This is a genomic window from Akkermansia sp. UNK.MGS-1 (assembly GCF_000980515.1).
GTDB classification, from domain to species: domain Bacteria; phylum Verrucomicrobiota; class Verrucomicrobiia; order Verrucomicrobiales; family Akkermansiaceae; genus Akkermansia; species Akkermansia muciniphila.
Genome location: NZ_LBCB01000005.1, coordinates 79,364 through 120,905 on the forward strand (window position 1 = coordinate 79,364; position 41,542 = coordinate 120,905).

Genomic DNA, 41,542 nt, shown 5'->3' on the forward strand with positions numbered 1-41,542 from the left:
GAACCTTTCAGCAGCCAGGCGATGGAGCCGAAGAGGTTCCATGAATAAAATGCTCCCATTTCCTTGAGGAATGGCTTGTCCAGGATGGCCCGGTAGCGGCAGATGGGGTAATGCCGCATGCAATAAAAGACGTAAAAGCCGCTCGAAGCCAGGGTGAGCAGGAAGCTGTACCCGGCAAAGTAAATCAGCCTGTCCATGGGAACGTAATACAGCAGGATGACGCATATTACTTTGACCCCTGTCAACAGGATTTCTACTGTCGCCAGCACCCGGAAATTTTCATGCGCAGCCAGCGTAGCGGTGTACGCCACGTTGAGCAGGCTTACCAGGAATGTCATCAGGGAAATCTGATAGACCCAGTTGACGGCATTCATTCGGTCCGCGGGAAAAACCATGCGGCAATTAATTGCCCACAGCCCCACGGTTTCTCCCATGATGAATATCACCAGGGCAAAAATGAAGAGGATGCTCAGGGAGGAGGAAAAAACCTTGTTCAGCCTTTGGTTGTTGTTCCTTCCCAGTTCATAGGTGATGAACCGGCTGATCGCCGTGTTCAGACTGCCGTTGAACAGGCCGAAGAGCGCCACCAGGCTGCCGACGACGTTGTAAATCCCGTAATCCGGTATTCCCAGCGCGTCCAGGGTAAGGCGCGACGTGTACAGCCCGATGACCAGATTGATCAACGAACGGGTGTAAAGCAGTATGGTGTTGCGGGCAATGCGTTTGTTGCTGTTTTCTTCAGCCATGGCGGGTAGCGGAGGTGCATTGTTGAATGGCGTTTTTCAGGAACTCCATGGAATGAATGCGCAGAGCCTCCCAGTTCCGTTCGACGGCCGTCCAGTTAATGGGACGGTCCAGTTGTTCGGCCATGGAGCCTTTTTCCGGATGGTAGATCCTGTCTTCCAGCCCCAGAGATTCCAGCAGGGAGAAAATACGCGTGTTCTGGACGGCTGTTTCTCCTTTTTGAAGAATGGTTATAAAGGGCTTGCGCATGATAAGCGCGAATACTGTGCCATGGAAGGAATTGGTGATGATGCAGAGGGCTTCCTGGAAGGCCTGCAGGAATTCATAAGGATCCGGGGAGATGGAATATTTTTCCGGGATGCAGCATTCCGCTCCCTGGAGAGGAATGACGCGGAGCGGGGCGCGCATTTTTTTCCCGGCCTCTTTCACCTGCTTCCAGGGAAGCCGGGAAAGCTGGCCTGTGTTGAGAAAATAACCCAGGACGCACGGTTCGGAAAAGTACGGCGGCCTCCCTTCCGTCAGCCGGGAGTATTCCCGGCGGTCCAGGAGCAGTGTGGGGTCCAAAACAACTTCCACTTTTTCTGCGCCGGCTTTCCGGCATATTTCCACCCCGTGTTTTTCCCGTACGGAAATGGCGGAGAATTTAGGGAATTCCCGCTGGGCCAGAGCAAGCCATTCCGGGGGCTGCTTCCCCCATGCCGCGCTGGCGGCATAGGCTATGCGCTTGCCGGCAGGGGCGAAATCCAGGAGTTTTTCCGGTTCGCAGGATGTCCATATCTGGTCGCTGCCCGCCAGGTATGCGTCAAAATCCAGTTCTTGCGCGTTGAGTTCTCCGGGGAGGAAAATGGGGGACAGGGAATGTATCTCCTGTTTAATAAAGGATTCAAATGAAGGGGCAGGCCGCGGGGCTTTCCGTTCCGGTTTCAGGGAACGGGCGCAGCGGGCAAGCAAATTCCAGGGATGCCGACAGTAATAGTCCAGTTTTTGCCGAGTTGTGGGAGGGGGGGGGACGGGAAGCGGTCTGGGGAGCTGCTTGATCAGGGCGGATTGAACGGACATTCCTTCCAACACCTGCTGCATGGCATATAACTGCATCAGGGAGCCGTAGTTGCGGGTGATGAACGAATAATGGATGGTGATAATGCCTATCTTCATTGGGCGTCAGCTTTTAAAAGAGTTTCTAACGGCGTTTGAGAGAGCCTGAAGACGGGTTCCGAGGCCGAACTGCATTCTGAGGTGCCGCAGAATCATCTGGAGAGAAGCAAGCTTTTTCCCCCTCCTCAGGTAATTCATGTAAGGGAAGGAGGTTGAGGCCGCGATGGCAGCCTGATCCTTGTGGTCAAGCTGCCGGATGATTTGCCGGTAGAAGTTTTTTCCGGAAAGGGCCCTTCTCAGCGTGCCTGTGATGCGTTCCCTGCATTCCCCGCGTTCCAGGCCGGAGGGGACGCACCGGTAGAGGCGGTAGATGGCATTGATGGAATTGATGAAATCCGACGTTTTCATTCTTCCGCGGACAATATTGTTCATAATGCTGCTTTCGTGGCCGGCACGGTAATGGTACAGGGGTTTCCGGATGATGGAGACGCGGCGGCTGTGACAGAGCATCCGGGTGGAAAATTCCATATCTTCGGAGACTTTGAGTTCCGGCGCAAAGTGGATTTGATGGGCGCGGATCGTTTCCACGCTGAAAAGTTTCGCCCAGATGGAGACGTCTACCAGAGCCGCTCCGGAGAAGGATTTTTCAGTCACCGCGTATTCGTCCCGCATGTTTCCGGAGGGAGGGTAAGGCGTTTCCATGGAAACCTCCTGATGATTTTCCTGATGGATGCAGATGGAACACATCACCATATCGGCGCAGGATTCCTCCATGGCGGAAAGGAGGCTTTCCAGCGCGTCGTCCTCAACCCAGTCGTCCGAGTCAATGAATGTCAAATAAGGGGCGGAGGCCAGTTTGATGCCCAGATTGCGTGCGGCGGAAACGCCCCTGTTCCGCTGGTGGATGATTTTGAAACGCGCGTCTTTGTTTCCGTATTCGTCCAGAATGGCTCCGCTGCCGTCCGGCGACCCGTCATCTATGCAAATGCATTCCCATTCTTTCAGGGTCTGGCGGAGAACGGAATCCAGGCATTGGCGCAGATGGCGTTCCACATTGAACACCGGAATGACGATGCTGACGAGAGGCTGGGTCATATTGTTGAAAGGCTGTGTATGGGCGATGCCGTTTGGATGAGGGTGCGCAGAGGGTTAAATGTTCCTTGCCTTCAGCAGAAGGTGGGCCATCCGGTATCTGCGCGCCGCCAGCAGACGGCAGACGAGGTGGAAGTAGCGGCCGCACAGGGGAAGCTCCGCCTTGCGGGCGGCCAGGCCGCTGGAAAGGAAGTCCCGGAATACTTCCCTGCGCGCGGCATAAGGCTGCCGCTGGAGGGCATGGAAAATCACGCTGATTTTTTGCAGGATGTAGCCTTTGACAATGGGAATATCTTCCTGCGGAAGGGAAAGGGTGCTGGCCCAGGCCAGGAATTTGGTTGTGAGCGCGTCTATGTCCCGGACGAGATTGAAGCGGCTGCGCTTGGCCGCTCCGTTTTCCGTTTCCTGGGCGCGGTAATGGTAGAAGGCTTTTTTGAGCAGGATGATGTCCGGGGCGCAGGCGGAAAGGTAGTCCAGGACAAACTGGAAGTCTTCAAACACGACGGCGGAGGTATTGAAGAGAATGCCGTTTTTTTTCAGGAGTTCCGTGCGGAACAGTTTGTTGCAGGAGGATTCCATGTCCAGGCTGGTCAGCAGGTAGCGCAGGAAAGCCCCCGTTTCCCCCGCGGGGATGTGCTGGTTCCGGCTTGGAAGGGTGGTTTCCGTGCGGATGAGCCGGGAGCCCGCATGGAAGTCCTTGCTGATTCCATAGCAGAGGAGGGCGGCTTCCTGCGCGCGGAGAGCTTCCTCATGGAGGCAGGCCAGCATGTCCGGCTCCACGGTATCGTCCCCGTCCACAAAGGCGGTCCAGTTTCCCCTCGCCACGGAGAGCCCCGCATTGCGCGCGGCGCTTACGCCCCGGTTGTCCTGGTGGATGGCGGTGAAACGGGCGTCCTTCCGGGCGTATTCGTCCAGGATGGCTCCGCTGTCGTCCGGGGAGCCGTCATTGATGCAGATGCATTCCCAGTCCGTCAGGGTCTGGTTCCTGATGGAGTCCAGGCAGTCCCTGAGGAAGGGGCCGGAACGGTAAACGGGGATGATGATGGAAAAAAGGGGGGGCATGGAGATAAAGCGGGGTAATGGCGGTCAGCGTTCCGTGTTGGCGGAGCCTTGTTTCTGTTTCTCGAATTGCCGGGCATCCACGAGGGTCCTGTACCACCATCCCTGCATGAAATGCCATAAAAATCCTTCCCTGCCGTCCAGAAAACCCAGTTTCAGGAAGTAACGGTAGCAGAAGTAGGCGAAGGAACGCCAGAAGAGCGGCTGGCGGGCGTAGCGTTCCTTCATAGCGCGTTTTCTGCCTGCCTGGCCGTCGATGCCGGAGGCCGCCGCGGAGGAGGAGAGGATGTCTTCAATATCCGCCGCTTCCCGGGCGGAATAGTCCACGTGTTTGTGCGCCCACCATCCCAGGTCATTCAGGTTTTCGTCCACGAAGTCATATTCGAATTCAACGGAGCGGCCCCGGCTGAGTTCCATGTGTTCGTCCATATGGCGCTGTTCGCACCTGGCCGCGCCGTAGCGGAACAGCCGCAGCAGTTTGACCGGGTAAACGCCGTGCTTCATCCACCGGCCCAGGAAAATATGCCTGCGCTTATGGATGATTCCGGTGACGTCCGGGGAAAGGGCGGGCAGTTTTTCCTTCAGCTCTTCCAGGGCTTCCGGCATGAACCATTCGTCCGCGTCCAGCCTCAGCACCCATTCTGCGGTGATGGGGCAGTTGTCCAGAGCCCAGTTGAACTGGAGGGCGTACAGGCCGGGCCATTCATGCTGGATGACCTTCACCCTGGGGTATTCCCGGCAGATGGCGGTGGTGTTGTCTGTGGAAAAACAGTCAATGACAAAGACTTCTTTAGCGACGGGCAGAATGTTTTCCAGACAGCGGCGGATATGGAGTTCCTCATTTCTGGCGAGGATGATAACGGAGAGGTCAAGCATGGTTTAGCGGAGCGTGCGTTGTTTGATGAATCGGGCCGGGTTCCCGCCCACAACCGTCCAGGGAGCCACATCCCTGAATACGGCGCTGCGGGCTCCTACCACGGCTCCCCGGCCAACCGTCACCCCCATGCCCACAAAGGCCTGCGCCGCCACCCATGCCTGGTCTTCCACGGTAATGGGGGCAGAGATAAGGGCGTGGGCGGGGTCCGAGATGTCATGGGAGGCCGTGCAGAGGAAGGCCCCCTGGGAAATGACGGCGTGGTTTCCGATGGAGATGGGGGCCTTGTTGTAGATTTCCGTATCAGGGCCGATGCAGGCGTATTCCCCTACGGAGAGATTCCATGGCGCCCAGATTTTACTGCTGGGGTAAACGAGGGAGGCAAGCGGTATGTTTGCCCCGAACAGGCGGAGCAGCAGATTCCGGGGGACTTTCATGGCGTTGGTGACCAAGAGCCGGAAGAGAGTCCGGTTGACGATGTACCAGCAATACCGTTTGAGGCGGTGGCTGAGGGAGTAGTGTTCCTGGTAACGGGAAAGATCCATGGCTGGGGGTGGAGGTGAGTGGTGAAAGAGGGGTTATGGCCGGGGTGCGGCGGCTGGTTCCGCGTCTGTTTTTATTCCGGTGGAAAAGGGGGCCAGCGGCCCTTCCGCGGACTGGCCCGCCTTTTGGAAATAGATGTTCCGGAAGGCGCGTCCTTCTCCGGTTCCCCAAAGCGGGGCGTTCCAGGGATGTGCCGGATGGTGGAGATGCCCCTTCCATTCCCGCTGCATGTTGGCCAGCCGCGCGGGCTTCGTCAAGGCGAGCGTGGGTGCGGCCTTGGCGAAGACGGAGAGGCTGGGGAGCGCGGCCAGGATCAGGTAACAGACGCACAGCCGGCGCCACCGGGGCGGCCCCATCCGTTCCGAGAAGATGCGGGTGAAGAGGAGAGCCAGGCAGAAGAAGCTGACGCTGGAGGCCTTGTAGCAGAATTCATTGTAGCCGCCCACGGAACCTATGTAAATGAAGTAGGTAAGGGTGAGAATGGCCAGGGCTGACCAGAACAGGGCGTCTTTTTTGAAGCGGCGGAACAGGAGCGCCGCCGGGACGCCTACCGTCAGCAGCCAGGAGCCGACCATGGCGGCCCAGAATTTCCAGTTGCCGTACTGGAGCAGGTCAAAGGGGGAATCCTGCCACGTCAGGCGGATGCGGTTGTTTCCATTGCTGCTCGTGAAATAGATGCCGGCCAGCAGCACCAGCGCGGCGCCCGCCAGCACTGTCCAGGAGGAGAAGTATTGCCTGACGGGCGTGCGGCGGATCAGCGTGCTGACGGCGATGAAGACCAGAAGGCCCAGCGAGCCGATGGGTGAGGCGAGCAGGCACAGGGAGGCCAGGAAGAGCTGGTTTTTGGGCGGAATGTCCCAGGCGGCCGCCATGGACAGGAACAGCCACAGCAGCGTGGTGTGATGGAAGGTGTTGTGAAGCTGCATGGTGGGGGGCACGCCCCCGAAGAACGCCAGTACCGTCAGGTAAAGTTCATGGGCCAGCGGCCCCTGCAAATGGAATAAATGAAGCCCCCACCTGACGATGCCGTCCAGCGGGCCCTGGAAGATGAGCAGGAGCAGGAAAAGCAGGGTGGCTGTACGGAATTTGCTCCAGAGGACCGTGAGGGTCAGCGCCAGCCCCAGCCCCGTCCAGGCGGTCAGGACGTAGTTGATGATGAAGATGTCCGAACAGGAGAAACATTTGCACGCCAGAGCCGGGGGAAGCCAGAAGGCGAGGTAGTAGATGAAGGGCCGCCCGCCCGCGTCCACCAGCGGCCAGTCGCAGCGGATGAGAGTTTCATAAATGGGGTTGCGGACCACGAAGTCCGCGTGCTGGGAAGTGATTCTCGTCATTCCGCCCGCCAGAAGCCACAGAAGGGAAAGGGCGAGGACGCAGAGGTAAATGGCCATCTGGCGCCTGGTGAAATGAAGCGTAGGGGCCGGGATTGTTGCGCCCAGCAGGACGGCTGCCGCGGCTACGGCCGCAGCGGCCGGAACGGAGAACAGGGGCCTGACCCATCCCAGCAGAAAAAGGATGGTCGGGAGTGCCATATAGGCCACGGCGCAGGACGCAGCAAGCCTCCCGCTGACGGTGAATGCGATGTCCGTTTGTTTCCGGGTCTGTTCCATGTAGAGGGAAAGGGGGAAGGCGTGTTCAGGAGGCGTCTGGGCGGAAAGCTTTTTCCCACTGGGGAATGATATGTTCCCGCGTGAATTTCCGGCTTTTGGCTATGGCGTTCCTCGCCATGGCGTGCAGGTCGGCCGGTTCCCGCATCAGCCCTGCGGCCATTTCCGCCATCCGATGCGCCTGGAAACCGCTGGCTGCGGGCAGGATGCAGCCGTCCTTTCCGTGGTCCACCAGGTCATAGGCGGCGGAGAAGCTTCCGTAAACGATGGGGGAGACGCCGAAGGACATGCCTTCCACGATTACCAGGCCGAATCCTTCATATTCCGAGGTTAACAAGAGCAGGGAGGCCTGTTCGTAATACGGGGCAGGATTTTGGAAGCCTTCAAAGGAAACGTGTTCCAGGCGGTGTTCCGCGCAGAATTCCTGAAGGGAGCGTTTTTCCGGCCCGTCACCCACCAGGCGGAGAGTCCAGTCCGGGAAGCGGGGTTCCAGCAGCGCCCACGTTTCCAGCACGCGGGAGACCCGTTTCTGGTTGGGTTCCAGCCGTCCGACAAAGAGAACCTCCTTTTTCTTGAGGGCCGGATCATAGCGGAATTCCGGGTTTTCCACGGTAATGGGGTTGGGAATCGTCAGAAGTTTTCCGGTATCTTTCAGTCCGGTGATGTTCCGGAAAGCCTGGTGGAAACTGTCTGAAAGGAGAATGTAACGGTCACTGTGAGCGTAAACGTAACGCAGGCTGGCCCCGGTGGCCATGGCGCAGCCTTTCAGCAGAAGGCGCAGGAACGCCCTGTTCACCGGGTTTCCCGTCCGGGCCATGCGCATCCGGAGGCCTTCCAGCCGTGCGTTGCAGTCCGGGGCGTTATGGTGGACGGCCAGCAGGCGGCAGGGCAGGCCTTTCATGGCTTTCCGGCACAGCCTGGTGACGTGGAAGGGCAGGCACCACTGGTTGATGATGACGTCAATGCGGCAGGTGGCCAGGATGTCCCGCAGGGCATCCCGGTTGGCCCGGCTGGAGACGGGGTAGCTCAGCCGGTGCAGGGTGACCCGGTTGTCCAGCGCAGGGGTGGGCGTTTCCGTCACCTGTTCAAAGGAAACCACGTGCACCGCATGGCCCCGGGCGGAAAATTCATTCGCCAAAATGGCGGTGACGGTTTCCACGCCGCCCACGGAAGGGAATTTTCCGAGCAAAAAGAGGATGTTCATGGGAGATAGACAAATTCCGGTTTGGCTTCCTGCCCCAGCAGATACCGGTACAGGCGTTTCATGCAGTCGGCCGCGTGGGGGGCGGCGCAGGTTTCCATGACGAGGGCGCGGCCGCGTTCGCCCATGGCGAGCCTTTCCTGCGGGGAGAGGCTGAAGGCGTTTTCCAGGGCTGCGGCCAGGGAAGAGGAATCGTTGCCGCACCACCAGCCGCACCGGCGGGTGTTCAGCGCTTCCCACGGCGTTCCCCGGCTGGCGATGACGGGCGTTCCCGCCAGCAGGGCCTCCGCAATGCTCATGCCGAAGTTTTCCTGGTGGCTGGGGGCGCACAGGACGTCCAGAGAAGCGAGCATTTCATATTTCCGTCTTCCGGAGACAAAGCCTGTGAAGGAGATATTGGAAATGTTTTCCGCCCGGACCAGTTCTTCCAGCCGGGCCTTGTATTCCGGGTCTCCGTCCCCGATGAGCAGAAGCTCCGCGTTCGGGAGGCGCAGCTGCCCCCAGGCCGTGATCAGGGCCTCCAGATTTTTGATGGGATGGAGTCTTCCCAGGAATCCGGCCCGGAAGCCCTCGTGCCCGGGGCGCCTGATATCCGCAAGATATTCCGGAATCCGCACCGGATTGGGGATGACGGCCACGGGGTTGGAAAAGCCCATGTCCCTGTAGTATTCCATTTCCTTGTCGCAGGTGACGTGGACGCAGGCGGCTCCGGAGATGTCTTTCCGGTGCCCCAGGGCGAGCATGAGTTTCTTTTTCCAGCCACCGCGCTCCAGCGCCTGGGGGTACAGCATGCCGTGCAGGGAAACGATGCAGGGGGTGTCCGTTTTGCGCGCGTGCGCGCATGTAGCGTGGTTGACGTCCAGCCACAGGCCGTTGGTGTGGTAGAGGCTGTATCGGGAACCGGCCAGAAAACGGCGTATGTTCCGGGAGACGGCGAGGGGAGTGCGGGCGTCAAACGGGCAGGCATGGATAAAGCTGTCTTCTCCCACCATCCGTTCTTCCGGGGAGCCGGGCTGGAGGGTGAGGATGTCCGTGGGCATGCCGGAAGCGTTCAGAGCTTTGACCAGGTCATAAGTGCAGGTGCTGGTGCCCCCCGAACGGGAGTCAAGGGATGCGATGGTTTGTAATATGGGAGCCATTAATCTAAAAGGGAGGTATATGCCTTGAGCTGCGCTTCCACGCGGCCGTTCCAGTTGATGTCCGCTACGCGGCGCGCCATGGTTTCATAGTTCTCTTCAACTTCATGAATGGCGTTGCTCAGGCCGTCGGGCGCGGCTAGGGAAAAGACCGCGCCCGTTTCCAAAGCGGTCACCATGTCGGCGGCGCTGCCCACCTTGTCGCTGGCGATGACGGGCAGCCCCCGGAAGAGGGCTTCTTCCACGACCAGCCCCCAGGGTTCATAGAGCGAGGGGAGGATGAACACGTCATGCCGTTCATAGATTTCCGGGAGCCTGTCATTGGGGAGGTGGCCCAGAAAGCGGATGTTGCCCCCGGCCATGTTTTTGAGAAATTCCTTCTGGGGACCGTCCCCCACGATGGTCAGAGGCCGCCCGTTGGAGTTGAATTCCCTGATGAGCAGTTCCAGATTTTTTTCCGGCGCGAGGCGCCCGACGTAAATGTAGTTCAGGGGGGCGGACGGGGAATGGGGACGGGGGCGGCGGCCTTCCATGTTAAAGATGCCGACGCTGCCCGTGACGTGGATGTCGCCCGGGTAGCGGATATGTTCAAACAGGGCGCGGTGGGGAGAACCGGAAGGGAGCGCCGCGCTCATGCGGCGTATGACGGCTTTTTTAAGCAGGCCTTTCCAGCCGTCCATGCCGGAATCAATGGCTGACGATTCGCAGATGACGGCATTGCGGCGTTTTGAGGAAAGAAAGCTGTAGATGTTGTATTCCGGCGCCATCCAGCCGGAGAACAGCACTCTGCGGGCCCGGACCCGGGCCATCAGTTTCAGAAGCCTGAACAGGACAAGGGCCTTGTTTCTTTTTCCCGCGTCTCCCTCATGCAGAAAGAAGTAGTCAAAGCCGTTCTCATTGCCGGAAAGCCGGGTATTGACCGCTTCCGCTCCATAGCCGTAAAGGACCAGAAGAACGGAGTGTTTTTTCGCCAGTTCCTCACAAAGCCTTGCCTTGTAGAAGGAGGGCGTATTGGTCAGGTAGATGAAGTCATATTGCTTGTTCATATTTAAAGCAGCGTCTTGAATTCATCCGGAATGCGGGTGCTGTCTCCCAGAACGGCTTCCGGAACGCGGTCCCGGAACACCCTCTTGAAATGCCTTTTGTTGAACAGGATGGGGCGTTCCCCCATGAAGGCCCCCCAGGCGGAGAAAGTGGAGTCCGAAGCGATGACCCATTTGCACTTGCTGATAGCGTACATGTCCGCGTAGGCGTTGCCGTAAAACGCGCGCCTGACGTTGGGCAGGGCCAGCAGCTCCCGCAGCTCTTCGTCCGAGCCGTCGGAAAAGAGGAGGAATTGCTGGGACGGCTTGATGGACAGGATTTCCTTGACGAGATTCACGTACCAGAGGATGTCCACCCGCATTTCCGGGGAATAGTCCCCCAGCCGCACGTGAATGGCGATGCTGTCTTTCAGGGCTTCCGGACGCACGTTTTCAATAATTTCCTTTCTGGTGATTTTTTCAATGAATTCATGCACCAGGTCCATGTGTTCATTGAGGTCGTCAAAGTATTCCCCCATGCCGCGGATTTGTTTCACCCTCCGGGAGCCGGGGCGCAATTTTCCCGCAAGCAGCAGTCGGATTTTTTTGAATCCGCTGATTCCCAGTTTATTAAAAATTTTGAAATAGACTCTTTTATCTTTCTCCCGGCGCAGGAAGGTTCCCGGGCTGAGTTTGGTCCAGGTGGGGGAAATGTAGCCTGCGTTTTCCCGCCTGCTGAGTATGTAGGCGCGAGCCGCCACAAACATGCAGTTGGCAAGCCCCGGTCCTGATAAACGGAACCAGCCAAAGTCATAATCCGAGAGGACAGGGTAGAAATAAGTTTTTTCAGATTCCATGTTTAAGGGCTGTCATGCGTTTTTGCAATACGGCGAAGGAGGTGAACAACAGGGTGGTGACCACCTGGTTGATTCCCCATAGATATGATTCGAAGTTGGCGGCGATGAGAACGGAGATAATGACGAACAGGTGTATCCTGTCATAATCGCAGGCGGATTTGTGGAATTTCCGCCAGACGGAGCAGGTATAATATGCCATGAACGCAAACAGGAAAATAGAGTAGGGAATGCCTATCATTTTCATGATGTCAAGATAGCCGTTATGGGACCCAAGGCCGCTTACCGCCTTGGCTTTTTCGCTCTGTTCCACGTCAAAGCCGTTTCCCAGGATGGGGGATTCGGCGATCATGATGAGGGTTGCTTTCCGTTCGCCTTCCCGGGAGGATGAGAAATCCATATTTTCCACGGATTCCGTGAACCGGTTCAGGCCGGTGGAAGAGATTCCCGCCATGGGCAGGATGATTTGCCAGGCGAGCACTCCGGCCAGGAGTACTGCCAGAAATTTAACGTTCAGACCGTATTTGATGACGAAGGTCAAACAGAGAATGCCTATGGAAGCCCGGCTGCCGGAAAGGAATGTGGCCAGGACGCATAGAAGGATGATGGCGATTTTTTTCTTTGAGCGGTCGGAAGAATCCAGAATCATGGCTCCTGCGCATAATGAGGAGATGGCTCCCAGCCCATTTGCGTTGCAGAATCCCAGGGTGTGGCGGCCCTCAAAAATAACATTGTTGTGAACAAAGCCGAGAAGGATGAGCAGGCTGGTGACGGCCGCCAGAATCGGCATGAGGCGCTGTAAATAGAATGACAGGTCCTTCTGGACGGAAAGCGCAATCATCAGGCAGCAGACGACCTTGGCAATCAGATAAATTCCCGTTTTCTCATTAAGGTCAAAAATACCGAATGTGAATTGATACAGGATGAAAATGAAGACGAAGGAATAGATGAAAGGAGATGATGAGACCGTCTTCCGGTCAAAGACGCGCCCGGAGTTGATCAGCAGCAACAGAGCTCCCAGCCCCAGAAGAAAGAAAGACCCCATGGAGCCAATGCTGTTTAAGAGCATGTGCTGCTGGCCAAGCTGGCAGAGAATGAAGGCAAAAGCCCAGTATTTGCAGAGTGCGGCCATGTCCGGATTCGCTGGTTTTGAGTGAAACTGAAAAAGATTGTTACTGCATATATCCCAGTTGGCGCAGTTGCGGAAGGAGACGGGTCATTCTTGTATCCCATGATGCGTTTTCCCGGGCGACGGCCAGGTTTTTATCCGCCAATTCCTGATAGGAGGAGATGTTGTCCAGAATCTGGGACAGCCGGCTGCCGATATCTTCATCCGTCTCCAGTTCAATGACGGGATTGTACCCCAGCAGATCGACCAGTTCCTTGGGGGCATGGCCGACAATGAGCGTTCCGGAAAGCATGCATTCCCAGTAGCGCTGCGTCAGCGTTTCCACATCGCCCGCCATTTCCGGGTGGGTTCGGCAGCGCGGGTAGCAGATGACGATTTTTGAGGAAGCCAGTCCTTCGCACAGCGAAGGAAAGTCCGGAAAGACGAGGCGGCCCGGCTCTTCCGGGTAAAGATAGCTGAGGCGGGGAGACGACTGCCGCATTTGAAGAATGGCCTCGTGCACGGGCTGCATCAGGCGCCCGATCTGGAGAATGTCCGTCCGGCGTCCCTCCAGGGGGCCTCCGTCCCGGTAGCCGGCGGGGTCTATGCCTTCCGGAACATGAACAGCGTGAATATGCGGAAGTTTTTCCGCCACGTATTCGCAAACTTGGGATGAGGTGCACAACAATGTTTGCACATGGTGGCGTCTCAGGGAGGAGATGAGGCGCGGCCAGTACCGGGGCCAGACGTCCCACAGCATGGGCACGATTTCATTTGCATAACCGAACGGCCACGCGAATGAATCCGGATAACCGGCTCCCGGCACCAGCAGCGCCCTGCGTGAACTGGTGAACAGGCGGAAATTCCGTGAAACGCGGGATTTGGCGATCAACAAACGCAGATTCCACGGAACGGAGATTCCCTTGACCGTTTGTCCCCCGCTGGTTGTCCATGCGTCCGCGAACCATTGCATGAAGAATTGGTAATTGCCTTCTTTTCTGATAGGTTCCAGTAATGTTAAATGTTTCATGATTTTACTGCGTTGAACATGTTTTCCCATTCAGAGACAGTCTGCTCCAGGTTGAATAGGGGCGCCGCGGCCAGTCCGTTTGCCGCATAGGTGGAGAGGTCTGATGACGTCATCTCGCGCATGGCCCGGCACAGGTCTTCCGGATTGTCCGACTCAAAAAAGATGCCGGCGTGATGTTTTCCCACTATTTCCCGGCAGATAGGTATATCCGCCGCCAGAATAGGCAGCCCGCAGCACATGGCTTCCACCTGGACGAGTCCGAAGCCTTCGCAGCGGGAGGGAAAGACCAGGATGGAATGGCGGGGAAATTCTTCCTCCATGTTTCCGCAGGGGCCGTGCAGAATGATTCGGTGGTGCAAACCGTTGGAGGATATATATTCTTCAATCCATCCTTTCAGCGGGCCATCCCCATAAATATGGAGATTCCATTCCTGGTCCGTTTCAATGAATCTGCGGAACGCGCGGACGGCCAGATCAGTCCCTTTTTGGCGGGAGAGAGCTCCGACGTAAACGAACGTTTTGCTGGTGAGGGACGATTTTCCGGCCGGTTTCATCGTGTTGGGGTTGTAAATCCGGCGGGCGGGAAGATGATGTTTTTCCTTGAATTCTTTTTCGTCCCCGTCAGACAGGACGATGACTTCATCGAAACGATGGTAATACGCCTTGATGGCCTCCTTCATGTACCGGGAGAAGAAGGCACCCATGTTGGTGAAATAATTGTCATAGGAGGCATGGGACCACGTCATGATTCTCATGCTGGGCAGGAGCTTCTTTTTGGTAAGGGCGAGAAGCAGGGAGTCTTCAAATCCGGAACCAAAAATGACCACATCATATTGATGTTTATTGAGGTGGTTCGTCAGCGCTTTTTTGAAGCCTGACGTGTAGCGCGCGGCCGCGTATAGCCGGCAGCCGAGGGCGGAGCTGAACAGAGGGGTTTTGGTGACAAGAAAGTCCGCCGCGGAGCGGCGAACTTTCTCATATAAATTCATTTCCTTGCAGTAGATATGAATTTGTTCCCGGTTGATTCCGTGAATGCCTGACTGCGGAAGGTTTTTCAGGGAATAGAGGCTTACGTCATGGTTGCGTGACAAGGCGTCCATCAGACAGGTCAGCACTTTTGGGACGCCTCCTATTCCGAAATCCGACCATGCGACAAAACAAATTTTCATCTCTGCCAATGATTTGATAACGTTTTTCTGATCCTACAAAATGGCGTTCCACCTGGATGCCAGGTTTGCGGGGCTGAATTTTTGGGATATGCTGAGGCTGTGAAGGCTGAACCGTTTCATCTCGTCGGGATTGTTCGTCAGGGCCATGATAGCGTTTGAGTAATCTTCTTCCTGAAAGGGGGGAATGAGGATGCCGTTTTCCCCGTGGGAGATAATATCCCGGACGGCAGGGTAGCTGTCAAAGGCAATAGGAACACACCCGTGCTGCATGGCTTCTACAAGAACGAGGCCGAATCCCTCAAACGTGGAAGTCATGCAGAATACGGAGGCTCTGGAATAGTAAGGTTCCGGATTTTGAAAGCCGTGGAAGGCAATTCGGGAAAGCCCCAGTTTTTGGGCGGAATCCTTAAGCAGCTCCGCATCCGGCCCGTCACCCACAATATCCAGATGCCAGTCCGGGCATGCTTTTTCCACTTTTTCCCATATGCGCAGGAGCCTGTCCACTCCTTTTGAGGGGTTGTCCAGCCTGCCGACAAACAGGCAGCGCGGTTCTTTTTTCTCTTCCCTGGGAAGAGAGGGCGGTTCCACGATATTGGGAATACAGGAGAGCTTGTTCCCGGGGACGGAGGGACACAGTTTTTTGAATTCTTCAATGCCCCCTTCCGAGAGCGTCACTATCTGGTCATAGTCTGAAGCCAGTTCCCGGAACAGGCTGCGCTGAAGCAAAACGGCCCTGCATTTTTTTAATGCCAGGATAAACGTATTATAGAAAAATGAACGTGTCTTGCCGATCAGGCCGCGTCCGGCGGGCTTCCGGTTGACGGTCCGGTAATGTTTCAGGTAGGTATATTGGGAGCTGTGCTGCACGGCAATGAGTTTAACGGAAACCCCGTTCATGTGCCCGCGACGCCGGAAAATTCCCCACCGCCCCACAATTCCTCCTTCCGTCTGGTCAATGATGGTTTCAATTCCTCTTTCCTTAATCAAGTTAAGCAGAAAATCCTGTTCTTCCTCCCGTCTGAGGGACGCGGGAATGAACACGAGATCCGTCGGAGGCACGTATTCTTCCCCCAGCCTGTTTTTGTTTCTGCAGAGGAGCGTTACCCGGTGGCCTTCACCGGCAAGCATGGCGGCCAGGCGGTGAGTGGCCCGCTCCATGCCTCCCTGTTTGCCCAGGGGTTCATTGGGAAGATAGATGACGATGTTGCTCATGGCTGGTCCTGCAGGCATTCCATCCACAGGGGAATAACCTTTTCCGGTTGATAGTTCGTTAATACTCTGGTGGAGGGAGGGACGTAGGGGCCGCTCATCAGTTCATCCATCTCCCGCGCGAAGAGGCGCAGGCTGAAGGGCGGGATGAGCCGTCCCGTCTCCCGGTCCGGCAGCATGTCTTCGGCAGCGTGGAAACTGTTGAAAACCACAGGAACGCAGCCGTAGGAAAGAGCTTCGTTAATCACCATGGGCATGCCTTCATGGGTGGAGGTGAGGCAGAGTATTCTGGCCTTGCGGTAATAGGGCGCGGGTTCCTGGACCCCTTCAAAATGGACGTTTTCCAGCTTCAGCCGTTCCGCCATCCGTTCCAGATTGCCGCGTTCCGGGCCGTCCCCCACCAGGTACAGATGCCAGTCCGGATGAAGCGGCTGCACTTTTTTCCAGACGTTCAGCAGGCGATCCACCTTTTTGGGAGAATCCGCCAGCCGCCCCACATAAAGAACGGCGTTTTCCTTTCCGGAAAGGTCGGGCTGAACGGGATCATAAGTCAGCAGGTTGGGGATGGCGTACAGACGGGCTCTTTCCGGCGCTCCCGCCAGCTGGAGGGCGTCTTCCGTGTAATGCCGGGAAAGAAAGACCACCTTGTCTGACCCGCGGAACATGTCCCTGTATTTCCTCCTTTTGTTGCTGACGGCCGCATGTTTTTTATAGGGCAGCAGCGCATGGCGCAGCAGCGTTTTTATGGTATTTCCCCAGGTGGAGAAATCCTTCCGGAGCAGGGAGGGGAAGTAATCCAGCCCTGTGCGGACGTCAAAGGAAATCCAGGAAATGATGGACGCCTGGATGTCAAGGTGTTCATGGCTGAAAAAGAAGGAGTCATCCTGATTGGCCCCGCAGTTGATGAGGCCGTCCGTCTTTTGTGCGGAACATAGATTTTCCACATATTCCCTGTTTTCCCTGCAGAAGAGCGTGTCCTGCCGCGGTAGGGTGAAATAAGGCAGTTCGCCGGGAGGGGCATCCGCCTGTTGGAGAGACAGGAAGGAAACCCGGTGGCCGTGCCGCGACAGGGCTTGCGCCAGAAGATACGCCGCCCGTTCCGTTCCTCCCGCATGGGGCAGGATGGGTTGGTCAAAATAGAAAATCAGGTTCATGACGCAGTGACGGACAGGTGCGGATTGGGAAAATCTAGCGGGTTTTGAACAGGTAATGGATGGGATTGCGCGTGCTGCCTGCTTTGGCCAGCAACCGGGTTACTCCGTAATGCCACGGGTAAGGGAGGTTGTTTTTCCTGAATGCCTGTTTGTTCTGGCGCGTGTTCCTCAGGATGGCCCGCAGGCCCGCCGTACTGGAGCCGCCGGTGCGCATGAATACCATGTCGCGGTCGATATAGGCGGTGGAAATATGGTTTTTTTCTATAAAGCGCAGCATGAGCTCAAAATCCGCCGCGCTGCCGATAGCGGGGTCAAAGCCGCCGTAACGGGTAAAGCAGTCCCTTTTACAATAGAATGTGGGGTGCGCCGGGCACCAGCCGCGCTGGAAGGAGCCGGGACGATACTCCGTTCCGCGCCATGTGCGTACGATTTCCCTTGCCCCGTTGATGTAGTGCAGATTGCCATGTACGGCATCCGCCCCATGCCGGGCAAACGCTTCGGCAATGGTTTCCAGCACGCCTCCGTCCTGGTAATAGTCATCCGCATTCAGAAAGCCGATGATATCTCCCGTAGCCATGCTTATCCCTTTGTTCATGGCATCATAAATCCCCTTGTCCGGTTCGGATAGCCATTTCATGCGGCCGGAAAATTGATGACTGTATTTTTCAATCAATTCCACGGTTCCGTCCTTGCTGGCCCCGTCCACCACAATGCTTTCCATGTCCGGATAGGTTTGCCGCAGAATGCTTTCCAGCGTGTCTTGCAGCGTTGCAATGCTGTTATAACAAACCGTAATGACTGAAATTTTCATTTTTGGCGGGGGGGGGAGAGGAAATTTTATTGGACGCTTTTCTGACGGCTCCTCATGATAAGCTGGGTATTTACCCTAAGACCTTTGGTCGGCAGGTCTTTGGGAGTCAAGGGATGAGCGGGTATGCTCAGGGAGGGGACAGGTTCTTTTCGGATACTTCTTAAAATGAGTTGCGTATTTTCTTTCAATCCGTAGGTCATCAAATCTCTGGGCTTCAGTACACGGGCCGGTGTACTCAGGGCATCCGGACGCTGCTGAATACCTTCCCTCTCGACAACCTTGAGGAAGGTGTAAAAAAGGATATTCAGGTCATACCGGAAGGTCAGGTGGCGTTGGTAGCTCAGGTCATAACATACCCGCTGACGGAAGGTGAGGTTGTTGCGTCCGCGAATCTGGGCCAGCCCCGTGATGCCCGGGCGCAGGGACATTCTTTTTTTCCGGGTGGAAGGGGTAAAAATGGCCATTTGATCGGGAATCCAGGGACGTGGGCCGATAAAGCTCATGTCCCCCAGCAGAACGTTGATGAGTTCAGGCAGTTCGTCCAGGGAGGTGCTGCGCAGCAGGGAGCCCAAGACTGTTGTGCGTTCTTCGTCCGGGAGCAGGTTCCCTTCCTTGTCCCTGGTGTCTTTCATGGTTTTGAATTTGATGATATGAAAGGGTTTGAGGCCGTGCCCGATGCGTTTTTGCAGGAAGAAGGGAGATGTCCGCTGGACGATGGCCAGCAGAATAGCCAGAATGGATAATACCGGAAACAGACATATAAGGCCGAAGAGTGCACCCGTGAAATCCAGGGCGCGTTTTCCGTAGCGTCTGTAAAAATGATGATTACGATACAGCGGGGTGCTGAAGGGGATATTAGTTGTAGGGGTTGGCATGGGTGTAGTACGAGAGGTTGTTGATAGGGTGAGTAGGCAGAGTCAGTTTTTCAGAGGCATGCGTTTGGCCATGGCGATGTTGTGGCTGTCTGTTCCCCACCATTCGTAAAGTTGACGGGTGCGGAACGTTTGTGCCAAGGCTGCGGCGGATTTGCCGTAAAATCCTTTCAGGGAGCCGACATTGCCCTGATATTTGACGCCTTCCTGTTGAGTCAGTTGGAGGAAATCTTCCTGCTGCAGGAGGCGGCCATAGCGTTCAGGGTGCGCCAGGACAGGGATATAGCCCCTGTCCCGGACGGCGCTGATCATGTCCTTCCAGGCGCCGGGAAGGTAGTACTGGGGCAGTTCCACCAGAAGGTGGATTCCGTCGTAGGTCAGGGGAGTGTATCGGCGCAGCTGCTCATTGAACTGGTTGTCCAGCATGTATTCCGCCGCGAGCCGGAGCTGGAATTGTTCTTCCCTGGTGTCGGCAAGCAACTGGTCGAAACGGCGGCGCAGGAAATCGGGCGTATTGTCCGGGTAGCGCGCCATGATATGGGGGGTGCAGTAAGCTCCTTTAAGTCCCATGGCCTTGAGCCGGCGAATGATTCCCAGGCTTTCTTCAAGGCAGGTGGCTCCGTCGTCTACTCCCCATAGAATATGGGTGTGCATGTCCATGCCGTCCGGAAAGAGGCTGGATGTCGCATACCGGGGGGTGAACAGGTTGCCGAACATGATTGCTGCCGAAAAGAGTAAAAAGCAGGGAAGAAGGCCTTGGGCTTATGTATGGCCTGCACCTTATTTATTTTGTTTCCTGCTGGTTTGCTGCGGTTCTTTGGTCCCATAGCCATACTGGTAACCGTAGCCATAGCCATAGTAGCTGTAGCTGGCGGACTTGAAGTTGACTCCGTTGATGATGTACGCCATGTTGGGCAGTTTCCCCTGATCGGCCAGTTGCTGGATTTGGAACAGATAGCGTTTGTCTATTTTTCCGCTGCGCACGGCGTACAGGGTAATATCGCTCAAGGATGCCAGAATGGCGGTATCTGCCAGAATGCCGTAGGGCGGAGCGTCGATGATGACGGCATCATACTGTTTTTTGAGGATGCCGAGGATATGGCCCAACAGGGGATGGCTGAGCAGGGTGACCGGATTGGGCACCATGGGGCCGGTGTAAAGGATATCCATGCCACGGGAGTTTTCTCCCAGGGGGCGAATGATGCCGGTGGTGTCGGGGTTCTGTTGGAGCAGGATGGAAGTGAGTCCTTTGCGTCCGGAACCGCCGAGACGCCGGGTCAGGGAGGATTTGCGGAAATCTCCGTCAATAAGCAGTACTTTTTTGCCGGCATAGGCGAAAGCTGCGGCCAGATTGGCGGAGGTGAAGGTTTTCCCTTCTCCGGGGAGGGTAGAGGTAACCAGAATGACGTGTCCTCCCTGTTCCGGCCTGGGGAGCATGGAATCTACGTTATTGCGCAGGATGTGGAAGCATTCCGCGATGACGGAATGTTCGTCCTGAATGAAAAGACCGGTATTTCTACTTTCTTTTTTGTTCATCTGGGGCAGTTCGGCAATGACAGGCTGCCTGTTTGTGGACGGGAGATCGTGTTTATTGTTAACCTTGTTGTTCAACATGGCCGCTCCCATGAAGGCAAATATGCTGAACAGGGCACCTCCCGCCGTTCCTCCCGCGATGTATTGAATGGTTTTTGGGGAAATGGGAAAGTTGGGCCCATGGGCGGTTTCCAGAACCCGGGCGCTGGATTCCGTTACCGCCATAGCCAGGGCGTTTTCCTGTTCCTTGCTTAAGAGCATCAGGTAAAGTTCCTCCTTAACCTTGTGTTCGCGGACCAGGGGAATGATTTCCTGTTCCCTGCTTGCTGTCTCCGTGAGTCGTTCAGTAAGGGAATCCCGTTTGCTGATGAGCTGGTTGAGCTTGAGATTCAAATTGCTACGGTAGTTGGAAAGAGCTTTGTTGGCGGCCGCCCTGGTGGAATTCATCCTGTCGCGCAAGCTCACTGTAATTGGGTTCTGGGAACCGGCGCTTCCTGCAATTTTCTGATATTCCAGATAGGCTTCGTTATAGTGTTCTATCTGCCGGGCAATACCGGAATCGGGAAGTCCGGTTTCCACGGAAATCAGGCCCTGTTTGCGTTCGGTTTCCTTAAGATTGTCTGCCAGGATGGCTGCCAGTTTGATTTGTGTTTCGAGATCGAAAATTTCTTTTTCCAGCGCCTGGGACGTGCTGAAGTCCGCGCTCATGGTGGTATCCGTATCCTTGACAATGTCGCTTTTCGTCTTGAATTCGGTGATCTTTTTGTCCACGTCACTCAGGGCGGCTCCGAGTTCTTTCAGGCGGCTCTGGATGAAGTTTTCCGTTTTAAGGGCCGCCTTGTTTCGTTCATCCTTGGAAATTTGGTTGTAAACCTGGATGAGGTGGTTGAGGACGTCTTCCGCTTTCTGGGGATTACTGGCCGTCAGGGACATTTCCAGAAGGCTGGATTCTTTGGCGTCCGGACGGGTGACTGTCAGTCCGTGGAGCAGGTTGTTAGCAGTTTCAAGCACGGGCTTGTGCCGGACAATGACAGTTTTTTCATTCCACGCATCGGTCATCAGGGATGTTGGATGGATGGAAATGACGGCAAAGGGAAGTGTAAGAGGTTTTCCGTAAAACCCTTCCAGCTGGACTGATTCCCCCTGGTTATTGGAATGGCTAAGCATGAACCTCTTTTCATCTAGAGGCGTGATCTGCAGGGTACAGGCTCGTTGCTTATCGATCCGTTCAAAATGGACCAGCAGGGGGCTGGTTTTGTAGAGGTCGATTTCCCTGAAATCTTTTTTTTGCCAATAGGAAGTGTTGAGATTGAGGTCTTCCACCACTTTTTTCATTAATGCGGTGGATTTGAGGATGAAGCTTTCGTTGGCCAGGTTGGCTGCGCCGGAATCGATGCCCAGCTCTGCCATAATGCGTTCCGAAGATGCGTCACTGCTCGTTTTGGCATCGCGCATCAGGACGCTGGCCGTCTTCTGGTAAATGTAATTCTGTCGGCCGGCTAGGTAGTAAGCCGCCGTACCTCCGGCGAGGGCTGCCAGAATGATGATAAACCAGTAGCGGCGCAGGACGAGCAGCACCGTGTCCAGGGAAGTTGTTTCTTCTGTGTTTTCCGTAACAGGCGGAGTGGGAGCGGTATTATTTGCCATGGAGGAAAGAGGGTGGAATGTTGTTTGGAAATACTGGACCCCTGGGGAAGCGGTCCGATGCAATCGGACCGTCCCTATATTTCCGTTCACAGGTATGATTAAGCCGGATGAGAAAGAGGCGGAATGTCCGTTACAGGCACAGGGCGATCACGGCCAGAGTGACACCAAGCCCGGAGAGACCCCAGCCGTACCATTGAGCAGCGTCGCTGCGCGTGTTGACCTTGCGGTCTGAGGGTGTCACGTAAATGATGTCGTTTTGCTGGATGTAATAATAAGGAGAAGTGAACAAATCCTTGCTGCGCAGGTCGATGCTGGCGATTTGACGGGTTCCGTTGGTTTCCCTGATTAACGTGACGTCCCGGTTGCCGTCAATATTAAGGTCTCCGGCCCGGCTGATGGCCTCAAGAATGGTTACGCGCTGGCCTTCAATAGTGTAGGTTCCGGGAGCATTGACTTCGCCCAGAACGGAAAATTTGAAGTTCATGATCTGAACATTGACGGAGGCATCCCGGATGTAGTCATTGTTCTTGAGAGTCGCGGCAATGTCGGAGGCCAGCTGGGAGCAGGTTTTGCCCGCAGCCTTCATTTTGCCGATGACGGGCAGGACGATGCAGCCCTGGGCATCCACCAGATATCCTTTGGGTTTGTTGCTGGAGGTGCCGCTGGCGGAACCGATTTCAGACATGGCAAAGGGGGCGGTGAGCTCCGGCTGCTTGCTGCTGACCGCGATATAGAGCTGGTCATCCTTCTGGATGGTCGTCTGGTAGTTTGCCTTGATGGTTTCTCTGGAGTTTCCGGAAACATCCTGGATATAGAGTACTTCCTTGGGGCTGACGCAGGAAGGCAGGAGAGCGGCTCCGGCCATGGCCAGGGAGCACAGAATGGCTTTATTGATGAGGTTGTTTGTATTCATTTGGTGAGGAAGGAGGAAACGTTGCTTTTAGGAGGAAAGATGATGCTAAAAACAGGGAAAGAGGCCATTCCGGCTCAAAGGATTTTCTTCCTTGCCCCGGAAGCACCACGGGAATGGCGTGATGCCCTCCATGCTTTCAATCTTCCGGAAGTTTGAAAGAAAAAGGCCGCTATATGTTCAGTCATCATTTTAAATTTGATGATTTTGATTTTTTTTGTTTGAAACAAGCAAGGATTTGAAAAAGGGGGATATATTTCCCCTCACATGGAAAAATCGGGAAAATAATCATCAATAATGAAAAGATACTGGCAGAAGCAGTACCGCCGGGTAAAATGCCGGGGAGTGGCCGCTGACTTGCCTGCACATGAAAGTCGTGACTGGTTAACGGATTGTAATTTCAATGCCATGAGGAAGAGCATTCTCAATTAGCGGATTAACTATCCGCTGGAAAAAACCATGTATTGCACAATGTCCTCGCACAATGATGGGTAAATGTCATAATTGATTGAAAATCAAATTATATTTATTATATATCATGAAATTTGAAATAAGCTCGGCCAAAAAACATTCACAGATATTCTCTATGATTTGCCAATCTGTTTTTTCCGCCTGTGAATCTGCGTAAATTCCTTTTTTTTAAAAAAATAGTTTGACAGCGGATAGTTAATCCGCCCGCAAAAAAAGAGTCCGAATTTTTCATCCGGTTTCTCACAGGTCATTACATTGACCAACAACGATTTATACTTATTCAGCATACTGTTCGTTAAGAGCTTCCACGATTCCCCTGGAAGCTTCTGGAATGTTGATACCCGGGCCGAAGATAGCCACAACTCCGTTTTCCTTCAGGAAGTCATAGTCCCGGACGGGAATAACACCGCCACAGAAAACCAAGATGTCCAGAACGTCTCTTTTTGGTTTCGTTCCAGTTTTTTATGGGATACGGGCATGCCCGTATCCCGGAGTTCGCTTTCCAGGTCTGCAGGAATGGAACAGCCGCGTGTGGAAACGAGAATACGATCCGCCATCTGATCCACAAAGACACCGGGGATTCCATCCCCTGCCCCGTCCATGACCCGGAACATATCCGTATCCGGCGGAATCAATTCCCTGTTGCGTTCCACGCAATGATGATCATTTCTCTCTACGGCAGAGCAAAGAGTAACGGATGAAGAACGTTCCCGCAATGTCAAAGAAGCAGGAGCCTTATTTCCTCCGGAGCAAGAGTTCCGCCAGGAAAAAACGGTCACCCGGACGGCCCAGTTTTCTCAAATCGGATGATTACAAAAAATTGCCTGCAAGGCAGAACCTTGCAGGCAACAACATTTTTAACTGCCGGAAAAGAGATTCTCAAGCTCTTCGGCGGCGAGCCATCAGGGCCACCAGCCCCAGCAGGCTCAGGGACGCCGTGGCCGGTTCCGGAACGCTGGCTGTTTCTCCGGAAATAGCCAGAGCATTGAACGTAGGCGTGTGGGCGGAACCCGGAGTATTCACCGTCAGAATAATTTCGCCATCTTCATTGGCAATAACGTCACTAATGGTGTACCCCGTGGGAGTCCGGGCCTGAATTGTCTGAGAGTTCGCACCTATGGAAGGATCCGCGCTGCCGTAGGTATTGGAAGTCACCAGGGAATTCCAGGCACCGGCCCCCTCAAGCGGACACCCGGTAACAAGGGCAATCTGGTAGGAAGCACCAGCCACCAGACCGGAAATAGTCAGGGAAAGAGAAGCTCCTTTGGGGCCGGAGATAAAGGTCTGCCAAGAGTTTCCGAAAGAAATCTGGTTTTCCATGAAAGAATCCAATCCCTGTGTATCAAAAGAAGTTCCGGAGGAAACCCAGTCCCCAGAAGCGGCGGAAGAAGCAGAACCCAGATTCGCGGAAGAGGATGCCGTAGCCAGGGTTGCAACAAATCCTGAACCGGAATCGGTTACAGAAACAGTCTTGGCAGGAGTTTCCGGAAGCAGAGAACTGTTAAAATCAAATAATACAGTAGCAGCACTCGCGGAAAGCGCGGATACCACAGCCAACATGGAAATAGAGGCGATTCTTCTCATAAATAGCAGGTAAACAGCAACTGATTTCAGTAAGTAACGGATTTGAAATTCGCTGGATGTTTCATAACTCATGAAAAAATGTCGAACGGCACATTTTTTTTAATAGATATTTAGGCTAATAATAAATAATCAAATGGATATGAAAAATAATCATTGAAATTGATTCGGTTTTATTGATTTGCGGTGCAGGGGCGGTCTTTTCTCAGGTAAAAAAGGGAATTCCTGGCGATACTCTTCCAGAGTGGCAAAAGTGTTTAAAAACCGTATTTCCGGTCCGTAAGCCGGCAATTCCTGTTTTGAGGGAAGCGGATTCGGGCAATTCTTTTTCTTCCCTGTTTAGCCTTGAGTTTGGGGCGAAGAATTGCTAGAATAGAAACAGGTATGGCATTGGATATGCAGGAACGTCATGCATTTGAGCATGAAGAGGGGCGTTCCCCTGTTTGGATTGGAATGGCATGGGGTGCCGTGTCTTTGTTGGGGGGGGTGGCTCTTCTGGCTGCTATGCTGACATTTGATGTGCGGGAAATAGGCTGGAGTTATTTAAATGGCTCCGGGCTGGTTATACCGGGTACCTCCAATGTGCTGGGAACGGCGGGATTATATGGTGCAGGAATTTTTTATTGGATGCTGGGAGGCATGGCCTGGATGCTGGTTATCCTGTTGGAGTGGTGGGGGCTTTACCGCCTGCTCCACCATGGAAGGCTGCCCCGAAGCGTGGTTTACGGCGGTTTGTTCCTGTTGTTGTTCGGATGCCTGTTTCTGACGGCCGGGCATGTGCCGGGGAATGAATGGGTGGCGCGCCACCAGATTCAGGGCGCCGGGGGGCTGGCGGGCCATTTGCTGGGAACTGGTCTGTTTCTTCCGTTGGCCGGGAGATCCGCTGTGCTGGCGTTTTCCGGGCTGGGCTATTTGCTGGCCTTGGTTTATGCCGCCGGGATGCGTCCCCGGCCGTTTTGCCGGGCCATGCTGCGGGAATGGCGTGCCTGGCGTATGAACAGGAAGGAAAAAAAACTGGCGCGACAGACCGCTCTGCTTGCCAGGGAAGCTGCCCGCGTGAGGGCCAGCATGGAAGATGCCGCTTTGTCCGCTCCCAGGCCGGTTAGAAAGGGCCGGGCTTCCGTTCCCCGTCTGCAGCGCACCGGGGACGATCTGGAAAGTTTGTATCATGAAGCGGCGGCGGTTGCTCCGTCCAAGCCGGAGGATTCTGTTCCGCCTCCCAGCGCCCCGCGAACCCAGGGCCGCCTTCCCCTGGCTCCGCGCCCCAGGATTACCGTTGCGGAACCGGCGGAAATGAAGCCCGCGCCCAAAGAGCAGCCTTTTTCCAAATTGTCCACTCCTCCCACGGAGGAATTCCGCGAGTATGAGCTGCCTCCCTTTGAACTGCTGCATTATGAAGAAAAGCCGGAAGGCCCTACGGCAGAGGACAAGGAAGAAATGCTGGAAATACAGCAGAAGATTATTGATACCCTGACGACATTCCGCGTGGACGTGACGCCTGGGGATATTACCCGAGGCCCGACCATCACCCGTTATGAAGTGTATCCCGCGCGCGGCGTGCGCGTAAATACTTTTGACCAGTATGCGAAGGATATTGCGCTGGCGACCAAGGCGGAAAGCGTGAACATCGTGGCCCCCATTCCGGGCAAGGATACGGTAGGTATTGAAATCGTCAACCGGAAGAAGGTGGCCGTTCCCCTGCGGGAACTTTTGCAGGATCCCGCTTTTTGTTCCCCCAAGAAAAAGATTCCGCTGGCGCTGGGGAAGGACGTGTATGGACGTACCGTGATCGGGGACTTGGCGTCCATGCCGCACCTGTTGGTGGCCGGCGCCACCGGATCCGGAAAATCCGTGTGCATTAACAGCATTATTTCCTCCATGCTCCTGAAATTCCGTCCGGATGAACTGAGGCTTATTCTGGTGGATCCGAAAGTGGTGGAAATGCAGCCTTATTCCAAGCTGCCGCATCTGATTGTTCCGGTGGTGACGGATCCCAAGAAAGTTCCCAATGCCCTGCGTTGGTGCGTGAATGAAATGGAGCACCGCTATCATTGCTTTGCCAAGGTGGGTGTGCGAAACTTTGAAGCTTTCAACAAGCGCCCGCCGGATGTTCCTGCGCAAGAGACGGAGGAACCGGAAGACGGGCAGGTGGATGAATCTTTGGCGGAATCCATTGCCAGAGACCTGGAATCCCAGGGGGAATGGCCTGTGGAAGAAGATGATGAACTGGATCTGGAGGACGACGGAGTTATTCCTGAACGCTTCCCCTACATCGTCATTATTATTGACGAACTTGCGGACCTGATGCAGACAGTAGGAGCGGACATAGAAACGAATATTGGACGTCTTACCCAAAAGGCCCGTGCCGCAGGCATCCACCTTATTGTGGCGACGCAGACGCCAAGAAGGCAGGTGGTGACGGGGACGATCAAGGCCAATATCCCGACGCGCATCGCTTTCCAGGTGGCGAGCGGTACGGATAGCCGTGTGATTCTGGACAGGCAGGGGGCGGAAAAACTGGTGGGCAAGGGAGACCTTCTGTATTTGCCGCCGGGTTCCGCCCAGGTGGAGCGGGCGCAGGGAGCCTTTATCTCTGACGATGAAGTGGAAGCCCTGGTGGCCCACTGTGCTTCCCAGGCCAAGCAGAAATTCCATGAAGAGGTTCAGAAGTCCCTGGACGAGCCTTCCCGCGGAGGTGCGGACAGTCCGCTGGATGACGCGGAAGAGGAATGCTATGCCAAGTGCCTGGAAGTGGCTGTTGTGGAACGTAAGGTAAGCACCTCCCTGCTGCAGCGGCGTTTGAGCATTGGATACGGCCGTGCAGCGCGCATGATGGATTTGCTGGAATCCCGCGGCATTATTGCCCCGGCGGATAATACCAACCGTCCACGCAAGGTGCTGGTGGAATGAAACGATGAAAAAACTCCCCATGAGACGAATTGTTTCCCTACCTGTTCTGGCGGCGTTTGTGGTGCTGGGGGCCTCCTGTTCCCAGCAGGTGCAGCAGCCCGTTAAGAAAGCAGTCCCTCCCCCCGTATATGTGGGCAAGGTGGAGCAGGTGTATCCTAATCATCATTATGTGCTGATTGCTCTGGCCGGGAATGTTTATGAACCGGGAACCGTGCTTATCTCCCAATCTCCGGGCCGGGAAGAAAAATGCAGAGTCGCCAACCTGATTGTGACGGAGGAGCGAATGGGGCGTGCGCGCATTCCTGCGGATATCCGCAGTGGCGCTGTGGAGGCGGGGGACCTGGTGTTCCTGTATCGGAACCTGGCTGTTCCGGAAAGTACCGGAAAGATGGATGAGCAGAAGCCGGTCAGCCCTGAACCGGAAACGGATGAAGACAGCAAGGTTGTTGCTCCGCCGATTGCCCCGGACGGCGGCAGGACGGCGGACGGGCTGATGCCTCTGCCCGGGGAGCAGCCTGTTCCGGCCTCTGCGGATCAGGAGCGGATTTCCCGAGAGCGGGAGAAAATACTCCGGGAGTTGGAAAGCGTTCCGGACAGGCTGGAAGAACCGTGGAGCAGGACTTTCTCCGGAAAACCGGTGGAAAGATAACCGGATGCGGAGGTATCCGCAATGTTTCCCAGGGCGGGAAGGAGCTCCTGAAGATGAGGCCAGGTATTGGGAATTCAGATATCAGTTTCTTTGAAACGGACGGATGACCTGTTCCAGTATTCCTGATAAACCCGATCCTCCTGTCCATCCAGATTCAACTGGTACAGGCGGAAAGTGACCGGAATATTTTTGGGTTGCCACAGCTCTTCATAGGAATATTGGTAGCGCATGCCCAGCTGTTTCATGACGCCTCCGCTGCGGGGATTCCTGATATCGTGTGTGGCCGTGATGTAGGGCATGCCGTCTTTCTTCAACCGGGCGACAACAGCCCTGGCCGCCTCCGTGGCAAAGCCTCTGTGCCAGAACTCTTGAAGCAATCCGTAGCCGAGGTCATGGCTGTCGTCCGTGCCTGCGTGGATATACCCTGCCGGGAGGTTGCTGTTTTTCGGGCAGATGGCGTAATGATACCCGTAAGGCCGTTTGTACACTTCCCGGTACTTTTCTTTGAACAGGGACGCCGCTTCTTCCAGGGAGGTTAATGGAAACCACGGCAAATACGTGTTTACCTCTTCATTGCTGTAAATATTGAACAGGGCCTCCAGATCATTTTCCGTGAATTTTCTCAGTATTAATCTCTCGGTTTCCAATAAGGGGGTATTGGCGGAATTCATGGATGGAGCTTAAGGTTTTTTTCCGTTTAATTTTACTATTTACACAAGGGGTGTCAAATGATCCGGTTCATGCTTAGGCCTGATGTTGCGGTACGGGTTCCTGCCTGTTTCCCGGGATGCCGTTTTGCTGCCGGCGCGTATGGGGGGGACAGCAGAAGCGTGCATGGCAACAGTTTTCCCAAATGGGGAAACTGCCGTATGTTTTTCCGGATATGTCTATTTTTTAGATTCATTCAATATTTGCTTGTTTTTTCACGGCGTCTTATTAGGATGCTTTCGCTTACGCAACCAGATGACTAATTTATGAAATCCATCAAAGGAACAGAAACAGAAAAGAATCTTCTCAAGGCTTTTGCCGGGGAGTCAGAAGCGCGCAACCGCTACACCTACTTTGCCGGCGTAGCCAAGAAGGCCGGGTACGAACAGATTGCCGCTATCTTTCTGGAAACGGCCGACAATGAGAAGGAACATGCCAAGGTATTTTTCAAACTGCTGAAAGACGCTTGCGTTGAAGTAACGCACGCCGTCTGCACGGCTCCCCTGGAATCTACGGAGGATTGTCTGCTGGCCGCAGCCGCCGGCGAGCATGACGAATGGTCCGACATGTATCCTGCGTTTGCCGAAGTAGCGGACAGGGAAGGATTCCCCGCCATTGCGGAAACTTTCCGCAAGATTGCCTCCGTGGAGCAGCACCATGAAGCCCGCTACCTCAAGCTGGCTGAAAATGTGCGCGAAGGCAGGGTTTTTGCCAAGGAGAAGGAAATCCAGTGGAAGTGCCGCAACTGCGGTTATGTACATACCGGTTCCACTGCCCCCAAGGTATGTCCGGCCTGTGCACATCCCCAGGCATTCTTTGAAGAATTGGCGGACAATTTTTAATAACTTTTTATCCAGAGATATGGTTGAGGCCGGTTTCACGAGCTGATCGTGCAATCGGCCCTCTTTTTGGACTACGGACGCCTTACGCTGATGGACAGGGAACGAACGGATGCGGCTTGGGAAAAATATGGACGCAGCCTCTGGAATGTTGCCGGAAGCTACGGGTTGGGCATCGCCCTGATGCTGATTCTTCTGGCACTGACTTTTGCCGGAACGCTGTACCAGGTGAGGCTGTCTTCCTCCATGGGGTCGGAGGCTGCCATAGAGTCTTTTTTCGGGGCGGCGTATGTGCTGATACCGCTGGGCGGGGAGAACTCCCTGATTTCCCTGCCTCTGCCCGGCATGGGCATTACCTGCGTCCTACTGTTCATCAACCTGCTCATAGGCGGGATGTTCCGCATCCGGTGGACCTGGAGGCACGCGGGCGTGCTGGTGGCTCATGGTGGTATTTTGCTGCTGCTGGCAGGCATCATGCTGGGCAACAAAATGACGGTGGCTGTGGAACAGGTGGAACTGCCCCAGGGGGACCGGGTGCACGAATCTTCCCTTCCGTTTGATTTGCGCCTGAACCGCTTTGTGCCGGAGTTTTATCCGGGAACTTCCAAACCTAAATCCTATGAATCCCAGGTAACCGTCTTCCCGGAATCCGGCGGTCAGTATGACGCCGTTATTCGCATGAACGAGCCTCTGCGCCTTTCCGGCTGGACGCTGTACCAGATGAGCTGGGGTCAGGATTCCCTGCATCTGGGCAGGCTTATCTCCATTCTCCGCGCTTCCCATAATCCCCTGGAGCAGATGCCCAAATGGTCCTCCTACATCATCGCTGCAGGGTTGCTGTGGCATTTTGGCTGTGTTTTCGGCAGATACCTGCGCCGCAAACCCAGGCTTGCGGCTGCCGAATCGGAGGTGAAGGAGGAACCGCAGGCTGCTTCCGCCTCCGGCGGAAAAAAACGTCTGCGCCTGGCAGGCATTTGCCTGCTGGTAGCGGCCATCTTCGGCATCGGCATGCTGGCGGCGCGGCCTGCCGTCCATCCGGTTCTGGTGGAACATTATGTGCCCTGGTCTTCCTTTTTGGTGGAACGGGCCGGTGCCATGGCCGTTCAGGACGGCGGCCGCCTGAAACCTGTTTCTACTTATGCGGGTTTCCATCTGCTCCGGACGCTGGGTAAAAGAAGCTTGGTGATTGATACGCCGGAAGGGAAAAGGAAGCTCTCCCCAGTGGAATGGATGCTGGACAGCATGTTCCGTCCGGAGCTGGCGGAACAATACCCTGTTTTTCTGGTCAATCGAGAAGAGGTGGTCAGGCGCCTGCACCTGCCGGACCAGAAAGACAAGCGGAAAAAATACTCTTATGCGCAGCTTGCGGAACGCTGGGAGGAAATGACCCGTGCCGTCCGGGAAATCCGGTTGCTGGGAGAAACTAATCTGACAGAAGCCCAGAAGGAAATTCTGTCCCTTGCCCGCAACTTTGACGTGGTGCGGGGTTGGATGCTTGGCTCCCGAATCATGCTGGAAGACCCCGCCGCCATGGAACGGATGGAATTCCCGCGCTGGTTTCCTGCTGTCGGCCGTGATGGAGAACGCCTGTGGACGGCTGCCCCGGACAAAGCTGCCGGAGCCTTTTTGGCAATGGCGTCCCTGCTGGAACGCAAGGCAGTTGGCATGGCAGGGGCGGAGGCTTCCGCACTGCGGATGAAAGCGGAAGGCCTGCTGCTGGAAAAGCTGGTTCAGCCCAATGAAGCCGCCTCCGCCGGAGAGCGGCACGGCCTGGAAAGAGAAATTTTCTACTATCGTCTGGATCCGCTTTATGTTTCCCTGGCTGTCTTTGTGGCGGCGTTCGTGTGCCTGCTGCTCTGCGCGCTTTTCCGCCCGGTCGCCAACGCTCCCCTCTGGCGGCGTTTTCTCCGGCCCGGAGGTTTCAGCCTGGCGTGGCTGACAGGCGCGGGCGGAGCCGGAGTGCTGGCTGCGGCATTGCTCATCCGCGTGCTCATCACCATGAGGTCCCCGGTGGGCAATACGTATGAAACCATCGCTTTCATCGCCTGCATGGGGGTGCTCTGCGCTCTTGTGGTGGAACTTTTCAGTAAAAAGGGAATCGTATTGGCGGCGGGGCTTTTGCTTGGGGCTTTCTCCTGTCAGATGGGGATTTTGTATGAATCCTCCCAGGCTGTGGACCATATGGATCCCCTGGTGGCCATCCTGCGCTCCAACTTCCTGCTTTCCACCCATGTCATTACCATTGTGCTGGGGTACGCGGCCGGGTTGCTGGCGGCGGTGCTCTCCCATATATACCTCCTGGCTTCCCCCCTGCGCCTGATCGGCGGAAAAACGGAACAATCCCTGGACCGCATGGCTTACGGCATCTTGTGTTTTTCCCTGGTGTTTACGCTGGTGGGAACGGTTTTTGGGGGTATTTGGGGCAATGAATCCTGGGGGCGCTTCTGGGGCTGGGATCCCAAGGAAAACGGAGCGTTGATGATTGTTCTGTGGCAATTGACCGTATTGCATGCCCGGAAAGCCGGATGGCTGTCTTCCTGGCTGCTCCACTTCAGCAATGTGGTGGGCGGCGTTATCATTGCCTTTGCCTGGTGGGGCGTCAATATGCTGGGAGTGGGGTTGCACTCCTACGGGTTCACCTCCGGTCGGGATGCGTTAGACATGTTCTATGGGGCCGAGGCTGTATTGTGCGTCCTCTTCATTATCCTGCATTACCGTGCTCTCCGGCGTGTGGACATCAGGTAGGGAAACAGGTTTCAGAGATAATTCGCAAGCATATTCCCGGAAAGGAACAGGAAATTTTCACCTGCCTTCTTTTCTTTTTCCGGAATTTGCGGTGTCCGGAGTTTACTGATACGGAGAACAAGGAGATGAAAACGCATTTTTCTCATTTTCTCCTTGCCGGGTCCGGTTTTCCGGTATATATTCCCGCCACCTCATGCACGGATAGCTCAGTGGTAGAGCGGCTGTCTTACACACAGTTGGTCGGGGGTTCGAATCCCTCTCCGTGTACCAAAAGCTTTCTTTTTGAATAAAAAGCCCGCACAATGAAAGTGCGGGCTTTTTCGTTGTTTTTTAGAGGGTTAATTAATAAATAGTTTGTTAGGTGACAGGGTATGACGGGATATGAATAGTTGCTTTTTGATGCTAGTTATGATGCTATATCAGGCATGGCGTTTTTGAGATGCAGAAAGGGATCTCGGTTTTGGCATGCTTGTTTTTATGTGCCCACCGCATCCGGCAAGTGGAAACTTGTCACTCATAGTACCAAGATTGAAGTTGCTCCGGCGGGTGCTATATCTGAGAAGGATGCTCAGAGGCTTTTAAACAGCGGTATGGAGCGGGAGAAGGTGGAGGCTCTAAAGGAGGCGGGGATGTCCGCGACGGATGCGCGGAAGCTGGCTCAAAAGGTGGCTGATGCGTGGGAGTCCGCCGCAAAGAAGGGATGGACTGTTTTCCATATACGGAAGGTGATTGGGGAGTTGGCTGTAGAGGTGACAGGAGAGGAGGTTTCTGCTCCTACTGTGCGTGCTTGGTTTGGCGATTTTATTGCCGGGTTGGGCAGAAAGGGGAAGTCTGTTGCGACTGTCCGGAATTATCGGAATGCCGCAAACAGGTTTTATACATTTTTGGAAGACAGGGTTGATTGGTCAATGGAACGTATTACTCCCCGCATGATGAATGATTTTATGCTGGAACTGGCCGGAATGTTTGCCGTCAAGACAGTGAAGAAGGAGTTTGGGATGGTTTGCGCTGTTTTTAATGCTGCTGTTAAGTTGGGTGTGATTGAGAGGAATCCCGGAATGGGAGTGGAGCTGCCGAGGGATAAAAAGACGGATTCTGGAAGAATTGCCCGGCGCGGTTTTACGCTGGAAGAGTTGCGGAGAGTGTTGGAGCGATGTGATGAGGAGTGGAGGAGTATGGTGTTGTGTTCTCTTTATCTTGGTGGCCAGAGGTTGGGGGATGTGGCGATGCTGAGGTGGGATGCTGTGGATTGGGAAAAGGGAGTGGTGAAATTGGTGACTCAAAAGACGGGCCGGGAGATGGTGGTGCCGATGGTTCCGGTTTTGGCCGGAGTGTTGCGCGAGCGGCAAACTGTCTGTGGAGAGGATGCCGTGTTTGTTCATCCGTCCCGTGCCGAGATGTATGAGCGGTCTGGGAGCGGCAGGTTGTCTGCGGAGTTTTCCGGGATGTTGTTTGATGCCGGTTTGATTGACCGTGATCCACGATTGGCCGGGAAAAGATACAGGAAATTAACTCCTGCCAGAGACGGAAAGAGAAGGGTGAAGAATGAGCTGTCTTTCCACTCTTTGCGTTATACTGTAGCAACGATGCTGCATGATGCAGGAGTGGTTCCGGCGATGGTGCAGGAGATTGTAGGGCACTCTTCCGCCGCCGTGCATGCCGGGTATATTAAGTTTGGAGCGGAGGCGACGGAGAAGGCGTTGGAGAAGTTGCCGGAGTTGTAAAGTTTTTTCTTTATCTGATTTAAATTATAATTATTGTGACGATATGTGTGCAATGCGATTGGTAAGTAAGAAGGAGAATCCTGTTAGTGCGCTTTTGGCTTCTGAAAGTAGAGAACGCGCAAAAAAGTTTATAGATATACGGGTATTGTCTACCGAAGGGATAGAGGATGAAATAGATGTTTTGAGAAAATTGGCCAAAGATTATTATGAGGTCTGTGATGAAAATGTAAAACTTAAGAAAAATATATATGATATTAACAATGAATTGAATAAATTAAATTCTATAAGAGAAAAAGAGGTTGAGTTATTAGGGGTTTTAAGGGGGGAATTATATTCTTGTTGGGTGAATTCTAATTGTTTTATTCAAGGGACAATTTTCTTTTTCGCTGTAATTTTAAGTGTCATAGGATTTATATACGATGGTTCTTTTATTGGTCCTTTCGTGTTGTTTTTAATTGGGAGTCTGTTATCTCTTTTGAAGGGGTGGGATAGAAATGAACATTATGATTCTATGATGTATATTTGTTCAAAATTGTTGCTTGATAATAAGGTTGTGGATAGCAATGGAGATGATTGCCCTTTAACAATGAAAGAGCGTCTTGGTGTGGTAATGGTTGTTGTGCTAGTGACAATTTTTTTGAGTTTCATTACTGTGGATTGGTCAGTTATTTTTTGATGGAAGGAGTTTGAGCGCGTGTTTTGTTAGAAAAATGCAGATTCTAACAAATATTTCTTGAAGAGAAGGTGTAATTGTGGCAAGGAGTGGCTTAGTTTATTGGGGACAGTTTTTCCCAAATATCCAAGTCAAAATCACAATTAGAGAAGTAATAACCGATGATGTTACGCAGAGCCTGATTTTCTCTTTGCGCCCGGATTAGTTCCGATGCGCAGTATGCCGAGAGTTTCTTCGGTTGTGCGTTTCCGGGTGGCGGGATCGGAAGATTCCGTATGGGAGGGGAGGCCTTGTTTGGCTGTCTCCTGTTTTTCCGTGCCTTGTTGTTGAGAGGCCAGCCGGGCAGCAAGGCGTTCTCCTATATCTTCTTGTTCACTGCACCACTCCACCGCCATTGTACAGTAAGCGGAGAGTTCCATGCGGAGGCGTAGAGCTTCTTTTTCCACCCGTCTTTGAGTGTCGTAGTCCAAGCGCAATTCCATTTTCCCGCGATTGTCCTGATTCGGCAAATTAGAAGGTTGTATAGAAGATTGATATTGTGTTTGAAGCATCAATTCATTAATTTTCAAAATGGCCTTAGCAGGGACAATACCTTTAGTTTCAAACCATTTTTCTACAGTTCTTTTAGATTTGGCTCCACATTGTTTAGCGAGCCATTCTCGGTCTTTTCCTATTGTTTTGAGCCAAGATTTTATTTGTTCTTTGCTAGGCGTCATGCGCTAACAATACGGTCTTTTTGCGTATTGGCAAGATGATTTTATTTCTTGTTTACGAAAAAAAACCGTGTTTTGTTGTTGACGAACACGGTGTTTTTTCGTATTTGGGTGACATGCGAAAGACAGAGCGACCGGAAATAGATTGGTTGGGCCTGAGTCCGCGAGCAATGGCGCGGGTGATGGAGCTGAGTGAGCAATTAAAAATTACTCCTAAAAAGGCGTTTGAGTTGATGGTGGCGGAAGCTGCCACACAGGGAGCCGATGTGAAAGAAGCATCCGCAAGCAGGAAGAAGCTGAGAGCGGGGACTGTGGCATGATGGATTTGATGGAGGAGGAGTTGATGTTGCTGGGGTGGGATTACAGTCACAGTCCTTTTTATTGAAAAGATTTTATCTCCCGGCTCCAAGGTGGAGGCCAAGAACAACAACCAACAACTGAATGATATGGGTGTAATTGAAGATGATGGCTGGCATGGGGTTAATCCCTGTCCGGGAGGCCATTTTCTGGCGCAGGATGAGGAGAGCATCAAGCCCAGCCTGCGGAGGGATGAGAGGGCATGGTGTCCTTTGGTTCCCTCCGCAGGAAGGGTGCTCCCGGTGAGGATGGGTGATTTGCCTTGGGGAGGCAGGCCTTGCATGCGGGCGTATGGTACTCCGGGGAGGTGCTGCCGGGTGAGAGGGTGGTTGTGGGGGATTGGGGTAGTGGCGTGTTTTGTGTTGATTGGAGGTGTTTATGTCTGCGGCTGATGATTTTAACAAGATTTTGTTTGCGGATGCCGTGCTGGATTTGCTGGCCGCGAAAGTAGTGGAACGGTTGGCTGCAACGGGAGGCGGGCAGGATAAGGCTGCCGGGGTACAGGTGAAGGTGGAGAGTGGGCAGGATTGGGTGAGTGCTAAGGTGGCCCGTGCGGTGCTGGGGCGTAGTGATTCATGGCTTCACCGGACGGCCCAGCAGCATCCAGAGATTAAGCGATCCATGAAGCAACCGCACCAGAAGGTGGGGCGTCCGCTGTACAGTCTGCGAAGGATTTACCGAATTTTGGAAGATTCCGAAACAACCAAGAACCAAGACCATGAATAACAATGTGAAAGAACGGCCCATTCTGTTCAGCGCGGACATGATCAGGGCGTTACTACAGGAATACAGCATGCCCGGCCAGTACAAGAACCAGACGCGCCGCACGCGCGGCCTGAACCGGTTTAATGATTTCCCGGAGCACCTGAAAGAAAGAGGCTGGGAGATTCCAGAATTCGTCGAAGTCAAACCCGGCTTATGGCTGGCTGTCTGCAATGACGAACCGGATGATGATTTTAATCCGTGGGTAAGATGCCCCTACGGGAAAGCGGGTGATCGACTGTGGGTAAGAGAAACGTTTTTCGAGGTATATGATGATCAATTCCGGCCCACCGGGAAATACTGCTACGCCGCCACTCACCAAGGATATGTACATGTCTTGGACGAGGATGGAGGCATTAAAATAAACAAAGATGGAACGGAAGCGTCACCTTGGAAATCTGGTATTCACATGCCCCGGAAAGCGGCGCGGATTTTGTTGGAAATTACAGAAGTAAGAATTGAGCGGCTGTTAGACATTACACCGCAGGATGCCCAAATGGAGGGCATTGAAAGCGTCTGGCACGACGAAATAACTGATGCCCACTTATGGAAGGATTATTCAGGGAAATCCAATGGGCACATTTTTGCCCGGATGTCTTACTTTTCCCTGTGGGATAAATTAAAGGGAGCCGGATCTGCCCATTTGAATCCGTGGGTGTGGGTGATTAAGTTCAAGGTTTTAACGATTAACGGAGAATTGAAATGAAGAAGCTTTTATGTCCGCTGTGCGGGGAAATGCCAGAATATATTGAATTCGGATGCGGAGATGGAGAATCCGATTTAATTCAGTGTAATTGCGGATTATGCACTTCTGCTGGATCTTACCCAAACGGAGAAGAAAACTGCTGGAAGGACTGGGAAAAGCTTGTTTCCAAGTTTCCGCCTATCATGAGGGTCTGGCCGGGGGACAAGGTGAAACTTTTCGGGGAACGGCGGGCTAGAAGGATCATTGGGAAAAATGCGGGCCGGGGTGTTCTTTATCTGGAAACGGTTTCCGGGCCGCCTGACCCCGTGCGGCAGGATGATGTGATTCTGTGGCCATGGGAGCTTAACAGGAAGGAGGGCCAGCAATGATGCAGAACACATTTTATTGGGAGGCCGCCCGGTACATATCCGTGGCGATCATACCCGGTGCGGGGGCAAGGTATTTCACTTACGCCAACGAATCTGACGCCCGCCGCCATGAAACCAGCATGAGGGAGTGGCACGGCTCCCAGGGCAGTTTCACATATTACACCATCCGAGACGCCGGGAACATCCTGCGGGCGGCGGAACATTGGACCATGTGCCGGGATTGTAAACGATGCCGACCCTCCCGGCCCCATCTCCGCCAACAGGGGAAACAGCATGAATGCGACCTCCTGGGAACGGATGGGCACTGGTACGTGGACCCGGAGAAGGACGGCTGCACCTGGGGAACCAGAAGGGAGGAAGAACACAAACCGGAAACCAACAGTAATGATTAACATCCTCTTATCCATCAAAAAGCTTTTTTCTGTTTCTAAGAAAAAATTCCCTCAAACAAAAAAGAATGAAAAGGAATTTGTTTTCAAGCCGTGTTGCAGAAATTGCATTAACAATGAAGGAGATTTTTTTTGCTACACATACGGATTGTTTAACACTCCTGAAAGCTTAAATGATTATTGTCAAGACTGGGAGCTAGCAGACGACTGTGAAGAATAGTAAAAACGATTAACAATTAACAAGAAAGAATATGAATAAACAACGCCGCAAAGAGTTGGAAGATCTGCATGACGACCTCCAAAACCTTCTCGAAAAGCTGGAAACGATCATGGAGGAAGAAGAAGAGTATAAAGATAACCTCCCGGAAAACATGATCAACCGCATAGAGCAATCATACAATGCCATTTACTCCATGCAGGAAGCCTGTGAATGCATAACAAGTGCCATAAACAACCTTGAAGAAATCGAATAATCCCCATGAAGTCTGGAACGATAAAAAAGAAAAAGTCCGTAAGAAGGACAAAGGCGGCACCAAAGACGGTTGTCCGGCAAAGTTACATCTTGCGCAAGCGGCGCCTGCTGGCCATGCTTTGGAATCGCGTGAATGAGATTGAAAAGCGCGTGCCGAAGTCTCTGGATGAAGCCGTGGAGTTATCCCGGCAGTCCCGAAGATGGAGGAAGAGACTGGCAAGGTTTACCAAATTGAAAACAACGGCATTTCTGGCTTATGCCCTGCTTGTGGATTGCTGGGGTAAGTCACTACTGCTTGGAGCCGGCACCCGGAAGAAGATGGAGGATCTGATCAACAGCTCCGAATCAGTCAGGAATGCCGGGTATAAACTGGTTTGCCTGAGCGAGCTGATGACAGGTTCACCGCAGATCGACAAGATGGCATTTGCACAGGGGAAGGAGGGCCTATGAAGCTGACGCCTGAACAGAAAGCCTTTTTTGAGTACGGGAAAGCTCTTGGGAAATTGGAAAAATTTAGAGACGACCATAAAGGATGGAAGTGTGTTAATTTCCTCTCTAGGCGTCACTATTGGAGAAGCGGAAACTATGTTTGCTGCGAGACCCAAGATGTTACTGAACAGCACGCCCTGCTTATCCGTGACGCTTGGCAGAAACGAGCCGCATGCCGGGCGTGGGTGCCAATGGAGGACAGGTACTGCGGTAATTGCAAATATTCAGAGCGCAATGAATGGGATGTGCCATGTTGCGAATGATCTCATGTCAATATCGGAGAAAGCATAGACCGATGGGAGCCGAGAAAGGAGGAACAGGACAATGACTGAGCGGGAAAAGGCTTTTGAGAAAGCCAGAAAGATTTACGCCCTTGTTCAGGAGGGAATAGACGGAGAAAAAGAATCCGCAAGAGTGGCGTTTGAACGCATTTGCCGGGCACACGGTTTCGGCGAAGATGATTTCAATGATGAAATAATCGGCGAGTTTGAGATGGAGTATAAAAACCAGATGGAAATGAAGCTGGTCGCCCAGATTGCGGCGGTGTGCCGGGGTTCCTACGGTTCTTATGAATACAAATCGTATTTCAAGACGGTGTATCTAAAAGTTTCCCGGAAAGATTACGTCAGGGCCATGATTATGTATGATATGCTGTTGCCCCATTTCCGGAAGGAGTTTAAGAAGGGCAATAACAAGTACAAGGAAAATTTGAAGTACTGGTCTGATGCGGAGGTTATCGGTGAACATGGTGCGAGGTTTTGCATTTTGAAGCGCAAGCGGATTAAAGCCGAACAGGCCCGGTTCCGAAAGAAGTTCGCTTCCGCTTTTATTCTGGCTCATGATTTATTTCCCAAAAAAGAGAATGGGGAGTATGTAAAAGTCGAGGAATGGGAAGATGAAAATGAACAGGGGCAGAAGCTGATCGGCAAGCCCGGCGGCAGGAAGAAGGCGTTTCAGAAAGTCGATATGGAGCAGGTGATGATCTCCATGGGGATTTCCAAGATGGAAGTAAGGGACAGAGTAACCAACGGAGAATTGCCGGCATGAACAAGAACTATGAATTCGTCTATTCCCGGAGCCACGACGAAATGAGGGCCAAGGGAACCAATATCTACGTTACGCAGGAAGGAATCCACGAATGGAGCGCAATCAGGCGTCCTTGGAATTGGACAGAGCAAAGACACTACAGTTCCACTCCGTCAGGAGCCGTTAATAAGTTGTTGCGGGCGGAAGAGAAAGAAGGATGGAGATAAAGAGAAATGAAGGACTGGACAGGCAACAAAAGGACGTTAGGAGCCTTGCTGGGCGCATCCAATCACACCTCCGAAGAACGGCAACGGGAAGACTACTATGCAACAGACCCGGCTATGGTTAGGGATTTGCTCAATGCCGGCGCACCACTACGGAAACATGTATGGGAACCGGCCTGTGGGGCTGGTCATATCGTCAACGTCCTGCGTGAACGTGGGCACGAAGTGTACGCAACCGATATTGTTGACCGGGGATGCCCTGATTCCTGTCTTCAGGATTTTCTTTGGGAGTTTGACGGCGCACCTATGGGTGACGTGGACATCATGACCAATCCGCCCTATGCCACAGCCCGTGAATTCGTCGAGAGGGCTCTACAGGTTGTCAAGCCGGGGGCTAATGTCTGGATGCTGCTGAAATTGTCATTTTTAGAGGGTCAGAGCCGCAAGAGGTTATTTAACGATACCCCACCCGCGGATGTGTGGGTGTTTTCAGAGCGGCGGATTTGTGCGAAAAATGGTGATTTCTCCCGTTACAAGGCGGGAGCTATGGCTTACGCATGGTTCCACTGGGTCAAAAGCCGCAACACAGTCTGCACCATCAAGTGGTTATGAATTACAACTCCAACTGACTTTGACGATGCCGCGCAGGGAAATAAGAGACTGGTGCCAAGAGGTGGAGATGGATGAGTTAAGCTCTACCGGGGAACGTGTGTATGTCCGGCTGAGGATGGCTGCGGATAGCGCAGGGAGGTTTTACGGGGACGCTGAGTGGGTGCTGAGCAAGTGTTTTTCCTGCCGGGTGCATTTGTCCGTGGATGAGGTGGAACAGGCCCTGTGTGAGCTGGAGGCTGCCGGGATGGTCGTGAGGTATGATGCGGAGGGAGGACGGTATCTGGCGATTACGGAGTGGGGCGTGAGGCAGAGGAGCGAGCCTAAGTTTCCGGCTCCTCCTGTGAGGGTTGCGAGGCCCGGAGATGCCGTGTCAGACGGTTGTCCGTCAGCTGTCAGTCAGTTGTCAGACAAGCGTCAGTCAGTTGTCGGACATATGTCAGACAGTTGTCAGACA

Annotated in this window: 43 protein-coding genes and 1 tRNA gene (1 of these 44 only partly in view); 19 read left to right on the forward strand and 25 right to left on the reverse strand. The window is 53.9% G+C overall.

Features of this window, described 5'->3' with window-relative positions:
* From WW58_RS02610 to WW58_RS12845, 23 genes are all read right to left on the reverse strand, one after another.
* Positions 1-746 carry the 5' portion of a hypothetical protein gene (locus WW58_RS02610; RefSeq protein WP_046435169.1) on the reverse strand. It extends 778 nt beyond the left edge of the window, so only the first 746 of its 1,524 coding nucleotides appear in the window; its start codon is at positions 744-746; the stop codon falls past the left edge of the window.
* Positions 739-1,899, reverse strand: coding sequence for a polysaccharide pyruvyl transferase family protein (locus WW58_RS02615; RefSeq protein WP_046435170.1), 1,161 nt, complete (start codon positions 1,897-1,899; stop codon positions 739-741). The genes WW58_RS02610 and WW58_RS02615 overlap by 8 nt, the downstream gene beginning before the upstream one ends.
* 6 nt (positions 1,900-1,905) lie before the next feature.
* The gene (locus WW58_RS12825) at positions 1,906-2,934 is read right to left on the reverse strand and encodes a glycosyltransferase family 2 protein (RefSeq protein ID WP_102738137.1); all 1,029 of its coding nucleotides are present in this window, start codon (positions 2,932-2,934) and stop codon (positions 1,906-1,908) included.
* A 54-nt stretch (positions 2,935-2,988) separates the two neighbouring features.
* Positions 2,989-3,993: a glycosyltransferase family 2 protein gene (locus WW58_RS12830; RefSeq protein ID WP_102738136.1), complete on the reverse strand. Its 1,005-nt coding sequence runs from the start codon at positions 3,991-3,993 to the stop codon at positions 2,989-2,991.
* A 24-nt stretch (positions 3,994-4,017) separates the two neighbouring features.
* Positions 4,018-4,866: a glycosyltransferase family 2 protein gene (locus WW58_RS02630; RefSeq protein ID WP_046435172.1), complete on the reverse strand. Its 849-nt coding sequence runs from the start codon at positions 4,864-4,866 to the stop codon at positions 4,018-4,020.
* 3 nt (positions 4,867-4,869) lie between these two features.
* The gene (locus WW58_RS02635; protein ID WP_046435175.1) at positions 4,870-5,409 is read right to left on the reverse strand and encodes a transferase; all 540 of its coding nucleotides are present in this window, start codon (positions 5,407-5,409) and stop codon (positions 4,870-4,872) included.
* 33 nt (positions 5,410-5,442) lie between these two features.
* Positions 5,443-7,017: a hypothetical protein gene (locus tag WW58_RS02640; RefSeq protein WP_046435177.1), complete on the reverse strand. Its 1,575-nt coding sequence runs from the start codon at positions 7,015-7,017 to the stop codon at positions 5,443-5,445.
* Between the two features lie 25 nt (positions 7,018-7,042).
* Positions 7,043-8,218 carry a glycosyltransferase gene (locus WW58_RS02645; RefSeq protein ID WP_046435179.1) on the reverse strand — a complete coding sequence of 392 codons (1,176 nt, stop codon included), beginning with the start codon at positions 8,216-8,218 and terminating at the stop codon, positions 7,043-7,045.
* Complete coding sequence (locus tag WW58_RS02650; protein WP_046435180.1) at positions 8,215-9,354, reverse strand: glycosyltransferase; 1,140 nt, start codon at positions 9,352-9,354, stop codon at positions 8,215-8,217. The genes WW58_RS02645 and WW58_RS02650 overlap by 4 nt, the downstream gene beginning before the upstream one ends.
* Positions 9,354-10,397, reverse strand: a complete 1,044-nt coding sequence (locus tag WW58_RS02655) for a glycosyltransferase (protein ID WP_046435182.1) — start codon at positions 10,395-10,397, stop codon at positions 9,354-9,356. The genes WW58_RS02650 and WW58_RS02655 overlap by 1 nt, the downstream gene beginning before the upstream one ends.
* Before the next feature lie 2 nt (positions 10,398-10,399).
* Entirely contained in the window at positions 10,400-11,230 is an 831-nt protein-coding gene (locus WW58_RS02660; protein ID WP_046435183.1) for an alpha-1,2-fucosyltransferase, read from the reverse strand.
* Positions 11,220-12,359 (reverse strand): O-antigen ligase family protein, encoded by a 1,140-nt coding sequence (locus WW58_RS02665; protein WP_046435185.1) that lies wholly within the window; start codon positions 12,357-12,359, stop codon positions 11,220-11,222. The genes WW58_RS02660 and WW58_RS02665 overlap by 11 nt, the downstream gene beginning before the upstream one ends.
* A 40-nt stretch (positions 12,360-12,399) precedes the next feature.
* Entirely contained in the window at positions 12,400-13,365 is a 966-nt protein-coding gene (locus tag WW58_RS02670; RefSeq protein ID WP_046435187.1) for a glycosyltransferase, read from the reverse strand.
* Positions 13,362-14,534, reverse strand: coding sequence for a glycosyltransferase (locus WW58_RS02675; RefSeq protein ID WP_102758500.1), 1,173 nt, complete (start codon positions 14,532-14,534; stop codon positions 13,362-13,364). The genes WW58_RS02670 and WW58_RS02675 overlap by 4 nt, the downstream gene beginning before the upstream one ends.
* 33 nt (positions 14,535-14,567) lie before the next feature.
* Positions 14,568-15,746, reverse strand: a complete 1,179-nt coding sequence (locus WW58_RS12835) for a glycosyltransferase (RefSeq protein WP_215841757.1) — start codon at positions 15,744-15,746, stop codon at positions 14,568-14,570.
* Entirely contained in the window at positions 15,743-16,897 is a 1,155-nt protein-coding gene (locus WW58_RS12840) for a glycosyltransferase (RefSeq protein WP_102758498.1), read from the reverse strand. The genes WW58_RS12835 and WW58_RS12840 overlap by 4 nt, the downstream gene beginning before the upstream one ends.
* 34 nt (positions 16,898-16,931) lie before the next feature.
* Complete coding sequence (locus WW58_RS02690) at positions 16,932-17,708, reverse strand: glycosyltransferase family 2 protein (protein ID WP_046435191.1); 777 nt, start codon at positions 17,706-17,708, stop codon at positions 16,932-16,934.
* 26 nt (positions 17,709-17,734) lie between these two features.
* The gene (locus tag WW58_RS02695; protein WP_288143396.1) at positions 17,735-18,583 is read right to left on the reverse strand and encodes a sugar transferase; all 849 of its coding nucleotides are present in this window, start codon (positions 18,581-18,583) and stop codon (positions 17,735-17,737) included.
* A gap of 42 nt (positions 18,584-18,625) precedes the next feature.
* Positions 18,626-19,297 carry a CpsB/CapC family capsule biosynthesis tyrosine phosphatase gene (locus WW58_RS02700; protein WP_046435193.1) on the reverse strand — a complete coding sequence of 224 codons (672 nt, stop codon included), beginning with the start codon at positions 19,295-19,297 and terminating at the stop codon, positions 18,626-18,628.
* 63 nt (positions 19,298-19,360) lie between these two features.
* Complete coding sequence (locus WW58_RS02705; protein ID WP_046435195.1) at positions 19,361-21,760, reverse strand: GumC family protein; 2,400 nt, start codon at positions 21,758-21,760, stop codon at positions 19,361-19,363.
* A gap of 130 nt (positions 21,761-21,890) precedes the next feature.
* Positions 21,891-22,673 carry a polysaccharide biosynthesis/export family protein gene (locus WW58_RS02710; RefSeq protein ID WP_046435196.1) on the reverse strand — a complete coding sequence of 261 codons (783 nt, stop codon included), beginning with the start codon at positions 22,671-22,673 and terminating at the stop codon, positions 21,891-21,893.
* Between the two features lie 842 nt (positions 22,674-23,515).
* Positions 23,516-23,794 carry a hypothetical protein gene (locus WW58_RS02715; protein WP_180974637.1) on the reverse strand — a complete coding sequence of 93 codons (279 nt, stop codon included), beginning with the start codon at positions 23,792-23,794 and terminating at the stop codon, positions 23,516-23,518.
* A 226-nt stretch (positions 23,795-24,020) separates the two neighbouring features.
* Positions 24,021-24,461, reverse strand: coding sequence for a PEP-CTERM sorting domain-containing protein (locus tag WW58_RS12845; RefSeq protein WP_215833514.1), 441 nt, complete (start codon positions 24,459-24,461; stop codon positions 24,021-24,023).
* Here WW58_RS12845 and WW58_RS12850 point away from each other — a divergent pair.
* The 3 genes from WW58_RS12850 (at position 24,460) to WW58_RS02730 (ending at position 28,281) form a co-directional block, all read left to right on the forward strand.
* Positions 24,460-24,738: a hypothetical protein gene (locus WW58_RS12850; RefSeq protein ID WP_146021583.1), complete on the forward strand. Its 279-nt coding sequence runs from the start codon at positions 24,460-24,462 to the stop codon at positions 24,736-24,738. The genes WW58_RS12845 and WW58_RS12850 overlap by 2 nt on opposite strands.
* Positions 24,739-25,106: 368 nt before the next feature.
* Entirely contained in the window at positions 25,107-27,632 is a 2,526-nt protein-coding gene (locus WW58_RS02725; protein ID WP_022197078.1) for an FtsK/SpoIIIE family DNA translocase, read from the forward strand.
* 19 nt (positions 27,633-27,651) lie between these two features.
* The gene (locus WW58_RS02730) at positions 27,652-28,281 is read left to right on the forward strand and encodes a hypothetical protein (RefSeq protein WP_128155320.1); all 630 of its coding nucleotides are present in this window, start codon (positions 27,652-27,654) and stop codon (positions 28,279-28,281) included.
* A 74-nt stretch (positions 28,282-28,355) separates the two neighbouring features.
* Here WW58_RS02730 and WW58_RS02735 read toward each other — a convergent pair whose 3' ends face one another.
* The gene (locus WW58_RS02735; RefSeq protein WP_022197076.1) at positions 28,356-28,952 is read right to left on the reverse strand and encodes a GNAT family N-acetyltransferase; all 597 of its coding nucleotides are present in this window, start codon (positions 28,950-28,952) and stop codon (positions 28,356-28,358) included.
* Positions 28,953-29,255: 303 nt separating this feature from the next.
* Here WW58_RS02735 and rbr point away from each other — a divergent pair, with 303 nt between their 5' ends.
* From rbr to WW58_RS02760, 5 genes are all read left to right on the forward strand, one after another.
* Positions 29,256-29,831, forward strand: a complete 576-nt coding sequence (rbr, locus tag WW58_RS02740; RefSeq protein ID WP_031931504.1) for a rubrerythrin — start codon at positions 29,256-29,258, stop codon at positions 29,829-29,831.
* A 48-nt stretch (positions 29,832-29,879) separates the two neighbouring features.
* Positions 29,880-32,573, forward strand: a complete 2,694-nt coding sequence (gene ccsA / locus WW58_RS02745) for a cytochrome c biogenesis protein CcsA (RefSeq protein ID WP_215833510.1) — start codon at positions 29,880-29,882, stop codon at positions 32,571-32,573.
* 195 nt (positions 32,574-32,768) lie between these two features.
* A tRNA-Val gene (locus WW58_RS02750) sits at positions 32,769-32,843 on the forward strand.
* Between the two features lie 119 nt (positions 32,844-32,962).
* Positions 32,963-34,297, forward strand: a complete 1,335-nt coding sequence (locus WW58_RS02755; protein WP_102738122.1) for a tyrosine-type recombinase/integrase — start codon at positions 32,963-32,965, stop codon at positions 34,295-34,297.
* 43 nt (positions 34,298-34,340) lie between these two features.
* On the forward strand, positions 34,341-34,973 hold the full coding sequence (locus WW58_RS02760) for a hypothetical protein (RefSeq protein ID WP_145987554.1): 633 nt from the start codon (positions 34,341-34,343) through the stop codon (positions 34,971-34,973).
* A gap of 164 nt (positions 34,974-35,137) precedes the next feature.
* Here WW58_RS02760 and WW58_RS12855 read toward each other — a convergent pair whose 3' ends face one another.
* Entirely contained in the window at positions 35,138-35,686 is a 549-nt protein-coding gene (locus tag WW58_RS12855) for a hypothetical protein (RefSeq protein WP_102747734.1), read from the reverse strand.
* A gap of 35 nt (positions 35,687-35,721) precedes the next feature.
* On the opposite strand from WW58_RS12855, the gene WW58_RS02770 reads away from it, so the two are divergent.
* The 11 genes from WW58_RS02770 to WW58_RS02830 all read left to right on the forward strand — a co-directional run.
* On the forward strand, positions 35,722-36,003 hold the full coding sequence (locus WW58_RS02770) for a hypothetical protein (RefSeq protein ID WP_046435211.1): 282 nt from the start codon (positions 35,722-35,724) through the stop codon (positions 36,001-36,003).
* A 415-nt stretch (positions 36,004-36,418) separates the two neighbouring features.
* Positions 36,419-36,766, forward strand: a complete 348-nt coding sequence (locus WW58_RS02775) for a hypothetical protein (RefSeq protein ID WP_046435212.1) — start codon at positions 36,419-36,421, stop codon at positions 36,764-36,766.
* Positions 36,759-37,508, forward strand: a complete 750-nt coding sequence (locus WW58_RS02780) for a hypothetical protein (RefSeq protein ID WP_046435214.1) — start codon at positions 36,759-36,761, stop codon at positions 37,506-37,508. The genes WW58_RS02775 and WW58_RS02780 overlap by 8 nt, the downstream gene beginning before the upstream one ends.
* A 364-nt stretch (positions 37,509-37,872) precedes the next feature.
* A complete protein-coding gene (locus WW58_RS02790) occupies positions 37,873-38,268 on the forward strand; it encodes a hypothetical protein (RefSeq protein ID WP_046435218.1) in 396 nt (131 codons plus the stop codon).
* Positions 38,269-38,516: 248 nt separating this feature from the next.
* Complete coding sequence (locus tag WW58_RS02800) at positions 38,517-38,738, forward strand: hypothetical protein (RefSeq protein ID WP_046435222.1); 222 nt, start codon at positions 38,517-38,519, stop codon at positions 38,736-38,738.
* Entirely contained in the window at positions 38,722-38,874 is a 153-nt protein-coding gene (locus tag WW58_RS12860; RefSeq protein ID WP_219724555.1) for a hypothetical protein, read from the forward strand. Before WW58_RS02800 ends, WW58_RS12860 begins: the two co-directional genes overlap by 17 nt.
* Positions 38,852-39,187: a hypothetical protein gene (locus WW58_RS02805; protein WP_288143397.1), complete on the forward strand. Its 336-nt coding sequence runs from the start codon at positions 38,852-38,854 to the stop codon at positions 39,185-39,187. The genes WW58_RS12860 and WW58_RS02805 overlap by 23 nt, the downstream gene beginning before the upstream one ends.
* Positions 39,188-39,550: 363 nt before the next feature.
* The gene (locus WW58_RS02815) at positions 39,551-40,273 is read left to right on the forward strand and encodes a hypothetical protein (RefSeq protein ID WP_046435227.1); all 723 of its coding nucleotides are present in this window, start codon (positions 39,551-39,553) and stop codon (positions 40,271-40,273) included.
* Positions 40,270-40,479, forward strand: a complete 210-nt coding sequence (locus WW58_RS02820) for a hypothetical protein (RefSeq protein ID WP_046435229.1) — start codon at positions 40,270-40,272, stop codon at positions 40,477-40,479. Before WW58_RS02815 ends, WW58_RS02820 begins: the two co-directional genes overlap by 4 nt.
* Before the next feature lie 6 nt (positions 40,480-40,485).
* Positions 40,486-41,088, forward strand: coding sequence for a class I SAM-dependent methyltransferase (locus tag WW58_RS02825; RefSeq protein WP_102738119.1), 603 nt, complete (start codon positions 40,486-40,488; stop codon positions 41,086-41,088).
* Positions 41,089-41,113: 25 nt separating this feature from the next.
* Positions 41,114-41,542 (forward strand): hypothetical protein (locus WW58_RS02830; RefSeq protein WP_046435231.1); only part of this gene is annotated, 429 nt, incomplete at its 3' end.

Excerpts from the sequence above, each read along its gene's own strand:
- WW58_RS02675 (WP_102758500.1), bottom strand. The coding sequence starts at position 14,534 with ATGAAAATTTGTTTTGTCGCATGGTCGGATTTCGGAATAGGAGGCGTC.
- WW58_RS02725 (WP_022197078.1), top strand. The coding sequence starts at position 25,107 with ATGGCATTGGATATGCAGGAACGTCATGCATTTGAGCATGAAGAGGGG.
- WW58_RS02635 (WP_046435175.1), bottom strand. The coding sequence starts at position 5,409 with ATGGATCTTTCCCGTTACCAGGAACACTACTCCCTCAGCCACCGCCTC.
- WW58_RS02775 (WP_046435212.1), top strand. The coding sequence starts at position 36,419 with ATGTCTGCGGCTGATGATTTTAACAAGATTTTGTTTGCGGATGCCGTG.
- WW58_RS12825 (WP_102738137.1), bottom strand. The coding sequence starts at position 2,934 with ATGACCCAGCCTCTCGTCAGCATCGTCATTCCGGTGTTCAATGTGGAA.
- WW58_RS02730 (WP_128155320.1), top strand. The coding sequence starts at position 27,652 with ATGAGACGAATTGTTTCCCTACCTGTTCTGGCGGCGTTTGTGGTGCTG.
- WW58_RS12845 (WP_215833514.1), bottom strand. The coding sequence starts at position 24,461 with ATGGAAAACCAGATTTCTTTCGGAAACTCTTGGCAGACCTTTATCTCC.
- WW58_RS02815 (WP_046435227.1), top strand. The coding sequence starts at position 39,551 with ATGACTGAGCGGGAAAAGGCTTTTGAGAAAGCCAGAAAGATTTACGCC.
- WW58_RS02735 (WP_022197076.1), bottom strand. The coding sequence starts at position 28,952 with ATGAATTCCGCCAATACCCCCTTATTGGAAACCGAGAGATTAATACTG.
- WW58_RS02660 (WP_046435183.1), bottom strand. The coding sequence starts at position 11,230 with ATGGAATCTGAAAAAACTTATTTCTACCCTGTCCTCTCGGATTATGAC.
- WW58_RS02670 (WP_046435187.1), bottom strand. The coding sequence starts at position 13,365 with ATGAAACATTTAACATTACTGGAACCTATCAGAAAAGAAGGCAATTAC.
- WW58_RS02630 (WP_046435172.1), bottom strand. The coding sequence starts at position 4,866 with ATGCTTGACCTCTCCGTTATCATCCTCGCCAGAAATGAGGAACTCCAT.
- WW58_RS02655 (WP_046435182.1), bottom strand. The coding sequence starts at position 10,397 with ATGAACAAGCAATATGACTTCATCTACCTGACCAATACGCCCTCCTTC.
- WW58_RS02820 (WP_046435229.1), top strand. The coding sequence starts at position 40,270 with ATGAACAAGAACTATGAATTCGTCTATTCCCGGAGCCACGACGAAATG.
- WW58_RS02710 (WP_046435196.1), bottom strand. The coding sequence starts at position 22,673 with ATGAATACAAACAACCTCATCAATAAAGCCATTCTGTGCTCCCTGGCC.
- WW58_RS12830 (WP_102738136.1), bottom strand. The coding sequence starts at position 3,993 with ATGCCCCCCCTTTTTTCCATCATCATCCCCGTTTACCGTTCCGGCCCC.
- WW58_RS02825 (WP_102738119.1), top strand. The coding sequence starts at position 40,486 with ATGAAGGACTGGACAGGCAACAAAAGGACGTTAGGAGCCTTGCTGGGC.
- WW58_RS02800 (WP_046435222.1), top strand. The coding sequence starts at position 38,517 with ATGAATAAACAACGCCGCAAAGAGTTGGAAGATCTGCATGACGACCTC.
- WW58_RS12850 (WP_146021583.1), top strand. The coding sequence starts at position 24,460 with ATGAAAGAATCCAATCCCTGTGTATCAAAAGAAGTTCCGGAGGAAACC.
- rbr (WP_031931504.1), top strand. The coding sequence starts at position 29,256 with ATGAAATCCATCAAAGGAACAGAAACAGAAAAGAATCTTCTCAAGGCT.
- WW58_RS02760 (WP_145987554.1), top strand. The coding sequence starts at position 34,341 with ATGTGTGCAATGCGATTGGTAAGTAAGAAGGAGAATCCTGTTAGTGCG.
- WW58_RS02640 (WP_046435177.1), bottom strand. The coding sequence starts at position 7,017 with ATGGAACAGACCCGGAAACAAACGGACATCGCATTCACCGTCAGCGGG.
- WW58_RS02700 (WP_046435193.1), bottom strand. The coding sequence starts at position 19,297 with ATGTTCGGCAACCTGTTCACCCCCCGGTATGCGACATCCAGCCTCTTT.
- WW58_RS02690 (WP_046435191.1), bottom strand. The coding sequence starts at position 17,708 with ATGAAAATTTCAGTCATTACGGTTTGTTATAACAGCATTGCAACGCTG.
- WW58_RS12835 (WP_215841757.1), bottom strand. The coding sequence starts at position 15,746 with ATGAGCAACATCGTCATCTATCTTCCCAATGAACCCCTGGGCAAACAG.
- WW58_RS02695 (WP_288143396.1), bottom strand. The coding sequence starts at position 18,583 with ATGCCAACCCCTACAACTAATATCCCCTTCAGCACCCCGCTGTATCGT.
- WW58_RS02705 (WP_046435195.1), bottom strand. The coding sequence starts at position 21,760 with ATGGCAAATAATACCGCTCCCACTCCGCCTGTTACGGAAAACACAGAA.
- WW58_RS12855 (WP_102747734.1), bottom strand. The coding sequence starts at position 35,686 with ATGACGCCTAGCAAAGAACAAATAAAATCTTGGCTCAAAACAATAGGA.
- WW58_RS02790 (WP_046435218.1), top strand. The coding sequence starts at position 37,873 with ATGATGCAGAACACATTTTATTGGGAGGCCGCCCGGTACATATCCGTG.
- WW58_RS12840 (WP_102758498.1), bottom strand. The coding sequence starts at position 16,897 with ATGAACCTGATTTTCTATTTTGACCAACCCATCCTGCCCCATGCGGGA.
- WW58_RS02665 (WP_046435185.1), bottom strand. The coding sequence starts at position 12,359 with ATGGCCGCACTCTGCAAATACTGGGCTTTTGCCTTCATTCTCTGCCAG.
- WW58_RS02645 (WP_046435179.1), bottom strand. The coding sequence starts at position 8,218 with ATGAACATCCTCTTTTTGCTCGGAAAATTCCCTTCCGTGGGCGGCGTG.
- WW58_RS02615 (WP_046435170.1), bottom strand. The coding sequence starts at position 1,899 with ATGAAGATAGGCATTATCACCATCCATTATTCGTTCATCACCCGCAAC.
- WW58_RS02650 (WP_046435180.1), bottom strand. The coding sequence starts at position 9,354 with ATGGCTCCCATATTACAAACCATCGCATCCCTTGACTCCCGTTCGGGG.
- WW58_RS02770 (WP_046435211.1), top strand. The coding sequence starts at position 35,722 with ATGATTTTATTTCTTGTTTACGAAAAAAAACCGTGTTTTGTTGTTGAC.
- WW58_RS02805 (WP_288143397.1), top strand. The coding sequence starts at position 38,852 with ATGCTTTGGAATCGCGTGAATGAGATTGAAAAGCGCGTGCCGAAGTCT.
- WW58_RS02780 (WP_046435214.1), top strand. The coding sequence starts at position 36,759 with ATGAATAACAATGTGAAAGAACGGCCCATTCTGTTCAGCGCGGACATG.